The organism is Bacteroides reticulotermitis JCM 10512 (assembly GCF_000517545.1).
GTDB classification, from domain to species: domain Bacteria; phylum Bacteroidota; class Bacteroidia; order Bacteroidales; family Bacteroidaceae; genus Bacteroides; species Bacteroides reticulotermitis.
In genome coordinates, this window is sequence record NZ_BAIV01000009.1 from 1 (window position 1) to 57,671 (window position 57,671).

General features: G+C 43.4%; 35 protein-coding genes, 2 tRNA genes and 11 pseudogenes (1 of these 48 running past the window's edge). 15 read left to right on the plus strand and 33 right to left on the minus strand.

Annotated features, from left to right (window positions below; genetic code table 11):
• The first annotated feature begins 256 nt into the window (after positions 1-256).
• The 5 genes and pseudogenes from JCM10512_RS06985 (at position 257) to JCM10512_RS07005 (ending at position 5,480) form a co-directional block, all read left to right on the plus strand.
• Positions 257-1,578, plus strand: a pseudogene (locus JCM10512_RS06985) (MATE family efflux transporter).
• An 83-nt stretch (positions 1,579-1,661) separates the two neighbouring features.
• Positions 1,662-2,981: a signal recognition particle protein gene (gene ffh / locus JCM10512_RS06990; protein WP_044161722.1), complete on the plus strand. Its 1,320-nt coding sequence runs from the start codon at positions 1,662-1,664 to the stop codon at positions 2,979-2,981.
• A gap of 347 nt (positions 2,982-3,328) precedes the next feature.
• Positions 3,329-4,210: a bifunctional methylenetetrahydrofolate dehydrogenase/methenyltetrahydrofolate cyclohydrolase FolD gene (gene folD, locus JCM10512_RS06995; protein WP_044161723.1), complete on the plus strand. Its 882-nt coding sequence runs from the start codon at positions 3,329-3,331 to the stop codon at positions 4,208-4,210.
• A pseudogene (locus JCM10512_RS07000) lies at positions 4,207-5,333 on the plus strand (CapA family protein). Before folD ends, JCM10512_RS07000 begins: the two are co-directional and overlap by 4 nt.
• Before the next feature lie 73 nt (positions 5,334-5,406).
• Positions 5,407-5,480: transfer RNA gene (locus tag JCM10512_RS07005), tRNA-His, on the plus strand.
• A 1,174-nt stretch (positions 5,481-6,654) separates the two neighbouring features.
• Here the strand turns inward: JCM10512_RS07005 and JCM10512_RS25035 are convergent.
• Both JCM10512_RS25035 and JCM10512_RS21295 read right to left on the minus strand, forming a co-directional pair.
• Positions 6,655-7,146, minus strand: a pseudogene (locus JCM10512_RS25035) (DUF8493 domain-containing protein); the annotation flags it as partial.
• A gap of 51 nt (positions 7,147-7,197) precedes the next feature.
• A pseudogene (locus tag JCM10512_RS21295) lies at positions 7,198-8,456 on the minus strand (DNA polymerase III subunit gamma/tau); the annotation flags it as partial.
• 218 nt (positions 8,457-8,674) lie between these two features.
• Here JCM10512_RS21295 and JCM10512_RS07020 point away from each other — a divergent pair.
• Together JCM10512_RS07020 and JCM10512_RS07025 are read left to right on the plus strand one after the other, a co-directional pair.
• On the plus strand, positions 8,675-8,980 hold the full coding sequence (locus tag JCM10512_RS07020; protein ID WP_044161725.1) for an FtsB family cell division protein: 306 nt from the start codon (positions 8,675-8,677) through the stop codon (positions 8,978-8,980).
• Positions 8,981-9,321: pseudogene (locus JCM10512_RS07025) on the plus strand (hypothetical protein). It abuts the gene before it with no gap.
• Positions 9,322-9,535: 214 nt separating this feature from the next.
• Here the strand turns inward: JCM10512_RS07025 and JCM10512_RS07030 are convergent.
• Positions 9,536-10,138, minus strand: a complete 603-nt coding sequence (locus JCM10512_RS07030; RefSeq protein ID WP_044161726.1) for an OmpH family outer membrane protein — start codon at positions 10,136-10,138, stop codon at positions 9,536-9,538.
• Positions 10,139-10,189: 51 nt separating this feature from the next.
• Entirely contained in the window at positions 10,190-10,399 is a 210-nt protein-coding gene (locus JCM10512_RS07035; RefSeq protein WP_044161727.1) for a hypothetical protein, read from the minus strand.
• Between the two features lie 135 nt (positions 10,400-10,534).
• Here JCM10512_RS07035 and JCM10512_RS07040 point away from each other — a divergent pair.
• Together JCM10512_RS07040 and JCM10512_RS07045 are read left to right on the plus strand one after the other, a co-directional pair.
• Positions 10,535-11,994, plus strand: a pseudogene (locus JCM10512_RS07040) (aminoacyl-histidine dipeptidase).
• A gap of 9 nt (positions 11,995-12,003) precedes the next feature.
• Positions 12,004-13,098: an endonuclease/exonuclease/phosphatase family protein gene (locus JCM10512_RS07045; RefSeq protein WP_044161728.1), complete on the plus strand. Its 1,095-nt coding sequence runs from the start codon at positions 12,004-12,006 to the stop codon at positions 13,096-13,098.
• Here the strand turns inward: JCM10512_RS07045 and JCM10512_RS07050 are convergent.
• From JCM10512_RS07050 to JCM10512_RS07130, 18 genes and pseudogenes are all read right to left on the minus strand, one after another.
• Positions 13,079-13,825: a nucleotidyltransferase family protein gene (locus JCM10512_RS07050; RefSeq protein ID WP_044161729.1), complete on the minus strand. Its 747-nt coding sequence runs from the start codon at positions 13,823-13,825 to the stop codon at positions 13,079-13,081. The two genes, JCM10512_RS07045 and JCM10512_RS07050, sit on opposite strands and share 20 nt — an antisense overlap.
• Before the next feature lie 27 nt (positions 13,826-13,852).
• Complete coding sequence (locus JCM10512_RS07055; RefSeq protein WP_044161730.1) at positions 13,853-15,283, minus strand: RapZ C-terminal domain-containing protein; 1,431 nt, start codon at positions 15,281-15,283, stop codon at positions 13,853-13,855.
• A gap of 14 nt (positions 15,284-15,297) precedes the next feature.
• Positions 15,298-15,615: a hypothetical protein gene (locus JCM10512_RS07060; protein ID WP_044161731.1), complete on the minus strand. Its 318-nt coding sequence runs from the start codon at positions 15,613-15,615 to the stop codon at positions 15,298-15,300.
• Position 15,616: 1 nt separating this feature from the next.
• A complete protein-coding gene (locus JCM10512_RS07065) occupies positions 15,617-16,102 on the minus strand; it encodes a hypothetical protein (protein ID WP_044161732.1) in 486 nt (161 codons plus the stop codon).
• A 179-nt stretch (positions 16,103-16,281) separates the two neighbouring features.
• Positions 16,282-16,936: pseudogene (gene fsa / locus JCM10512_RS07070) on the minus strand (fructose-6-phosphate aldolase).
• A gap of 160 nt (positions 16,937-17,096) precedes the next feature.
• Positions 17,097-18,148, minus strand: a pseudogene (locus tag JCM10512_RS07075) (class I fructose-bisphosphate aldolase).
• 54 nt (positions 18,149-18,202) lie between these two features.
• The gene (gene gpmA / locus JCM10512_RS07080) at positions 18,203-18,949 is read right to left on the minus strand and encodes a 2,3-diphosphoglycerate-dependent phosphoglycerate mutase (RefSeq protein WP_044161734.1); all 747 of its coding nucleotides are present in this window, start codon (positions 18,947-18,949) and stop codon (positions 18,203-18,205) included.
• A 355-nt stretch (positions 18,950-19,304) separates the two neighbouring features.
• On the minus strand, positions 19,305-20,759 hold the full coding sequence (locus tag JCM10512_RS07085; protein WP_044161856.1) for an ATP-binding cassette domain-containing protein: 1,455 nt from the start codon (positions 20,757-20,759) through the stop codon (positions 19,305-19,307).
• A 166-nt stretch (positions 20,760-20,925) separates the two neighbouring features.
• Entirely contained in the window at positions 20,926-23,055 is a 2,130-nt protein-coding gene (locus JCM10512_RS07090) for an alpha-glucuronidase family glycosyl hydrolase (RefSeq protein WP_044161858.1), read from the minus strand.
• Between the two features lie 116 nt (positions 23,056-23,171).
• Positions 23,172-24,148: pseudogene (locus JCM10512_RS07095) on the minus strand (glycoside hydrolase family 43 protein).
• Positions 24,149-24,198: 50 nt separating this feature from the next.
• Positions 24,199-25,317, minus strand: a complete 1,119-nt coding sequence (locus tag JCM10512_RS07100) for an endo-1,4-beta-xylanase (protein WP_200869095.1) — start codon at positions 25,315-25,317, stop codon at positions 24,199-24,201.
• A gap of 34 nt (positions 25,318-25,351) precedes the next feature.
• Entirely contained in the window at positions 25,352-26,836 is a 1,485-nt protein-coding gene (locus JCM10512_RS07105) for an MFS transporter (RefSeq protein ID WP_044161738.1), read from the minus strand.
• Positions 26,837-26,847: 11 nt separating this feature from the next.
• The gene (locus tag JCM10512_RS07110; RefSeq protein ID WP_044161740.1) at positions 26,848-28,500 is read right to left on the minus strand and encodes a sialate O-acetylesterase; all 1,653 of its coding nucleotides are present in this window, start codon (positions 28,498-28,500) and stop codon (positions 26,848-26,850) included.
• Positions 28,501-28,796: 296 nt separating this feature from the next.
• On the minus strand, positions 28,797-30,941 hold the full coding sequence (locus JCM10512_RS07115; protein ID WP_044161743.1) for an endo-1,4-beta-xylanase: 2,145 nt from the start codon (positions 30,939-30,941) through the stop codon (positions 28,797-28,799).
• A 19-nt stretch (positions 30,942-30,960) separates the two neighbouring features.
• Complete coding sequence (locus tag JCM10512_RS07120; RefSeq protein ID WP_044161859.1) at positions 30,961-32,397, minus strand: glycan-binding surface protein; 1,437 nt, start codon at positions 32,395-32,397, stop codon at positions 30,961-30,963.
• Positions 32,398-32,418: 21 nt separating this feature from the next.
• The gene (locus tag JCM10512_RS07125; RefSeq protein WP_244437002.1) at positions 32,419-33,609 is read right to left on the minus strand and encodes a RagB/SusD family nutrient uptake outer membrane protein; all 1,191 of its coding nucleotides are present in this window, start codon (positions 33,607-33,609) and stop codon (positions 32,419-32,421) included.
• Entirely contained in the window at positions 33,606-34,112 is a 507-nt protein-coding gene (locus JCM10512_RS23570; RefSeq protein ID WP_244437003.1) for a RagB/SusD family nutrient uptake outer membrane protein, read from the minus strand. Before JCM10512_RS23570 ends, JCM10512_RS07125 begins: the two co-directional genes overlap by 4 nt.
• Positions 34,113-34,131: 19 nt before the next feature.
• Positions 34,132-37,278 carry a SusC/RagA family TonB-linked outer membrane protein gene (locus JCM10512_RS07130; protein ID WP_044161745.1) on the minus strand — a complete coding sequence of 1,049 codons (3,147 nt, stop codon included), beginning with the start codon at positions 37,276-37,278 and terminating at the stop codon, positions 34,132-34,134.
• Between the two features lie 516 nt (positions 37,279-37,794).
• Here JCM10512_RS07130 and JCM10512_RS07135 point away from each other — a divergent pair.
• The 3 genes and pseudogenes from JCM10512_RS07135 to JCM10512_RS24805 all read left to right on the plus strand — a co-directional run bounded on the left by JCM10512_RS07135 (position 37,795) and on the right by JCM10512_RS24805 (position 43,597).
• The gene (locus JCM10512_RS07135; RefSeq protein WP_439644358.1) at positions 37,795-41,802 is read left to right on the plus strand and encodes a hybrid sensor histidine kinase/response regulator transcription factor; all 4,008 of its coding nucleotides are present in this window, start codon (positions 37,795-37,797) and stop codon (positions 41,800-41,802) included.
• A 272-nt stretch (positions 41,803-42,074) separates the two neighbouring features.
• A pseudogene (locus JCM10512_RS21300) lies at positions 42,075-42,877 on the plus strand (glycoside hydrolase family 43 protein); the annotation flags it as partial.
• Between the two features lie 123 nt (positions 42,878-43,000).
• Positions 43,001-43,597, plus strand: coding sequence for a beta-xylosidase family glycoside hydrolase (locus tag JCM10512_RS24805; protein WP_369346462.1), 597 nt, complete (start codon positions 43,001-43,003; stop codon positions 43,595-43,597).
• Positions 43,598-43,601: 4 nt separating this feature from the next.
• Here the strand turns inward: JCM10512_RS24805 and ruvC are convergent.
• Both ruvC and JCM10512_RS07150 read right to left on the minus strand, forming a co-directional pair.
• Positions 43,602-44,167 (minus strand): annotated as a pseudogene (ruvC, locus tag JCM10512_RS07145) (crossover junction endodeoxyribonuclease RuvC).
• On the minus strand, positions 44,164-44,466 hold the full coding sequence (locus JCM10512_RS07150; protein WP_044161749.1) for a DUF4286 family protein: 303 nt from the start codon (positions 44,464-44,466) through the stop codon (positions 44,164-44,166). The pseudogene ruvC and the gene JCM10512_RS07150 overlap by 4 nt, the downstream one beginning before the upstream one ends.
• 116 nt (positions 44,467-44,582) lie before the next feature.
• On the opposite strand from JCM10512_RS07150, the gene JCM10512_RS07155 reads away from it, so the two are divergent.
• The 3 genes from JCM10512_RS07155 (at position 44,583) to JCM10512_RS07160 (ending at position 46,566) form a co-directional block, all read left to right on the plus strand.
• Positions 44,583-44,656: transfer RNA gene (locus tag JCM10512_RS07155), tRNA-Ala, on the plus strand.
• A gap of 520 nt (positions 44,657-45,176) precedes the next feature.
• Positions 45,177-45,251 carry a hypothetical protein gene (locus tag JCM10512_RS24810; protein ID WP_369346463.1) on the plus strand — a complete coding sequence of 25 codons (75 nt, stop codon included), beginning with the start codon at positions 45,177-45,179 and terminating at the stop codon, positions 45,249-45,251.
• Positions 45,252-45,288: 37 nt separating this feature from the next.
• Entirely contained in the window at positions 45,289-46,566 is a 1,278-nt protein-coding gene (locus JCM10512_RS07160) for a nucleoside hydrolase-like domain-containing protein (RefSeq protein WP_044161751.1), read from the plus strand.
• Between the two features lie 113 nt (positions 46,567-46,679).
• On the opposite strand, the gene JCM10512_RS23575 is transcribed toward JCM10512_RS07160, so the two are convergent.
• The 9 genes from JCM10512_RS23575 to JCM10512_RS07195 all read right to left on the minus strand — a co-directional run.
• Positions 46,680-48,263 (minus strand): M16 family metallopeptidase, encoded by a 1,584-nt coding sequence (locus JCM10512_RS23575; protein ID WP_244437004.1) that lies wholly within the window; start codon positions 48,261-48,263, stop codon positions 46,680-46,682.
• Complete coding sequence (locus JCM10512_RS23580; RefSeq protein ID WP_244437006.1) at positions 48,251-49,264, minus strand: M16 family metallopeptidase; 1,014 nt, start codon at positions 49,262-49,264, stop codon at positions 48,251-48,253. Before JCM10512_RS23580 ends, JCM10512_RS23575 begins: the two co-directional genes overlap by 13 nt.
• A 248-nt stretch (positions 49,265-49,512) precedes the next feature.
• A complete protein-coding gene (locus JCM10512_RS23585) occupies positions 49,513-49,947 on the minus strand; it encodes a hypothetical protein (RefSeq protein WP_244437008.1) in 435 nt (144 codons plus the stop codon).
• Between the two features lie 5 nt (positions 49,948-49,952).
• Complete coding sequence (locus tag JCM10512_RS07170; RefSeq protein ID WP_244437009.1) at positions 49,953-51,821, minus strand: Gldg family protein; 1,869 nt, start codon at positions 51,819-51,821, stop codon at positions 49,953-49,955.
• 20 nt (positions 51,822-51,841) lie between these two features.
• Positions 51,842-52,774: an ABC transporter ATP-binding protein gene (locus tag JCM10512_RS07175; RefSeq protein WP_044161753.1), complete on the minus strand. Its 933-nt coding sequence runs from the start codon at positions 52,772-52,774 to the stop codon at positions 51,842-51,844.
• Between the two features lie 10 nt (positions 52,775-52,784).
• Positions 52,785-53,780 (minus strand): hypothetical protein, encoded by a 996-nt coding sequence (locus JCM10512_RS07180; RefSeq protein WP_044161755.1) that lies wholly within the window; start codon positions 53,778-53,780, stop codon positions 52,785-52,787.
• Between the two features lie 21 nt (positions 53,781-53,801).
• A complete protein-coding gene (locus JCM10512_RS07185) occupies positions 53,802-54,986 on the minus strand; it encodes a RagB/SusD family nutrient uptake outer membrane protein (protein WP_148298306.1) in 1,185 nt (394 codons plus the stop codon).
• Positions 54,987-54,988: 2 nt separating this feature from the next.
• Positions 54,989-55,306 (minus strand): hypothetical protein, encoded by a 318-nt coding sequence (locus JCM10512_RS07190; RefSeq protein ID WP_044161759.1) that lies wholly within the window; start codon positions 55,304-55,306, stop codon positions 54,989-54,991.
• Between the two features lie 14 nt (positions 55,307-55,320).
• On the minus strand, positions 55,321-57,671 hold the 3' portion of the coding sequence (locus tag JCM10512_RS07195; protein WP_148298307.1) for a SusC/RagA family TonB-linked outer membrane protein. The gene runs 1,237 nt beyond the window's last position; the window shows 2,351 of its 3,588 coding nt (coding positions 1,238-3,588); its start codon lies off the right edge, out of view; it ends in the stop codon at positions 55,321-55,323.

A 57,671-nucleotide genomic window follows, 5' to 3' on the forward strand; every position in this document is an offset into this window, starting at 1 on the left:
AGCAACCCGCTGGTTTCCATGTACTCCCCTCTCCTTTTCAAAAGAAAGAATCTTTTGTTCACTTTATTACCAAAGGCATGAGGCCCATACAAACCTGAATCACAACTCGATATATTTCATTATTATGCAAACCCCGTAACTCATTCAAACTAAACTAACTCTTTTTAAGAGGGTAGCAGAACACTGCATCCAACAATTCTTCTTCCAAATCAGAAGAAAGCGTTATCTTTGCAAACTGTAAACTTAAACCCTATTTATGTACACCAACAAACAAGTTTGGAGCGTCAGTTATCCGATATTGCTAAGCTTATTAGCGCAAAATATCATCAACGTCACCGACACCGCATTCCTCGGACATGTCAGTGAAGTAGCTTTGGGCGCGTCTGCAATGGGCGGATTATTCTATATCTGCATATTCACAATCGCATTCGGTTTTAGTACCGGGTCGCAAATCGTTATTGCCAGACGAAACGGTGAGGGACGATATAGCGACGTTGGACCCGTAATGATTCAAGGAGTCATGTTTTTACTCGTAATGGCTTTGCTAATGTTTACCTTCACCAAAACATTCGGTGGCAGTATCATGCGATTGCTAGTCTCTTCTGAAGACATCTATCGAGGAACAATGGAGTTTCTGGATTGGCGTATCTATGGATTTTTCTTTTCTTTCCTAAGTGTCATGTTCCGTGCCTTATATATCGGTATAACCCGAACAAAGGTGCTAACTATTAATGCGATAGTCATGGCACTGACCAACGTAGTATTGGCTTATGCCTTTATCTTCGGTAAGTTTGGTATGCCCGTAATGGGCATAAAAGGAGCCGCTATTGCATCCGTTATAGCAGAAGCGTCCTCTATTCTCTTTTTTATTATATACAGCTACATCACCGTAGATCTAAAAAAGTATGGACTGAATCGTCTACGCTCATTCGACTTAGCTTTGCTGATACGGATCCTCAGTATTTCCTGCTTCACCATGCTGCAATACTTCCTGTCGATGGTGACTTGGTTTATTTTCTTTATTGCTGTAGAGCGATTGGGACAGCGAGAATTGGCCATTGCAACATCGTTCGTAGCATTTATGTGGTGCTTCTTATCCCGGTCAGTGCGCTGTCTACTACTACGAATAGTCTGGTCAGCAACGCCATCGGTGCAGGAGGTATACAATACGTAATACCTCTCATCAAAAAGATCGCTCGTTTCTCTCTTTTTATCATGCTTTTTTTTGTGGCATTTACGGCTCTCTTCCCGCAGTTCCTATTGTCTATTTATACCAACGAAACTGCATTGATTGTCGAATCGGTACCGGCTGTCTATGTCATTTGCGGAGCCATGCTGATAGCATCCGTAGCCAATGTAATATTTAGTGGGATTTCCGGAACAGGCAATACACAAGCTGCCTTGTTACTCGAACTATTTACAATTTCATTCTATGCGGCATACATTATTTTCGTAGGAATGTGGCTCAAGGCTTCGGTTGCAGTCTGCTTCACCACTGAGATACTATATTATGCGTTATTGCTAGTAACATGTTATATTTATTTCAAAAAAGCAAAATGGCAGAATAAAAAGATATAAATACAAGAGATTTTAGTACATTTGCATCCTCTTAAAAGAAAGCGAGCCAAATATTTATCATTCGTAAATCATAATTCAAAGATATGTTCGATAATTTAAGTGAAAGACTAGAGCGGTCATTCAAGATTTTAAAAGGTGAAGGTAAAATCACCGAGATAAATGTAGCAGAAACACTCAAAGATGTGCGCAAAGCACTTCTTGACGCCGACGTTAACTATAAAGTTGCGAAAACCTTTACGGATACTGTTAAGGAAAAGGCCCTAGGACAAAACGTACTGTCGGCTGTTAAACCCAGCCAATTAATGGTCAAAATCGTACATGACGAATTGACTCAGTTAATGGGTGGTGAAACAGCAGAAATCAATATCGAATCACGTCCGGCTGTAATCTTGATGTCCGGTTTGCAAGGTTCCGGTAAAACCACATTCTCCGGAAAATTGGCGCGTATGCTGAAAAGCAAAAAGAACCGCAAACCTTTATTGGTAGCATGTGACGTTTATCGTCCGGCTGCCGTGGAACAGTTGCGTGTACTCGCCGAACAAATCGAAGTTCCCATGTATTCCGAACCGGATAGCAAAAGCCCGGTAGAGATAGCTCAAAACGCGATCAAAGAAGCAAAAGCAAAAGGCTATGACCTGGTCATTGTCGATACTGCCGGACGCTTGGCTATAGACGAACAGATGATGAATGAGATCGCAGCCATCAAAGCAGCGATCAATCCGGATGAAATCCTGTTTGTGGTAGACTCCATGACCGGACAAGATGCGGTGAATACTGCTAAAGAATTCAACGAGCGCCTCGACTTCAACGGAGTTGTACTTACCAAACTCGATGGTGATACTCGCGGTGGTGCAGCCCTCTCTATTCGTTCCGTGGTTAACAAACCGATTAAGTTTGTTGGTACCGGTGAGAAACTGGATGCTATCGATCAGTTCCACCCGGCACGTATGGCCGACCGTATTCTGGGTATGGGTGACATCGTTTCATTGGTGGAACGCGCACAAGAACAATACGACGAAGAAGAAGCCAAACGCTTGCAGAAGAAAATTGCTAAGAACCAATTCGACTTCAACGACTTCTTGAGCCAGATTGCACAGATTAAAAAGATGGGTAACCTCAAAGAACTTGCGTCCATGATTCCGGGCGTAGGAAAAGCTATCAAAGATATCGACATCGACGACAATGCGTTCAAAAGCATTGAAGCTATCATCTTCTCTATGACTCCATTGGAACGTTCCAATCCGGAAATACTGAATGGTTCACGCCGTACACGTATTGCTAACGGTAGCGGAACTACTATTCAGGAAGTTAACCGCTTACTCAAACAGTTCGAACAGACTCGTAAGATGATGAAGATGGTGACTAGTAGCAAGATGGGCAAGATGATGCCTAAAATGAAATAATCCATATATCAGTTCAAAGTGAAATGAGGAAGTACCAGCTTCCTCATTTTTTGTTTATCGTTAATAATCCGTAAATAGGCAGTTAAGAAAAAAGCAGTTCCCCCTTTCTGTCTTGTTCATTTGTGGAGTTCGACAAAATATTCTACTTTTGCCTATCATTGAAATCTCATTTACATGAAGCGTAGTCGCTTATCAGTACGAATACGTAGCTTGACAAATAGGGTTTTCTCCGAGCAAATGGATCAGGCTCTTATTTAGGCCGTCACGATTCCTGCGCAGTGGCTTACGTGGTGCTGTCATCCAGCCCCAAACAGAAGAAGTTTTAAAACCATAACACTATAAGAAGTATGACATTAATAGACGGAAAAGCTATTTCCGAACAGGTAAAACAAGAGATCGCAGCCGAGGTTGCTGAGATAGTCGCTCGTGGTGGCAAACGCCCTCACTTGGCAGCTATCCTGATCGGACATGATGGCGGTAGCGAAACTTATGTAGCAGCCAAAGTAAAAGCCTGCGAAGTATGCGGATTTAAATCTTCGCTAATTCGGTATGAATCCGATGTAACCGAAGCCGAATTACTTGCCAAGGTACGGGAGTTGAATGAAGACGATGACGTAGACGGATTTATCGTGCAGCTTCCGTTACCTAAACACATCTCCGAGCAAAAAGTAATTGAAACCATCGATTACCGCAAAGATGTAGATGGATTTCACCCCATTAACGTAGGACGTATGTCTATCGGACTACCTTGTTATGTATCAGCCACACCGAACGGTATCCTCGAACTACTGAAACGCTATCAGATAGAAACTTCCGGAAAGAAATGTGTCGTTTTAGGACGAAGCAATATCGTGGGCAAACCGATGGCTGCACTCATGATGCAAAAGGCCTACCCCGGGGATGCAACTGTAACCGTATGTCACAGCCGCTCCAGAGATTTAGTCAAAGAATGCCAGGAAGCCGATATTATCATCGCAGCTCTGGGACAACCGAACTTTCTGAAAGCGGAGATGGTGAAAGAAGGTGCCGTGGTTATTGACGTAGGTACAACCCGCGTACCCGATGCAACTAAGAAATCCGGTTTCAAACTGACAGGGGATGTGCTGTTCGATGAAGTAGCTCCAAAATGTTCATTCATCACCCCCGTACCGGGTGGAGTCGGTCCGATGACCATCGTTTCGCTGATGAAGAATACGCTATTAGCCGGGAAAAAGGCAATCTACTCATGAAACATCTTTTGTTTCTAATAAACTTATGTCTCTCCTTTTCCTGTGCCTCTCAGACGCAGGAAAAGAGAGATACTCTTTCAACTGAATCTGCCCTTTCTTCTTTTTCCTCCGACACGCTACAACTTCTTTTCGTTGGAGACCTGATGCAACATCAAGGCAGATCAATGCTGCCCGTACGGCTATCGGCTATGATTATTCCACTTGTTTCGAATATGTAGAGAAAGAAATCAAGCAAGCAGACTTTTCCATCGCCAATCTGGAAGTGACGTTGGGAGGAAAACCGTATACAGGCTATCCGGCATTCAGTGCTCCGGACGAATTCCTGAGCAGTATAAAAGCTGCCGGATTCAATGTATTAGTTACAGCCAACAATCACAGTCTGGACCGGGGAGCCAAAGGACTTGAACGCACTGTGCAGTTATTAGACTCCTTTCAACTTGCTCATACCGGTGTTTTCATCAATCCGGAAGAACGTGAGCGATCAGTTCCGCTGATACTAGAGAAAAAAGGATTTCGAATCGCACTGCTAAACTATACCTATGGCACCAACGGTATTGTCGTTACCCCTCCTAACATTGTTAACTATATCGATACGGCAATCATTGCCCGAGATATTGAAAAAAGTATTTCGCTATCGCCTGATGCCATTATCGCCTGCATGCATTGGGGCGATGAGTATATGTCTTTACCCAATAAAGAGCAGGTGTTCCTTGCCGACTGGTTGTTATCAAAAGGCGTGTCGCATGTCATTGGTTCGCATCCTCACGTGGTGCAACCCATTGAAGTTCGGCAAGATAGTCTAACCAACGACAAACATCTGGTCGTATACTCGTTAGGTAATTTTATTTCAAATATGTCCGCCCGCCGAACAGATGGAGGACTTATGGTGAGAATGGAATTAGTAAAAGACAGTACTACCCGTTTATCTAAATGTGAATACAGTTTGGTCTGGACTGCCCGCCCGGTACAGTCGGGAAGAAAAAATCATCAGTTACTCCCGGTTAACTTGCCAATAGATTCTATTCCACTAAACGCGCGTAACTCGTTGAAAATCTTCACGAATGATGCCAGAACCCTCTTTAATAGGCACAATAAGGGAATAAACGAATATACTTTTTACTAAAAAAAGTATATGTTTTTTTGGAGATTAAAAGATAATACCTATCTTTGCATCGCATTAGAGAAATGCAAAAATGGTGGCTGTAGTTCAGCTGGTTAGAGCGTCAGATTGTGGTTCTGGATGTCGTGGGTTCGAATCCCATCAGCCACCCTTAAAGAAGTCCTTATAAGTAATAACTTATGAGGATTTTTCTTTTTAAAACCGCATACAGTTCAGCGTCCAATTGCCCAGGGGAAACAGAGCGAATGCCCAGGGCTGTTTACTCAATTGCCCAGGGCAGTTATTAGAATGCCCGCTTCATCCAATTCAAAAGATTAGTTGTTTTCATGAATCACCTGCCAGCGTATGGGACTTGATGAACTCTGTTCTTTCATCTATTTCTCAGGTCAGTCAAAACGGGAAGAATAGGAAATGACTGTGAAATAAATCAGAAGTCTTTCAATAAGGTAGTATCGTGAATCCGAAAGAATAAATACAAACGTGTAAACGAAATCTAGACAATGTCACAATTTTAACCTTCTTCTCAGAAGTTTCTCCCTGGTAAAACAAAATTCTCTTCGTGATGAGAAAAAAGTTTCATAAGGGTGAAACAAAATTCTCATGCCTATGAAACGGTTTATTTCTCTAGACCAAACTATTTTTTGAAGCGGTGAAACGTGTATACTTCTAACTGCTAGCTGTGTAAAGAAACCCAATGAGTCGACTTTTATAGCTTCCCCATACTTCTACAAGCAATCCGCTTTCAGGTCGGAAGACAACCCCGATCTTTACCGGCCGACTAGTTTGTTTTTAAAAGCGAAGACGTTTCAAAAACGAATAAACGGAATTATTTCCGAGATATTGCGGATAAAATAGCCAGAAAACAAAGTTATGATTTTAGCCTTCAGCTTTCAGAAATCGAGATAAAAAACTGTATTACAGCACTTATCGGCTGAAAGCTAGCTCTATTTTCGCTTTCAGCTTTTATCCGTTGCAGTGAGTTGAATCATCTAAAACTTTGGAATAAATAGACTACATACAACTGCACCTTATACTTCATTGCAGCAATAACTTATATAGTCGGATTCGGCTAGCTTAGTTTGCGTACCCGACAGAAATTGACTGCAATGGAATTTCAGCCATTCATCAAAGAAGGCAATAGGCTGAAACGTGTGTTTTTAATTTCAGCCCTTAGTTTCAGGAATATCACATTGTACTACAGCGTTTTACGTCGAAAACTGAAAGCTGAAAGCAGAAATGGAAACTATGCAGAGAGACCGTAATCACGACAATAAAGATACAGAACTTTAGATTCAGCAGAGTTTATTCTCCCAATAAAGTCCGACTAATACAATTCCAACCCAAACTCATCTTTCAATTGCATCAGCGCCTGATTCTTTTGAGCCATCAATTGGAACTTTTCTACGCGCCCTACCGCACGAACAGTCTCTTTGGGTTCGCTAACCCGCACAGTCATGGTAACCGTACTATTCTTCAAACAAGCGCGCAAATAATCTTGCAGTTCGGGAATTAAAGCGACGAAATCTCTGCCCGCCATTTCATTTTCAACCAAAACCTCGAATGTAGTAGACTTGCCTAGCAAAACCGGACGTAATCCCTCCATACGTTTAGCAATCGCAACTCGCTCGATTGGCAACTTACCGGCAAAGTCCAACCAATAATAGTTTAAATCTCTTTCATTAAATATGAAATCCTCTTGTGAATCAACCGGAGTCGACGTTACCCGAATCGTATTTTCCTGCTTTTCTTCCTCTCGCTGAGGATTCTTAATCGAAACTCCGAGATTCGACATTTTGATGACCGGTATCTTCCTCTCTTTGGCAGCCTCAAGTCCGGCAGTTGCAGGCGTATCTGTCGATACTTCGTTGGGTGATGCAGAGGTTTGCTGGGGCACAGATGTAGCGGAAGCGGCTGGTTGAACAGCCGATTGCGACAAATTAGGCGTAGCTGCGTTTGCTGAGCAGCAGCTGGCTGAGTAAAGACTGGTTTTAATGCTTGTTTAGGGCGACGCCCATGACTCACATCATCCTCCTCGGTGGTAAGCTGAGCTATCTGTATTAAAGTCAACTCAACCAGCAATCGCTTATTTTTGCTGGTACGGAAGCTTAAATCACAATCATTCGACAACTTCATAGCCCGATACAAAAAAGGTAAGGGGCATTTCTGTGCCTGTTCCTGATAACGCTGGCGGATACTAGCTCCCACCTCAAGCAACGGCAAAGTAACGGGATCTTTACCAACTAACAAATCACGAAAGTGTGACGACAACCCGGTAATGAAATGAGTGCCATCGAATCCTTTATTTAAAACATCATTGAAAAGCAACAAAGCTTCACTCACTTTATTTTCCAGGAAATAATCCGTCAGTCGGAAGTAATACTCATAGTCGAGCACGTTCAGATTGTCGATAACACTCTTATAGGTAATATTCCCTCCGGTAAAGCTCACAACCTGGTCAAATATAGACAGTGCATCGCGCATACCACCGTCGGCTTTCATGGCAATCACATTCAGCGCTTCCGGTTCGGCAGTAATATTCTCTTTGGAGGCAACATACATCAGATGTTCCACCGTATCTTCCACACTGATCCGATTGAAATCGTAAATCTGACAACGGGAAAGAATTGTCGGCAGTATCTTATGCTTCTCGGTCGTAGCCAGAATAAAGACAGCATGGCGAGGAGGCTCTTCCAATGTTTTCAGAAAAGCATTGAAGGCCGATGCGGAAAGCATGTGAACCTCATCAATGATATAGACTTTGTACTTACCGATCTGAGGTGGAATACGCACTTGCTCTACCAACTGCCGAATATCATCTACGGAGTTATTGGAAGCCGCATCAAGTTCGTGTATGTTATAGGAACGTTGTTCGTTGAATGCCACACAAGACTCACACGCATTACACGCCTCTCCATCAGCAGTTAGCGACAGACAATTGATTGTTTTGGCAAAGATGCGCGCACACGTTGTCTTTCCCACTCCACGAGGTCCGCAAAACAAATAGGCATGGGCCAGTTTATGAGTAGCAATCGCATTCTTCAGTGTAGTGGTAAGTGCCCGTTGCCCTACCACGGACTCGAAAGTGGAAGGACGATACTTACGGGCTGATACAATATAGTTTTCCATATCCGGGATTTTCGCTTTTTTGAGTTTATACAGAAACAGTCCTCACAGAAGCAAAATTGCTTTTTCTTCATGCAACCGAATGCGGACTGTTTTACTTTTACCGCAAATGTACGCAAAAAAGTGATAACTAATAAGTGATCGCGTAGAAGTTTTAAGTACGAAGCGATAAGTTTTAAGTTATAAGTTTTATCTTTGTAACCGGAATAAATAGAGAAATCATGGACAAGTTAATTACGCTCTGGAGTTTCATACGCAGGCATAAGTATCTTATTACTGTCGGAACATTTGCAATCATCATTGTTTTCCTCGATGAAAACAGTATGATTCGCCGAATTGGTTATGCCCGCGAAATCAATCAGTTGCAGGGAGAAATCAAGAAGTATAGTGCCGACTACGAAGAGAATACCAAACGCCTCAACGAACTAAGCACAAATCCGGATGCCATTGAACAAATAGCCCGTGAGAAGTATCTGATGAAAAAGCCAAACGAGGATATCTACGTCTTCGAAAATGATCAAAACTAAATGAAACAACTGACACCTGCTCTTTTTGCCGTAGGCGCGATAATGACTCTTACCGGAGCCGCCATCTACATTACCCAGTGGCTTATGCACCCTATATTTATACGATCGGAGCACTTTTCTTCGCTCTGGCACAGTTCTTTACGCCTGTAAAAGGAAAGAGCAGCACACTTCGCCGTCTACGTGTACAACAAATATTCGGCGCATTGGCACTTGTACTAACCGGTGCTTTCATGTTTACCACCCGAGGAAATGAATGGATTGCTTGCCTGACAATAGCCGCTATACTCCAACTCTATACCGCTTTCCGAATTCCACAGGAAGAAGCCAAAGAGAAACAATAAAAAACAACTACTTTAGAGACATAGTACACCGCAAAATCAAGACGTGGCGTACCCGTGCAATCGAAGTTTGCAAGCTTCGTTTTGCTCATTCGGTATGCTCGTAAATACACTAGCATATCTCTTCCGTCTATTCTGCGGATACAAGTCTATAACCAAACAGAGGCTGCATCTGTGGATGCAACCTCTGTTTACGATGTATCTTATGAATAGGTTATTATTTCTTTGCAGGTGAATATCTAGCATTCAACCCGTTAACAATTTCTTTGGTAATATTGAATGCACTGTCGGCATACAACAGATTATCAAAACCAGTATTACTGAAAATCAAGTTATACTTGTGGTCTTTATTATATTCTTTAAGGAAAGCGTTGATTGAATCGCGGAACTGAAGGCTATTCTTATTGTTCTCTTCCATCAAGCCCGATTGCAATTTATTGCTTAGCTCCTGAAGTTCTTGTTCCATCTTACCCAAGCGGTTGTATTCTTGTTCAGCTCTTTCTTGGGAAAGGAAAGCGTTGTTTTCATACTTCTTCTGGAATTCTTGTTTTGCTTGTGTCAGCGTATTTGCTTTTTGGTTCAATGTCATACGAACATTCTCGCTTTTCTTAACCATTGCCTCATTCAGATCAATACAGAAATTGTATTTAGCTAACAGCGAGTCGATTTCAACATAAGCGATCTTCATTCCGGAAAGTTCAGCTGTAGCCTGTGCCGGAGAAGTTGCAGCTTGATTATCAGTTTTGCCAGCGCATTGTGAAAATAAAACGATAAACGCAAGAGCAGCTAAACCGTTCATGAGGTAATTCTTTCTATTCATAATTATATAATATTGTTTTTAATAATTTCAATTCATACTATCGTTCAAGGTTCAGTTCAACTTATCAATAGAAATAGAAGGCTTCTCCTGCGCTTCACGATCTTGCGACTGTGTACAGCCAATCCCTTTCTCACGCAAGGCTTTATTACTGCCTACATGTCCGTTGGGAAACTTACCATCCTTCGTAAAGAATACTTTCACCCCCAACAAAAGAAGGGAAATAGTAACTATTAACAAAGTTATCAGTATAGTCTCGACCATTTCTATTAATTTTGTAGATGCAAAGTTAGACTTTAATGAGAAATGAAATCAGATAAGTCAACCAAATTAACCATATTTAGCAATAAAAGGCGAACAAACAGACCACTTATTGGTAAAAGAAGAAAAGAAAACAGCATGGAAAAAAAAGATTTAAAGCCGGCTGGCGTATTCAAGTATTTCGAAGAAATCTGCCAAGTACCGCGTCCTTCGAAGAAGGAAGAGAAAATAATTGCCTACCTAAAGGCTTTTGGTGAGAAACAAAATCTGGAAACCCAAGTAGATGAAGCCGGAAATGTTTTGATAAAGAAACCTGCCACTCCGGGTAAAGAAAATCTAAAAACCGTTATCCTCCAGTCACATATTGACATGGTATGCGAGAAAAACAGTGATGTACAGCACGACTTCCTCACCGACCCGATTGAAATTGTGATCGACGGTGAATGGATGAAAGCCAATGGTACTACGCTGGGAGCAGATAATGGAATTGGAGTTGCTACCGAATTGGCTATTCTGGCCGACAACAGCATCGAGCATGGTCCGTTGGAATGCCTATTTACTGTAGACGAAGAAACCGGATTGACCGGTGCATTCGAGCTGAAAGAAGGTTTCCTCAGCGGAGATATCTTGATTAATCTAGATTCGGAAGACGAAGGCGAACTCTACATCGCTGTGCCGGAGGTATTGACTCAGTAGCCGAGTTTACATATAAAGAGATCGATGTTCCTGCCGGCTATTTCTTTTTCAAGGTAGAAGTAAAAGGTTTGAAGGGCGGACACTCGGGTGGAGACATTCATTTGGGACGTGGCAACGCGAACAAGATACTGAACCGCTACCTGAATCGTATAGCCGCCAAGCACGATTTATACCTTTGCGAAATTCATGGTGGCAACCTGCGCAATGCTATTCCACGGGAAGCGTATGCGATATGTGCCGTTCCTGAAGACGCAAAACATGATGTACGCACGGAAGTGAATATATTCGCAAGCGAAATAGAAAACGAACTCGCTGTTACCGAACCGGATCTGAAATTAGTTCTCGAATCGGAATCTCCCCGCGAAAAAGCAATCGACCAAGATACGACTGCCCGTCTGCTGAAAGCACTATACGCAGTTCCTCACGGAGTTAACGCGATGAGTCAGGACATTCCGGGCTTGGTGGAAACATCAACCAATCTTGCTTCGATTAAGATGAAACCGAATCATGTTATCCGTATCGAAACCAGCCAACGTAGCTCGATTTTATCATCTCGTGACGACATGGCCAATACTGTCCGTGCCGCTTTCCAACTTGCCGGTGCAACGGTAACTTTCGGAGACGGTTATCCGGGTTGGAAACCAAATCCACACTCGGCTATCCTCCAAGTAGCTTCGGAATCGTACAAACGGTTATTCAACGTTGAGCCGCTAGTCAAAGCTATTCACGCAGGACTGGAATGCGGTTTATTCCTCGATAAGTATCCACATCTGGATATGGTATCATTCGGCCCGACCATGACCGGTGTACACTCTCCCGACGAACGGATGCTTATTCCAACGGTAGATAAATTCTGGAAACATCTATTAGATATCCTAGCTCATATCCCTGCAAAGAAATAAGGTAGGTAAATGAGTTCTCATGCAGACAATGATAATAAACGGGAAAAACGTCCACAAGCTTTTCCTACGATCATCATTGTCTGCATTTCTTTTCTCCTCTCGCTTCCTCTGACGGGACAAAACAGCACGAATAAGGAACAGATTCGCTTCCGGGTTATGGAATGGAATCTGGAAAACCTATTTGATACCCGGCATGACACACTGAAAGATGACCGGGAATTTCTCCCCGACGCCATTCGTCATTGGAATTATACCAAATATAAAAAGAAGCTAGACGACCTTGCATCGGGCATTACCGCTGTCGGAGAATGGGAAGCTCCTGCACTGGTAGGGCTTTGCGAAGTAGAAAACGATACGGTAATGCGTGATCTCGTCCACCACTCTCCCTTGCGGGAGCTCGGCTATCGGTACGTAATGACAGATTCGCCCGATTTGAGAGGAATCGACGTCGCACTCCTTTACCAGCGTGATTTGTTCAAGTTGTTATCCTTTCGTTCCATCGCCATCCCCCGTTTTGGGAAAAATCGTCCAACAAGAGACCTGCTCCATATTAGTGGTTTGTTACTGACCGGCGACACGTTGGATGTATTTGTCTGCCATATGCCTTCCCGCTCCGGTGGCGCTAAAGCTTCAGAACCTTATCGACTCCACGCCGCCCGACAAATACGTTTGCAAGCAGACAGTATTTTAAAGATACGCCTGCACCCGCAATTGATTATCATGGGCGACTTCAACGATTACCCAGCGAATAAGGTATTCACCGAAGTACTGCAAGCCTTCCCTCCTACCGGAGAGCTTTCTTCACACCGGCTTTATCACCTCTTGGCGAGAAAGGCAAAAGACAAGCACTTTGGTTCGTATAAGTATAAAGGAGCATGGGGATTGCTAGATCATTTGATCGTTTCCGGTTCATTACTAAACAACGCATCCGACTTCTATACCGATGAAGATAAAGCCCACGTTGCCCGCCTACCGTTTCTACTAAAAGAAGATTTAAAATATGGTGACGATGAACCCTTCCGAACGTATAAAGGAATGCAGTACCAAGGAGGAATCAGTGACCATCTCCCCGTTTATACCGATTTTATTTTACGTTACGAATAAACTCTTCGGCACGAAGCAGTGTATCCGGTTTACCGATATCAATCAGTTGGAGTTGTTCAGTCAAGAAGCCGCCATAGCCGACCTCCCGACAGGTGGCAAGATAGAAATCCATGATGGAGAATTTGCCATCCCAAAGAGGCGTGTCCATCCATTGAAAAATAGTGGGAGAAAGCACGTGAATACCACTGAAAGCATATTCCTGATAAAGTGTTGCATCGTAACAGAAACCTTCCGGCTTCACCTGTCCGGTCTCTTTATTAATCCAACCGCTAAGTTTCTTTTCCGCGTCAAAAAGGAGATAGCGGGCAGTAACACGTTTGCTGGCAAGTAGCGTAGCCGTACGGCCGCTTTGCAAATGATACTCATACACTTCTTTCAGATCCATATCCGAAAGTATATCTGCGTTGTGAACTAAAAAAGGCTCGTCACTCCCCTCAAAGAAGCTCCGGGCTTTCTTTATCCCTCCACCGGTATCAAGCAAACAATCCGTTTCATCGGAGATTTGAATGTTGACACCGAAATTATGATTCGCTTGCAGGAAATCGAGTATCTGCTCACCGAAATGATGGATATTGATTACGATCTCGGTAAATCCGGAAGCTTTCAACTTTAGGATAACGTGCTCCAACATCGGGCGTCCTCCTACGGGGACCAATGCTTTAGGCATTGTATCCGTGAGGGGTTTCAGTCGGGTTCCCAATCCCGCCGCAAAGATCATCGCTCTCATAAATCCGTGTTTCAGTTTAATAAGTTACTATCCTTTCGCGTCGAATACGCTCTCTATATTCTGTTCCCGATGTACCAACTCTACTTTCACACCGAATTGGCGGTTAATATGCTCCGCCAAATGCTGGGCAGAGTATACCGACCGATGCTGTCCGCCCGTACAACCGAAGTAAACAGATAAGTTTGTGAATCCACGCTCCATATAGCGTTTCACCGAAGCATCTACCAATGCGTACGCATGTTCAAGAAACGGAAAGATTTCGCCATCCTCTTCGAGAAAGTGAATGACAGGTTCGTCCAATCCGGTAAAAGGTTTATAGCGTTCATACTTGCCGGGGTTGTTCACCGCACGACAATCGAACACAAAGCCTCCTCCATTTCCACTGGGATCGTTGGGTATTCCTTTTTTATAGGCGAAGCTCATCACTTTGACAGTAAGCTGTCGCTTCTTCAAGTCATCGGTGAACTGTTTGAGTTGGGTCAAGTCGCGAAGCACTTTGCAGAGATACGGATATTCAGGATACTCTTCTCTCAGCAGTTCGCGAAGGTTCTCGATGGCGAACGGCACGCTTTGTATAAAGTGAGGTTTCTTTTCAAAATAGCCCCGAAATCCGTAAGCCCCTAATACTTGCAACGTACGGAAAAGCACAAAGTGACGAAGCTGACTATAGAAGTAAGATTCGTCTATCGGTTTGTATTTACGAAGAACTTCTAGGTATTCGGTAAGCAATTCACGACGAAGGCTATCGGGATACTTCGCTTTGGCCTGCCAAAGGAAAGAAGCCACATCATAGTAGAATGGGCCTTTCCGACCTCCCTGAAAGTCGATCAGCCACGGTTCACCCTCTTTCACCATCACATTGCGGCTTTGAAAGTCACGATACATAAACGTAGCGGAAGAACTGCGCAACAGCACATCGCTCATCTTCTGAAAATCATCTTCCAGCCTATCTTCCTGAAACTCCATGCCCGTTGCTTTGAGAAAGCAGTACTTGAAATAGTTCAAGTCCCAAAGGATAGAACGTTGATTGAACTCTGACTGCGGATAACAACGGGTAAAATCGAATCCGTCGGCTCCGGCAAACTGAATGGCGGGAAGTAAACGGATGCTTTTACGAAGCAGTTCTTTTTCTTCTTCAGAGAAAACACTTGTAGCGCGCCCTTTTTCAATCACATTGAACAGCAACGTATCGCCCAAGTCCTCTTGTAAATAGTACGTTTTGTCGGCAGACACACCGTACACTTCAGGAACGGGTAAGCCGCACTTGCGGAAATGCGATGCCATATACAGGAAAGATTCATTTTCTTCGATCGACGTTCCACACACACCAATCAATGACTGTACACCTGTCAGTCGGAAGTAACGCCGATTTGAACCGGATGATGGCAACTCCGTTATATCTGTCGCAGGAACTCCCGTATACGAACGATAAAGTTTCTGTAATTCGTCTATAATCATTCTACTACTATATTTTACTTGCTAACCCAAACCTGCTGGGTGTATACTTTAACTCCCGCATAATGGGATTGAATTCTCTCTGTTACATCTTCGACCCATGCCAACGGCGGAGCCACACTCATCCGAGTATTCTCCGGGAAATAGATATCCGAATAGAAACGTCTTTCTTCTCCATCAATCGTGAACACATAAGTAGGCTTCCAATCCGCCAATTGTTCATCGAAGGGCACAAAAGCGAAGGTTGTCTTTATGGCTTCTGCTTGTTTGCCGAACTCCCGCGGATAGATTGTTAACGAGCCCTTGGAATAACAGGTCGGATCATCGCCTATCATCTCATAGCCTCCTCCATTCGCGAGAACAGATGGTACTTAATGCCTCTTCCCGTATCTGTGCTTGCTGCTCTGTAGTTAGTGTCTCACCACCAACAATGCGAACAGTACGCTGAGTTACCACACTGCTTTCGTGCTGTTGATTGACGGATACTTTCAATACAATTGCCTTACCGGTACCATCTACGACAATCACATTGGCTTCTCCCCAGTCTTGGGGATAGAGAATGAAAGCATTCGGAAATTTCTTGTTGACTGTCAGCACAGAAGGCTTATCGCAGTAAATCGTATAATTCGCATCACCGCCCAGAATAGTCACAGCACCGACGGAACCTTCGGGATCAGAACTCGGGTAGAGGACTTCTAACGTATTATTTACAATCGATTCTGAAAAGCGCAGTGTATTATCTTCATCGTCATCATTACAAGAGACGCAGAGTAGTGTCAGAACGGACATTAGAATAAGTTTCAAATAGTTTCCAGTTTTCATAGGTATGTTATTTTTCGCAAAGGTAAATAAATAATGTCCAAAATCTATTATTTAGACCCAAAAAGAATGGGAGAAGAGTGCCCTTTTTCAGCTAGTACACAACCAAGAAGTGATGAATAATCATGCAGAGCAACCCCCACATGCTATCCACCACTTACAGTTTATTACTTTTAAACTAATCAACCATTCACTTTCTTGTAGTCGGCCAGGAACGTTTTCAGTCCTGAGTCTGTAAGCGGATGATTCAATAAACCTTTGATTGCGCTGAGCGGACAGGTAGCTACATCGGCTCCTACTTCCACACATTCAATGATGTGTTTGGTGCTCCGGATGGAAGCCGCCAAGACCTGAGTCTGATAACCGTAGCGAGCGTACATATCGACAATTCCGGCAACAAGCCCGATGCCGTCTTCACTTATATCATCCAGCCGGCCAACAAACGGAGACACATAACTAGCTCCCGCCTTAGCCGCCAACAACGCTTGCCCTAAAGAAAACACCAAGGTACAGTTGGTACGAATACCTTTACCGGTGAAGTATTTGATTGCTTTGATACCATCGGCTATGCAAGGTACTTTCACAACAATGTGAGGATTGAGTGCTGCCAACTCTTCGCCTTCCTTAATCATGCCTTCATAATCGGTCGCAATGACTTCGGCACTAACATCGGCTTTGACAATGTTGCATATCTTCACATAATGTTCACGTTGGTTCTGAACACCTTTAATCCCTTCTTTGGCCATAAGCGAAGTTGGTGGTTACTCCGTCGAGCACTCCAAGATTGTAAGCTTCTTGAATCTGCTCCAAATTGGCTGTATCAATAAAAAATTTCATACTTACTGTTATTTAAAGGGTTAACTATCTATCAGTCAAAGATAAGAAATAATTCCTATTCTTCCGAACTGTTCCGTATTATTCTCATAAAATGAAACGGAGTATCTCCGTTTGAGTTAACAAACCGATGACACTCCGCCCTATCACTTAAAAGTACGGATTAAGCTATTGTAATTGCTTTATCCAAATAAACATCCTGAATAGAATTCAGTAATTCGACTCCTTTGTTCAATGGTTTCTGGAATGCTTTACGACCGCTGATCAAGCCCATACCTCCGGCACGTTTGTTAACAACAGCTGTAATCACTGCATCCCGTAAATCGGAAGCTCCGTGAGACTCACCTCCCGAATTAATCAAACCGACACGTCCCATATACCATTGGCTACCTGATAACGGCAAAGATCAATCGGATGTTCCGAAGCCAGCTGCGTATACATACGCTCATCGGTTTTACCAAATCCGATAGCTTTGAATCCGCCATTATTATCAGGCAGTTTCTGTTTCACGATATCGGCTTTGATGGTTACGCCCAAACGGTCGGCTTGTCCGGTTAAGTCGGCAGCGGCATGATAGTCCACTCCGTCTTTCTTGAAATCACTGTTACGTAAATAGCACCACAGAATGGTAGCCATGCCCAGTTCGTGCGCATATTCAAATGCTTCGGCAATCTCTACCAACTGGCGACGACTCTGTTCGGATCCAAAATAGATTGTGGCTCCAACAGCAACAGCACCCATGTTCCAGGCTTCCTTAACAGTACCGAACAATACTTGATCGTACGTCGTAGGATAAGAAAGCAACTCATTGTGATTGAGTTTTACGACAAACGGAATCTTATGGGCATATTTTCGGGCAACCGATCCCAGTATACCAAAGGTAGAAGCAACCGCGTTGCAACCTCCTTCGAGCGCTAACTTGACAATATTCTCCGGATCGAAATAAATCGGATTCGGGGCAAAAGAGGCTCCCGCAGTATGCTCAATATCCTGATCGACAGGAAGAATCGAAACATAACCGGTATTGGCTAGCCGTCCCGTACCCAAAAGGGTTTGAAGACTGTTCAACACGCGAATGTTACGATCGGAATCAATCCATATTTTATCTACTGTATCGGGAGCGGGAACATGAATCAACGATTTATCAATAGTCTTGCAGGTGTGGTCCAGATAATATCCGGCTTTATCACCTAGTAAATCAATTATCTTACTCATAATCATATAATTTGTTTAGGTACATATATCAACAGTTCTGACAACGTCAAACTGCTATTTTTTCTTTCCTTGATTAGCCACAGCTTCCATCAGCTTTCTGATTTCCTCGGGATCTCCCAAAAAGTAATCATTCGCCACCTGGAGGTTTTCATCAAACTCAAACACATAAGGAACAGCTGTCGGCAAGTTCAGTTTAACGATCTCTTCATCGGAAATATGTTTCAGATGCTTAATAATGCCTCGCAAACTATTGCCGTGGGCTACCACCAAGATTGTATGAGCGGTTTGCAGACTGGGGAATATATCCGATTCCCAATAAGGCATGATACGTCCGATGGTATCTTCCAATGATTCTGTACGGGGAAGTTCGGCGTCGGGCACTTCGTGGTAACGATAGTCGAAACGCGGATTGCGCAAATCGCCTTCTGCCAAAGCGTTGGGAGCAATGTTATAACTGCGTCGCCAAACAAGTACTTGTTCTTCACCATATTTATCGGCCGTTTCCGCTTTATTGAGCCCTTGCAGATCTCCATAATGCTTTTCGTTCAAACGCCAATTTTTCTCTACCGGAATCCAGTCGAGATTCATTTTATCGAGCACACAGTTCAAGGTTTTTACTGCCCGCTTCAAATAAGAAGTATAAGCCTTATCAAAGTTGAAACCATATTGTTTCAGAGTGGTTCCGGCCTTTTCTGCTTCAGCGACTCCTTTTTCCGTCAGGTCGACATCAGTCCACCCAGTAAAGCGGTTTTCTTTATTCCATGCACTCTCTCCATGACGGAGTAACACTATTTTCTTCATTTCTTCTCCTTTCTTATTTATATATGATAAACAGTTGATTCCCGACAAAGTTCAATAGAAAAGCGAATGTTAACAATACCTAGAAGTAGTGATTTTACGAGTATAAACAAAAAGAGGTAAGCGTATAATGAATAAAACAATGGATAACAAGCAAGAGTGAGATAGGTATTAATAATCAAGTGCTGAAGTATTAATAACCTAAAAAACAGGTATTAATAGTCCAGGACCTAAGTATTAACAGACTAAAGCACAAGCATTAACAGGCTGAATATCAGACAACAATAGTCTAATAATCAAACAATAACAGACTAGCGTTCAAGCCATATTATCAGTGAGCCGAAACATTTCTTCCCAATTACCGGTTACGCTTCAGGAATAAGCGATCGGTGATAGTATTCGGCAGTTCTACTTCGTAGTGCGTCACCATGATTAGGGTTTTATCGCGACGGGCACAGAAGGCTTCGATAATCTTCTTCACCCGACGACGGTTGTAGGTATCCAATCCGTGAAGAGGTTCATCCAGAATGAGCAACTCGGGATCTTTAACAAAAGCACGTGCTAATAAAGCCAACCGCTGTTCGCCACTGGAGAGTTGTAAGAAAGGTGTGTCTTTCAAATCGGCGATACCAAAGACGTCCATCCACCATTCACACACGGCCATCTGACTCGGTTGCGGGCGTTTATACAAGCCTATGCTATCGTGTAATCCGCTTGCTACGATTTCAATAGCCGGTAGATTTTTGAGATAGGCACGGTGCATTTCCGGACTTACGTAGCCAATATGCTTCTTGATTTCCCAAATACTTTCGCCCGTCCCCCGTTTTCGTCCGAACAAGCTAATATCACAAGCATAAGACTGCGGATTGTCCGCACAAACCAAGCTAAGCAAAGTCGATTTACCAGCTCCGTTTTCTCCACTCAACGCCCACTTTTCACCACGGCGTACCGTCCAATCCAATTCGTTCAAGATGGTGCGGTCACCATACCGGATGCTCACCTTATTCAATTTGACCACTTCGTCGGAATCATACTCATCCTCACCGTAAGCAAGGTTGATAATCCGCTGTTGCAGTTCATCAAAAGAGACGTCTGTATGCTGCAAACGAAACGCTTCCAAATAAGCATCCCGTTCCATTTTGGGAAGGACTCTCTTTCCGTCGACAGGAATCACGTGCGTGATGAATGAAGGTATATCATCCAACATGGAGAGCACCAGAATTATTTGCACGGACGACTGCTGCGTCAAGCGTTCCAGCAAGGTGAATAACAGTTCGCGGGTAGGAGCGTCCAATCCGATGAAAGGATTGTCCATGATCAGTACCCGGGGTGATGTAAGGAGTATTTTAGTTAACTGAAATTTACGTAGTTCGCCACTGGAAAGAAGGATTATTTTCTTCTCGAGCATCGGTTCAATGCGAAACAGATCGAACAGTTCCTGTTTCAATCGCTCGTCTTTAATCTCGCCCAAGGTCTCGCGTACATCAGGTGCGTCATCCTGATCGTGCGCATTCCAGCGTTGTTGATAGTAATAATTGGCGTCGGCAGCCCCGTAGGTATCTCGAAAAGCGATGTATTTCACATTATCATATACGGTCTCGGTGGCAGAAGGAGCAAAGTCGTACGTCAACTGTCCTTCACGCAACGGATATTTGCCTAGCAACGTATCGATAAAAACACTTTTCCCTGCGGCGTTGGGCCCTACAATAGCGATATGCTCGCCAGAGGATATGGTAGCTGAAACGGGTTCGGATAAACGCACAAGCGGGTTGCGCGCTACGCCCCCCGCTATGCTAAATGTATTTTGAGCCATCTTATTCTGTTGTTTATTGGCTGCAAAGGTAATAAATTCATCATAAAACCGATTGATTGCAAGTCCGTTTTTATAGACTACAACCAAAAACGTACGGTTCTCCGAACCCAATCGGCCGTAAGTTTAGCCTCATCCGGGAGTTACCCATTTAAAATCATTCCCGCCCCTACTTGGTGAATCCGTAAGGCGGACATTCAAAATTAGTAATCTCGAGTTTGAACTCCATCATATCTTTGAGGTTGTGCACCGGACGTTCCAATTCATGCGGTATGGCTTGTTTGCTAAACTGCTGAAAATAGAGCAGGCAGGCATCCCGCCACCAGACAGCATCACGCGACTGAATCCTGAGTCGATGCTGCACATCTTCAAACCGTTGTCGATCTATGAATGTTTCTGCCCGATCCCATATTTTCTGAAATTGGCGGGTTGTTTGCACACCGCGGTCGTATGTATAACACAATTCATCCCAAAGTGTACGCCCACTCTTCATGGAATGCGTCCACGGTACATGATGAAACCAGAGAAGGAGTTTTTCGGGACAAGTATCGAGCCCATCGTATTGTTCACACAACGGAGAGTGATATTGTGCCGTCGCATTGCTTCCGGTACTGCTACGATCGAAACCGATGCCATTCGGATCGGCACGGTGATAGTAAGCAGGCATCCAATCGGCACGAGCTCCCTCAATATCGCACCAAGGTTCGGGACCATAGTGATGATTCCACGCAAAAAGATGATGAAGCCCTAACGGCATCATATAGTCAACCACCGCTTCTCTCGACTTTTGAAGAATTTCAGCATTGAGCAGGGTAAGCAACCAATTAAGTTGTTCCCGGTCTTCCGCCGGTTCGATACCGACCGTTCGCGCATCGGCAACAGGAAGGAAAGTAAGCCGCAACCACTCCTCGCCTATCTGTTCGGCCGAAAGGTCGTGCTTCCACGCCAAGCGTCCGAAAGCATACCAGTTGGCCTGGGCCAAAGGATGTCCGCACCAGTTTACATCATTCCCGATGTTGCTGACTCCCGCAATAGCAGCCAGTGAATGACCATAAAGCGAGCCGTCTGTGACGCGAGCAACAGTAGAACCTTCGCCCTGTGCATACGTATCGCTATCCAAACACTCTTTCCACATCGGCGCCAGAAAAGCCACATGATTAGAGAATCCTAAATACTCTTGTGTGATTTGCAGTTCCGGCATAACAGCCGTCTTCTTCATGGCTCCAAATAGCGGGCTGAACGGCTCGCGAGGTTGAAAGTCCACCGGTCCGTTCTTGATCTGTACAATTACATTTTCCCGAAACTTCCCGTCCAGCGGTTCAAACTCCAGATAGGCTTGTTTGGCACGGTCGCTATCGGATGGTGAATAGACAAAGGCACGCCACATTACAATGCCCTGATAGGGTTTCAACACATCAGCAAGTAAATTGGCACCTTCGGCATGGGTGCGCCCGTAATCGCACGGACCGGGCTGACCTTCCGAATTAGCCTTTACAAGGAAACCTCCGAAGTCGGGTATAACCGAATAGATCTCTTTCACTTTCTGCTTCCACCAGGCAGCGACTTCCTTATTCAAGGGGTCGGCTGTCGGCAATCCACCTAAAGCCATGGGTGAAGCAAAGTTGATGGAGAGATAAACCTTCACACCGTAAGGACGGAAAATGTCTGCCAATGCTTTCACTTTTTGCAAATAGTTGGCAGATAATATTTCGGGGCTAGCATTGACATTGTTCAACACGGTCGCATTAATCCCGATAGAAGCGTTAGCACGTGCGTAAGCTTCGTAACGGGGAGAGATAACCGCGGGCAGTTCGTCCCAATTCCAAAGTGAATGCCCGGCATAACCGCGTTCGATTGTGCCATCCAGATTATCCCAATGGTTGAGGATGCGAATTTTGTAATCCGGTTTCTCCGAAATGTCCAGTCGATCCAGTTTTGTACCCTCCAATTGTCCCGTTGCTTGCAATTGGAGTAGATGATAGGCTCCGTAGAGTAATCCCTGATCGCCGGAAGAGGTCACCGTAACCTGCTTCGCCCCGATAGTCGTACGAATGGTATAACCTTCGTTTCCCAACGCCCGATGTTCTTTATCCGACCGTATTTCCAATGCAACAGGCACCGGCATAAGCCAGGCTTTCCGCAGTTCGGAAGCAGCTATATTGATTGTCGGCGATTGTCGTTGGACGATAACTTCGGATTGGCCATTTGTTGCATAACGAAGCCATAAAGCGCTCCCGTCTTCCGCACGAGCGAACGAGCAAAGCACAAACAAGGTAGTCAGTAGTGATAAAAGTCTCATCGGCATTTAGTAAGATAGCCTTTGACTGAAGAAGTAGCATCCACCGCCTGCACATAATCTTCTTTCAAGCAGCAACGGATACTTCTTAAGTCAAAGGCTGTGAAGTTATACAATAATTATTTATCTAATCCCTCAATGGTTCTAATTCGTCCATCCGCATCGTAATGCAGTTCGCACACCTTCAGGCTACGCAGCCAGGTCTGTCCGCCGGACGGCACGCAATCGTGATGGAACAAATACCATTTTCCTTTAAACTCTACGATGGAGTGATGCGTAGTCCAACCTACTACCGGAGTTAAAATAACTCTTGATAGGTAAACGGCCCGTAGGGATTATCACCAATCGCGTAACAGAGTAAATGAGTATCGCCCGTAGAATATGAGAAATAGTATTTACCGTTATATTTATGCACCCACGAAGCCTCAAAGAACCGACGCTCGGTATCTCCGGCAGTCAACGGTTGCCCCTTCTCATCCAGTATAATTACCGGACGGGGCTCTTCGGCAAATTCAAGCATATCATCACTCAACCGGGCTATACGTGGTGGCAAAGCTAACTCCTCTCCTTCCGGCAGCACCGCACTCTCCAAAGCTTTATTATCGCGGTAGCGTTGCAATTGTCCGCCCCAAAGGCCGCCGAAGTACATATAGTATTTGCCGTCTCCATCGTCCAAGATGGCGGGGTCCATGCTATAGCTCCCTTTCATTGGATTTTGTTCGGGCACAAACGGACCGTATGGCTTATCGCTTACGGCCACACCAATACGGAAAATATCATTCTGATCTTTTAGAGGAAAATAAAGGTAATACTTACCGTTTTTGAAAGCAATGTCGCAATCCCAAAGCTGACGTCCCGCCCAAGGTATGTTTTCGACAGAGAGTACCACACCATGATCGGTCACTTCGCCGTGCATGACATCATCCGTAGAGAACACATGGTAATCTTTCATATTGAAATGATCGCCATTATCGTTTTCGGCGATTCCGCTCTCCCAGTCGTGTGAAGGGTAAATATAGAGTTTGCCCTCAAATACATGCGCAGAAGGGTCTGCCATATAATCACCGGGTACTAAATATCTCTTTTCATTTTTCATGATTTCAGTCTTTTTAGAAGGTTTATGTATGGTTGGAACGCCAACCAGTCTTACTTTTTTACAGCTTCGTCGATTATTCGGCCGACTACCGGTTTGGGTTGATGATTCCGATCAAAAAGCAAAGGATAATCCGTACGTCCCGGCATGGGCCAACCATTCCGCCAAGAATCCGAATCGGCTATTCCCCATAGGGTCACTCTCGAAATAACTTCATGATGCTTGAGAAACAGACGGAAGAAGTCGTTCATCCGATTGTTCCAAGCTTCCGATTGTTCTTCGGGCAATTGGGTCGGATAAGGATTCATTTCTTTCTGGTATTCAAAAGTTGCTGAAAGCTCAGCTCCGATATTCGTACGGGGTATAGGCAATACAGTCAAGTCTAATTCGGTAATCATCACTTTGACACCGGTTCCGGCAAAAGCCAAAATGCTTTTCTCAAACTCGCTGATTTCCGGATAGTCCATTCCGATATGTCCCTGCATACCTACCGCGTCAATACGAATGCCACGTTTCTTCAGATCTTCTACAATCCGAACTACTCTTTCACGTTTTCCCACATAAGCCATTGAGAAGTCGTTGTAGTAAAGCTCGGCGTCGGGGTCTGCCTCCTGTGCATACTGGAAGGCCAAAGGTATGAATTCTTCCCCCAATATCTGATAAAACTTACTCTTGCGATACGACCCGTCATCTTCTACAGCCTCGTTCACAACATCCCAACCTTTGATACGTCCCTTGTAGCGTTTCATAATCGTGGTGATGTGTGCTTTCATGCGCTTCTTCAACACAGCCGGTGAAACATTACGACCTTCCTTATCAACACAAAACCAAGGAGAAAGTTGCGAATGCCAGATTAAAGTATGACCGATAATAGTCATATTATTCTGTTCACCGAACGCCACAAACTCGTCGGCTTTCGTAAAGTCATAACGATTTTCTTCCGGATGAATCTCCCCACTCTTCATGCAGTTCTCTGCCACAATGGAGTTAAAATGCTTTTGAAGAACCTGTAGTCCTGCCTGGTCTTTACCGGCAGCTTGCCGTGTATTTACAGCTGCTCCAATGAGAAACTTGTCTTTCAGAGCCTCTTTTAGTGTGTTAACCTCTTGAGCAAAGGTTACTGAAGCAACATTCATCAGTGCCAATGCAATCCACAGAGGAGTAGTTGCCATTCTTTTTGTCATCTTCATGCTTATCTTAAATATATTAGTTATTTTCTACTCTCCGTTTAGACAGTTCGGACTGCACATGCTCATTCATTCCCTTGGATATCGGATAGAAGAACAATGCTATCACGCCGATAAAGAATGTTATAGCGGGAATCAGACTGGATGTCAGACGGATTCCGAAAATCGCGCTTTCTGTTTGCACCACATTCGGCACAAAGCCAAAATTGTCTACGATCATTCCGCAGATAAATCCACCTAGCCCCAAACCAGCTTTCAGTGCAAAGACAATACCTGCAAAGACTAATCCGGTGGCACGGCGATGGTTCACCCATTCTGAATGGTCGGCCACATCGCCCATCATAGCCCAAAGCAACGGAATAGTAGGCGCGTAAGCCAAGCTCTTCAGACAGTTTATGATGAATATGGCCAGAATATTAGACGAGTCGACCATAAAGAACATTCCGGTAAATACAGCGGTCAGTGTCAAACAGATTAGGAAAACGTTCCGCTTGCCAAAGATGTTGGATAGATAGCCGGAAAGCAAAATCACACCGGCTAATGTTATAATTTGCCCAATCATATTGAATAAACTGAATCCTACAGCGAATGCATTGCTATGGTCAGGTTGGGCTATCAGTCCGAAAGCATCGAGAAACTTATGCCAGATTCCGTACACTTCGCCATCTATTCGGACTAAACCGAAATTCTGTAGAAAATCAAAAAGGGCTGCCTTGTCTACAAAGTAATTGAAGTAGTAAGACATACTGCTGCCCCACAAAGCCAATGTGGTGAAAAGGAATAAGGTCAACGCGAACATCGACTTCCACGGACGGCTTCCGAATATATCTTTAAAGTCCTGCGATACAGAGTTCTTTTGCCCCGCAGGAGGTGTGATGCGCTCTTTGGCTGAGAAGAAAGTTATCACTAACAAAACGACTCCAACTACTGCGAACAAGGAGATGGTCAGGAACCATCCTTGCTGATCGTCCCCTTTTCCAAACTTAGAAACCAAGGGGAGTGTAAGCCCCTGAACAATAAAAGTGGCAATGGTGGCCGTCACAAAACGAATGGAAGAAATGCTTGTACGCTCCTTAATATCGCTCGTCATCACTCCACCCAAAGAAGCATAGGGGGTGTTGTTGAATGAGTAGATCGACATTAACAGCGTATAGGTTACACCGGCATAAATGATTTTACCCCGTTCGCTTAAATCCGGTGTCGTAAAGGCTAGTATAAAGAATACGGCAAACGGAATAGCTGTCCACAATAACCAAGGCCGATACTTTCCCCAACGGGTATTGGTACGGTCGGATAAAATCCCCACGACAGGGTCTACAAATGCATCGAAGACACGAGCGAACAGTAAGATTGATCCGGCTGCGGTTGCCTTAATTCCAAATACATCGGTGTAAAAGAATAGTTGGAACATCATCATCATCTGGAAAACCAAATTTGCTGAACCGTCTCCCAAACTATAACCGATTTTCTCGGCCATCGACACTTTTTGAGTCTGTGCTTTCATGCTAATACTTTTTATTTATTATGTCCTCTTTCTTGGGAAGCAGCTTCAGACACACGCTTTCCCAATGTTTTTTTGTCAAGTGGATGGATATCGTTCCATTCGCCCAGGTCACTATTTTTAATTAAAGTGACATTTTTGTTTTGATCGCTCACTTCAGCCTGTACTTTTCTGAACGCTGCCCAAGCTGCCCGTCCGCCTTTATCATCGGGCGAAAGAAAGTCAGCTAGTTCAATGATATAGAAAGGCATATCGGGTTGATGCCAGTTTTGTCTCCAATCAGCCATCATAGCGGTTAGAAGGCTGGCGTATTCGTTGCGACGAGACACGTTCGACTCTCCCTGATACCAGATAACACCCGTCACAGCATAATTAACCAAAGGAGCAATCATGCCATTGTACAGTCCTACCGGTTTATATTGAAAGAATGTTTGTCCCGGAGCAGTTGGCATGGGCGTACCCAAACGATACTTCCAGATTCCTTCCAAACTGATTTCCGATTCTCCTTTTTCGGGTTGTCCTGCCCCAAACAATATCTTATACGGTTTCTCTTTCACAAAATGGGGATAACCTCCGTTACTGATAAGTCGCACGGTAATTGTATTCTTCCCCGCTTTCAGTAAGTTGGCAGGAATCGAGTAAATACGTGGAGGATATTGGTAAGAAACGGTTCCGACAAACGTTCCGTTGACATATACCGAATCGGCATCTACCACACATCCCAAACGGAGGGTGGCCTTTTGTCCGGCTTGTTCGCCTGAAACCTGAATGTCTTTCCGAAACCAATGCGATCCGTTGACGGGGCCCACTTCATTCGACGCCCATTCGGTGGCGAACATATCAGTTTGCGCCCAAGCCGCATCATCGTAATCGGCCGCATACCAAGGTGTAGATTCATGTAATCCGGCATCACCACGATAGAGAGCTACATTCCAAGCATGACTTTTCTTTCCTTCTTCTTGCCTCATCGTTGCGATCAGGTCGTCGGACTCATAGATATGTTTCTCATTGAGATACATCGGAAAAGGTTTCAATCCTTCTTCACTTATCCAAGCTTCTACAGGCGAACCACCTACACTTGAATTAATGATTCCGACGGGTATACGGGTCTTTGCATACAGATCTTTGGCAAAGAAATAGGCAAGCGCAGAGAAAGACATACTGTTTTCAGGTGTCAATGCCTTCCACGAGGCACCCGGCACATCGGTTTGCGGAGCATGAAAATCATAACGCAAAGGAACTTTGAACTGCCGGATCATCGGGTAATCACTGTCTGCGGATATTTCATCGCGAAACATATCGGTAACCCGGGCAACAGGTAGTTCCATATTCGATTGTCCGGAACAAAGCCAAACGTTGCCGACTAGAATATCCTTAAGCTGAATTTCATTGATGCTCATCGTATAAGGTCCTCCGGCTTTCAATGCCGGCAAGTCTATCTTCCAGCAACCTTTGGCATCGGCATGCGATGTGTACTTTTTCTTCAGAAAGGTAAGAGATATTGTTTCACCCGGATCAGCATATCCCCAAACAGCAAGCTGCTGTCCATGCTGAAGAACCATTCCATCGGAAACAAGAGCGGGCAGTTTAACCTTTGCCTCACTCCAAAGAGTGAGGCAAAGGCACACAACTACTAACCCAACCTTTAAAAACCAATACTTATTCATTCTGTTTTTCATTGTCTTTATATATCCATTGCAGATAAATATTCCATTCGATGTTCACTTTGCAAACTTAGGAAGTTTCTGTACGGAAGCTCCGAAATAATGATTCAAATCATTTCCTCTCGGTTACATCCTTGTTCACTCGTGTTACAAATACTTATCAGGATGTTACATCTGCTCAAAAAACACCGATAAAAAGGGCGAAACAAGTATTATTGTCTCCATTCAAACTTTCTGCAACAAACAATAATACTTGTAATTCGCCTTTTCCATACATAGCCCATCAGGCTATATCCGTGTTATCTATTTCCCGCTTCCCAGTCTTCACCATTGAAGTCGGTACTGACATCATACCCTGCGATTCCATCGCAGAAACTCTTATAAGCATGTTTACGTCCGTACTTGGCATCAAACAAGTTAGGTGCATCATCCGGCAACCAGTATTCATGTTCTTTAGCGGCATCTGTCAAAGACCAGATCGTAATACCCGACTGTTGAGCTTCCGGAATGTTCTCTTTATAAGATTCGGCAATCATCTGATAGACTTCGGCTTGTTTGGCAAGTTGTTCAACCGATGGCGTGGTCGTTCCCACCTGTACATCCAACTCGGTCACCCGAATCACTTTTCCGGTAGCGGCCAATGTCTTAAACATCGCATCAACCAGTTCCCGTGTAATGCTGGAAGTATGTACGTGCATTTGCGTACCGATTCCATCTACTATCGGAGAACCATTGCTAGTGTCGATATACTTCACATAGTCGATCAAAGCAGTCAGCTTACCCGGATTTGTTTCCAACCCATACTCGTTGATGAAGAGAAGATCGTTCGGATTGCCGTATTGACGTGCAAACTGGAAGGCTTTCAATCCATATTCTTTTCCGATGTACTGTCCCCAATAGAATTCCTGATTACCTACTTCTTCGGGTACAATATCGACTCCGCGAAGCAAGCCATTGTCCGTGATCGGTTCATTCAGAACATCCCACATGGTCACTCGGCTCTTGCAGTGGTCTATCATACCTTTTATCCATCTCTCCATATCGGTGAGCAAGATTTGTTTCTTCTCGGCCGGCGTCTTTTCAATCTCCACGTCTACCTCGGCTGCTGTTACGCTGATATCGTCGATGTAGTAAGTACCGGCTACTTTACCGGCATTCAACACGATCCGGTCAACGTCCTTCGTTATTTTAATGGATGTTTCCCATTTAACCCATTCGGTACCGATATTATCCTTACTCATATAGCCTTCCTGCGCATAACTTGAAGAGTGCTGAGCGATAATCTGCAAACGGCCTCCCGTAACACTCGATTTCACATACATGGAGATATTATAAGTCTGATCCTTTTCAAAAGGTATAGCGTAAGCAGATTGTGTATCCCAATCATTGCCGGCAGTTGTATTAGTCAACGCCAAGCAGTAACCTGTACCTCCGTGACCTGCACCGCTAGCCGAAACGGCCGTCGATCCTTTGCCCCAAGTACTCCATCCGGTAATCGCACCTGTTTCAAATGTACTATTGGAAACCAGATTCGTAGGTTCAATGTATTCCTTAAATGATATATCATCTATCGAGTACGTGGCTGCAACCTTACCGGAGTTTATCACCAAACGATTCACCGACTTGGTTATTTTAATAGTTGTAGTCCATGTGGTCCATGTGGTACCGATATTATCGAGACTCTTATACCCTTCCTGCTCGTAAGTCGAAGAGTTTTGCACGATGAGTTGCAAATGTCCGGCTGCAACATTCGATTTTACTTTAGCTGAGAAAGTATATGTTTTTCCCACTTCGAGCGCCATTGTATACGCAGACTGAGCATCCCAATCATTACCGGAAGCTGAGTTCGTGATTTCCATGCAATACCCTTTGTCACCATAGCCTTTACCATTGGTGGATATAGCAGCAGAGCCTTTACCCCAAGTATCCCAAACGGTCTTTCCGTCTTCGAAATCACTATTACCAATTAAATTACCGATACGTGTAGGAGCAATCAACATATTCAAATAAGTAGCATTCTGCTGTGTATGCCAAATAAAGTTGTGCCCATATACAGGCATATCCGCTGGGATTGCAGCAAAGAACTTATCAATTGTTGTAAAGTCGAGTACCCCTTTCGTATTTACAACCGATGCATGCTTCATGGCGTTACCGGTAGTAAACAGCTGGAAATTGTCGTCGGCAACTTGCTTGAATTGCGCGTCTTCCATATAAAGTTCGGCTCCCATACCTAGTCCAATGAGCATATGTGGTGTATGCTTTTGAGCATAGGCCTTGATATAGTCATAGTTTGCTATCTTCTCCTTCAGAGTCAACGGGATATCCGAAACATTGACGTCGCCTTGTCCTTCGGGCTTTCCCCATTCCATCTTTTCGTCATAGCAGCTGCCTAAGGAGCTCAGACATACTAATACTGCCAATGAAATTATTTTATTTCGTTTCATATGATTCTTCTTTTATAGATTATTCTTCAACTTCCGGGAAATCGCTACTGGGAGTCGTCTGATACGGAACAATACGCCAGTTATCCACATACACTTTCTGGTGCAACAAGGTAGATTTCACCTCAACCCCTTTGTACTTGAAGTCATTATTCACAATACCCATACCGAAGTTATAGTAATCTTTAGCAAGACGTGCGTCTACAATATCACTGAAAGTCGGTATTTTACCATCTTCTGCTATGCCTTTAGCAATCACCGCCCATTCACTAAATGGAATTGTGACCGTCTGCCAACGACCTTCAGTCGTATAAGGAGTTTTCGCCCCATTATTTATCCAAGGAACAAAGAACGCAACGTGCTGTCCTTCATCATCCGAACCGATACCTGCCATATTTACATTATTGTATAGCATAACCTCAATATAACCTGTATTATTCCATGGATTGCTTTCGGGTACATAGATATCGAACTGGAAAGCGACTTCGGTAACCGGAGTAGTAGCCGGTATGTGCGTATACATCCATGTCCAATCATCGTCGGCATTGCCTGTTCCGGCTGTCCACACTTCCGTACAACGGGTCTTGGTTGCAGCAATACCTCCATCGGCGTTATTCAACATACGATCCGGAATAAGTTGCATACATTTTCCGCGTCCGGAATGAGCCGGGTCATCTGCCCTTTCGTCCCTTTGCGTATACTTTCCATTATCATCCTTTTTATCGGCCGCTCCCAACATAGAGCCTGTTTCACTCCACGACCAGACACCTTGCGTACCTTTGCCATCGAAGTTGAGAATCATACAGCTGGAATAGTTGAAATAGTTAGGAGAGTTTGCTTCCCCATTCGCACCGATTGCTTTAATAGCTCCTCCGGCCGTGACGCCTGTTGGCATGACAAAAGTGAAATATTCTCCGTCTTCATCCGACTCAATGTCTGTGGTCACCACCACACCACCAGGTAGATCAACTTGAGTAATTTCCTGCAATCCGCTACCAAACACACGAACTGTTTCACCTGCCATAGGAAGTGTATTCTCTATTCGCTGAATCGCTGGAGACGCCGAGCGAATGATGAACTTATGCACGTAGTCTGTTCCTGTTTTTACGAAGTGGATCGTATTGCGTACATCTTCTGCTGCGCTTGTAATCGGTGTGCTCGATGATACTTGAAGCAACATCGAATTGTCGGCCACATAGACCGGATTGAAATAAGTTTCATAACCATTCACATATACTTTACGCATACCGGCAAATCCACTGCCTTGAATGCGAATAACTTGTCCCAGACGCACAAACTCGACTAACCGATCGGGAACTGAAGATTCCTGATCTTCCAGATATACACCCGTAACCGTAATTGGCGAGCTTCCGTCCGCGTCATCATCCGAACAGGCTGCAAAACATACTGCAACGAGCATTGCGCTAAGATACAGCCATATAGTATTCTTTAGTTTCATATTCATATCAGTTTTAATTCATTATTCATACAAATCCGTAATCTTAGCTTCGGTGAAAGTATAATCCACCGGATCTCCTTTAAGTAAAGGGTTCTTGCTGGTATCTGTATCGGGCAATGGCAATAGCAAACTATTTATCGTTGCGGTAGAAACAGTTCCCGGAGTTGCATCAGCTTTCTTAGCATACTGAGTCGGCTCGGTTTCATCATATACATAACTTGCGTTACGATCCTGATTATTCATATAATTCACCACTTCCTGCTGTTTGTAGTAAGCACGACGTACAAGATCATACCAATATTGTCCTTCCAAAGCCAACTCAATGCGACGTTCATAACGCAAATCTTCATAAGTAACTGACTCTTTGGGCGTCATACCGGCACGTTCGCGTACTTTATTGAAGTATAGCAAAGCGGTTTCATCCGTAGTAGAAGCGTTGTTACCCAGAGTTGCTTCAGCCAGATTCAAATAAACCTCAGCCAACCGAATCATGGTAGTCATAAGTCCAGAGCTTTGTTTCTGATTGACACCATTATCAGCCAACGATCCGTTAACCCACTTCTTGATATTACATTTCTCCTTATATCCACCGGTAGTTACCCCATACGTATATCCGCCTTGTGCCTTGCAAAGTTCCGGATAGAATTCGCCGTATGTACAAATAGTTGCATGTCTACGCTCACGATCCTGTGGGTCATATTCGGAAACCAGGTTATAAGAAGCATAGGTTGCATTTCCCCATGCCGCACCGTCGTTCGTTATCATAGATTCCCACGCGAAGAATGCCTGTTGCGGATTGTTTGATCCCCAGCCCGTCGCATCAGGATGTCCGGCGACCCACTGCAATGAGAAGAGCGATTCGGAATTATTATTATGCTCATACGTAAAGAGGTCGCCATAGTTATCTAACAGTTTATAAGCTGATTCGTTAACTACTTTCAATGCAGCCTTTCTAGATAAATCCAGGTAATAGGCATTACGTGTACCCCGATTATAATCGGTAACCAAATTACTGCCGGTATATTCTCCGTTGTCCGTCAATCCGGCCATTGATAAGTAAACGCGGGAAAGTATTCCAAACGCACTGTATTTAGTCAATCGGCCTGCCTTAGAAGGTTCTTTCGGCAAATACTTAGCTGCAAATTCCAGATCACGAATGGCAAATTCAATAACATCGCTACGCTTGTGAGGAGGAATAACAAAGTTATTCACCAAGCTTCTGTATTCTCATAAATCACGGCTTTTCCCCAAAGAGAACCCAGATACCAGTAGGCCAATCCGCGCATGAAGCGAGCTTCGGCAATGGATTGAGTTTTCTGTAGGTCGGTAACGCCCTGCGATTTATTCTGAATGGTATTTATCGCGTTGTTAGATTGAGCGATTACATTGTAAAACGAGCCCCAAGCATCCAACAGAGTTGCTGTCAATGATGTTTCCGTTATATTGGTATACGGGAAAATATAATTGGAATACATAGCCGTAAGGTTATTAGCACGTCCGTCTCCCATTCCGTAATAGAACTTCTCATTAAACTGCCACCAAACCACACTATACAAAGGAGCCGTAAGAGCATCAAGAGCTTCTTTACTATCAATAAAGTTATCCTGATTCGGATTTGTGTTATTGGTCTGGGTTAGGAAATCGTCTACGCAACCGGTCCAAGTAAACAGGCCGGCAACCATAGCTATCAGTAGATATTTATTATTCTTTTTCATTGTCCTTCAATTTTAAGCGTTAGAATGAGATATTCAAACCAAATGTATATATACGCGGTGAAGGATAACGACCGTAGTCCAACCCATTCATTAACGCGTCACCATACATTGAACCGACTTCCGGATCATACCCAGAGTAATTAGTCCATGTATACACATTCTGCAAATTAGCGTATATTTTCACATTCTGAAGATTGAAACGGTTTACCCACTTTTTAGGGAATGTGTAGCCCAGTGAAATATTCTGAATACGAAGGTATGAACCATCTTCAATGTAACGGTCACTCACACGGTTGTTATCATTCGATGAAGAAGCCGAAAGACGATACATCTTGGAGTTTCCACCAGTAACATGCATGTTGCGGATATCGGTTGGTCCGTTCGGATCAATCTTTTCAACAACTGCATAATCAAGAGCAGAACGTAATATGTTATTGTTTTCACTTGGGTTTTCCAATTTACGACGAGCGTAGTTCAGTACATCGTTTCCATACGAACCGGAGAGGAAAATTGTTAAGTCAAATCCCTTCCAAGAGAATGTATTGCCAATACCGAAGGTAAAATCCGGATTCGGATTCCCAATATACGTACAGTCGGAATCATCAATTACACCATCGTTATTCAAATCAGCGAATCGATAGTCACCAATCCAGGCGCCGGCTTCCGCAATAGCCACTCCGCTCGGCAAAGCAACCGGTTTCACGGTACCACTGGCATCTTTATAGTAGAAATCTTCTGCTTTCTCAAATCGTCCGATTACTTTGTATCCGTAGAATTGTCCAATAGGTTTGCCTACTGCTGTACGGGTTACGATTTTGTTTTCTTCACCTACCCGGAAAGTCTTATCAATAACACTTGATTCGGTATCCATGCTGACTACCTTGTTACGGTTCAATGAGAATACAAAGTTACTACGCCACTGAAAGTTACCTTTATCAATATTGACAGTGTTCAAAGTAAACTCCACACCTTTATTTTCCAATTCACCTACATTCGCCCACGGGCTGGAAGCTGCTCCATAACCTGATGAACCCAGATAAGAAGGCAATGGTAATTGCAGCAACAAGTCTTTGGTACGCTTATAATACAAATCAGCAATAAACTCAATACGGTTCTGGAACAAGTTAACGTCGAGACCGAGATTGGTAGAATAAGTTGTTTCCCATTTCAGGTCAGGATTTGCCGTATTGCCACTGAGCATACCGGTTCCCCAATTTGTAGTCCACGCTTTCAAAATAGACATATAGGCCCAGTCCGCTACATTTTGATTACCGGTTGCTCCCCAACCTAAACGGATTTTGAGGTTATTCAATACATCGTTCTCTTTCAAGAATTCTTCGCTCGTTACCTTCCATGCCAAAGCTACCGACGGGAACCATCCCCAACGATTGTCTTTCGTAAATCTGGAAGAACCGTCACGACGCAAAGTAGCAGTCAGTAAATAGCGGTTATCATACGAATAGAAAGCACGTCCGAAGTAGGAGAAGATAGAATTAGCCCCTGAGCTTCCCGAACCGCCGAATGTAGTAGCATCACCTGCCGACAGGTCCGTATTGTTATTAGACAAATAACCGGTAACTGTTCCCATCAGATTCTCCCATTTTGATTCGGACATTTCTTGTCCCAACATGATGTTCACGTCATGTTTTTCCGCAAACGTATTGGCATAAGTCAGAATGTTTCTCCACGACCAATACTTGCTGTCATTCTTTGTACGCCTTCCCGTACGAGTGTCATTAGTTAAAGAACCGAATTTATAAGAAGGTTCAAAGTAGTAAGAGTTTGCCCAGTTATAATCAGCCGAAAGTTCCGTCTTTAATGTCAGTCCCTTATATAAGGTAGCTTCCAGGTACGTATTAAAACGGAAATTGTACTTTTTATTATAATTATCTCGCAGCATAGCCATACCGATCGGGTTGGTTTGTACATACTGATCCGTATCCGGTCCGTCGAATGAACCGTCCGCATTGCGTACTGCAACATTCGGTGTTTGCTTCAATGCTGTAATAATTAAGTCGTTGTCACAGCCAACCTCTTGTTTTGAGTCGGCTAAAGAGAAGTTTATGCCGGTTCTCAACCAACTTTTCAGTTCCGTATCTATGTTGGCGCGCAATGTCAAACGCTTAAATCCGGACCCCAGTGCAATACCTCTTTGGTCTAAATAACCGGCTCCAATGGCATAAGTTGTCTTTTCTCCACCACCGGTTAGTGATAGGTTATGACTGGTCATCAACGCATTCTGAAATAATTCTTTCTGCCAATCAGTTCCTTCACCCAATAGGTCAGGGCGAACAAAATTATCGCTATAATTTAAAATACCTTTTGCTGCACGGGCATTATGATGCTCGGCATATTCACGCAAGTTCAATACATCCAAGTGTTTCGGCATGGATTGCCATCCCACGTAGCCATCGTAAGAAATGGTAGCTTCGCCTTTAGCTCCCCGTCTGGTAGAAATAATGATTACCCCGTTAGAAGCCCGCGCACCATAAATGGCTGTTGCGGAAGCGTCTTTCAATACGTCCATAGTAATTATGTCCGACGGATTGATACTGGATAAAGGGTTGCTTGTTTCATCATCTGTTGATGAGTCCACTACTACTCCATCGATTACAAAAATCGGTTGGCTAGTAGCATTCAACGAGTTGATACCGCGAATACGGATCGAAGAGCTACCACCCGGAGTACCCGTGTTGGCCTGAATCTGTATACCGGCGGCACGTCCCTGCAGTACCTGATCGATAGAAGTAGGTACCGACTTTTTGATCGCTTCGTCGCTAACCGATACTACAGAACCTGTCAAGTCGCTACGTTTCATCTGTCCGTATCCAACTACAACAACTTCATCCAAGACTTTGCTATCCTCTTTCAGTATGATATCGAATTGTCTTTTTCCGGCTACCGGTACTGTTTGTGACAGGTAACCGATAAATGAGACTCTTAAGTTGCCTTTGGCAGAAACATTCAACTTAAAGTTACCGTTTAGGTCAGTAACGATCCCGTTGGTAGTGCCGGCTTCCAAAACACTGGCTCCGATAATCGGCTCACCCGATACATCCTTCACCACGCCCGTCACGGAAATGGTTTGCGCCAGTGCCCATAAAGGGAAGAGGCATAAAATAATAATGAGACCTAATGGTCGATAATAATGATTTGTGCTTTCCATAAAATCATTTCTTTTTAATTAATAATGATAGTGGTTAATCTGAGATTGTTATTCTCATTCCTGTTATAAGAGATTAGTAACAGAGAAGAACTTTCATGTTTTCATAAGCTGCTTTTATTTAAAGGTGTTCAACAATTCCTATTTCGGTTTATGCAAATCTACGAATAAAAAACAATGCGCATTTGTAATTTTGTAGCAGGCTATTGGCAAATGGTTACATGCATTTGCACACAGGTTACAAGCTATTGCGCATTCGTTACACACCCTGTCTCCAGAGCATCCTGAGAAGGGTTTGCGTTACATCAGTAAAAGGAAAAGTAACAAAACTCTTCCTTTTTAATTAAAAATATTATCTTTGTAAAAGCGAAAAATACAAATATACTTGTAACATCTGCCTTTTATGAAAACACATATCTTCCCGTTTTTCTACCTACTCTGTTTCATCCTGACTTATCCCTTGTTGCCAAAGCACAGACCGGGAAGTTCTATACGACGGATAAAGAGCTATCCAACAGTTTGATCAACGAGGTCTATCAGGATCGCAAAGGATTTATCTGGGTAGCTACCGAAAACGGGCTCAACCGATTTGACGGAACTCGTTTTTCCATATACAGGCATAATTCGGGGGACAGCACCAGTTTAAAGAACAACTATGTGCGAACGTTGTTTGAAGACAGTCAGCAAAACTTCTGGATTGGGTGCATCAATGGGCTACAACGATACGACCGTGCTACCGACACTTTCCACGAACTATTCATACCCCGAAAAGACGGAAAAAAGAATCCGCACATCACCTCCATCATCGAACGCCACAACGGCGATATCTGGATAGCAACCTCCGGACAAGGAGCAATATCTTTAAAGAAAGGCAAACAGCCGTCTCAATTTAATATTGAAACTCACCTAGTCGAACAAATGGGAAGCAATTATCTCAATGTACTCTTTGAGGATTCGCGCCAAAACTTGTGGATTGCCACCGAAGATAAAGGACTCTACCGCTATTCGCCTGAAAGTAAAGAACTCAAAAGGTATAAAGCGCCTTATAATATAGGTAGCGACGATGTGTCTGCCATCTGTGAAGACTCTCATGGACAAATCTTCGTAGGTACGCTCACCGGAGGACTGTTTAAACTATCGGCTCGCCAGGACGGTAACTTCGAGCCGATTCCTTATCAGAAGCAAATGATAATGAATATCCGCACCCTGATTATCGACTCACAGGGCCGAATGTTCATCGGTACAGACGGCCAGGGTGTGAAAGAATACCAACCCAAACTAAATGCAATCATAGACAGTGAAATAAATGCGGGGCCTTTCGACTTCTCTAAATCTAAGGTTCATTCGCTAATCGAAGACCGTGATCATAACTTATGGCTCGGTATCTTTCAGAAAGGGCTTATCTTAATACCCGGCATCTCGAACAAATTCGATTACTACGGTTACAAGTCTATACACAACAACAGCATCGGTTCCAGTTGTGTTATGGCTATCTGTGTCGACGAAGAAGCAGTAATCCGAATTGGCACGGACAATGACGGGCTCTACGCAATCGACGAGCATGGCAAACAACTTCAGCACTTCAGCCACCAGAGTGGGAATTCCAATTCGGTTCCCAGCACAATCATGTGCATATACGAAGATACGAATCACGACCTATGGCTGGGTTCCTACTTCGATGGGTTAACCCGGATGAACAAACAAACGGGACAATGCCAGGATGTCACTTTTCTGTTGCAAGGTAATCTCAGCAATGGCAAACCCAAAGTATCCTGCATTACCGAAGACTGGGAACGAAGCCTATGGGTAGGCACTTACGGATCAGGACTCTATAAGATTGACTTGGCAACCCAACAAGCCACCTACTACGAATCGACACGCAATGAGAACGACGACTGGAGTGTGAATCGCCTCCCAAACGATTGGATTAGTTGCCTGATGCAAGATAAAGAAGGTATGTTATGGATCGGAACGTATAAAGGGCTAGCAGTACTGAATCCGAAAACGAACAATTTCATCAACTATCAGAAACGTAACAATCTTCTGCCCGGCTATGTAGTCTATTGTCTGTTGGAAAGTAGCACGGGAGAGATCTGGGCCGGGACATCCGAAGGCTTGATCTGCCTTAATAAAACAAATCAGGAAGGTTGTCGTTTTACCACCCGAGATGGCCTACCTAGTGATATTATCTGCGGATTGGCCGAAGATCGAAAAGGGAATATATGGATCAGTACACATCAGGGAATTTCTAAATTCACTCCTAAGGAAAAGAAATTCATTAACTATTATGCCGGCGACGGATTACAAGGCAATGAGTTTACGCGCACTGCCGTATTCAAAGACAAGCGAGGCAAAATCTATTTTGGAGGGACAAACGGGGTTACCGCATTCTATCCGGAAGATATTACTGAAATAAAAAAGAAGCTTAATGTGTTGGTCACCGGATTCTATGTAGCCAACCGTGCTATAAAGAAAGGAGATAAATCGGGAAAGAATACTATTACAGATACCGCAGTAATGGATTCCGAACGGTTCACGCTGGCGTATAATGAAAATACATTCAGTATTGATTTCTCAGTCTTGGAGTTCAGCAACCCCGACCGGATCAGTTATCGATATAAAATTAAAGAATTAGGCAACGAGTGGGTCAGCATACAGCCCGGAACAAGCCAAGTTACTTATAGCAGCCTGAAACCAGGTAAGTACACCTTTTCTATACAAGCACGCGATTACAATAATTATTCGAACATTCGTACGTTGGAAGTCGTAATCACTCCCCCCTGGTATCAAACTTGGTGGGCTAAAGTCTTCTGGACTTGTCTGGTCATCTTAGTAATCTATGCACTCACGATGTATGCCCTCTCGCGCATACACCGCCGTCAGGAAGTGATGAAGCAGAAGCATCAAGAACAAATCAATGAAGCCAAATTGCAATTTTTCATCAATATATCGCATGAAATCCGTACACCGATGACTCTAATCATCAGTCCACTGGAAAAACTCATAGCCGAACGGTCCGAGAAAACACAAGTTTATCTCATGATTCACCGCAATGCCCAGCGCATACTCCGCCTAATCAACCAACTAATGGATATACGGAAACTGGATAAAGGACAGATGCATCTGAAGTTCCGTGAGACTGATATGGTAGGTTTTATCAATGATCTGATGCAAACATTCAATTATCAGGCGCAAAAGAAGAACATCAGTTTCACCTTTGATAAAGAATTGCCGGAACCTGATTCGTTAAAGGTGTGGATTGACTTGAATAACTTCGATAAAGTGCTTATGAACGTGCTATCCAACGCATTCAAATACACACAAGAAGGAGGGGACATTCGTATCTTGCTAAAAACCGGACACAACAATGCTTATCGTGGAGCACTGAAAGAATACTTTGAAATAGATATAACTGACAATGGCATCGGTATCGACGAAGATAAGATCGAACAAATCTTCGAACGGTTCTATCAAATAAACAACGACGTAACTCAATCTAATTTCGGAACCGGCATAGGTTTACATCTTTCCCGATCGTTGGTAGAACTACATCACGGAACTATCAAAGCCGAGAATCGCAAAGATGGACCGGGCACCCGATTCGTCATTCGTCTACCCTTGGGATGCAGACATCTCAAAGCCGAGGAATTAGAAAGCTTGGAAAATTTGGCTAACAGACTGCCGACCTCGCAACTGCCTAAAGAGACAGTTTATGAAACAAAAGACGAGTTCGCCGATTCGGGCAAGCCTATTAAGGCCAAAACCCGCTACCGCATCCTGATTATTGAAGATGACGACGAAATACGTCGCTACATGTGCGACGAGCTAAGCAGTGATTTCCGCGTTAGCGAGTGTACCAATGGACGCGAAGGTCTGGAAACGATCTTAAAAGAAAAGCCGGATCTGGTTATCAGCGACATTATGATGCCTGAGATGGATGGAATAACTCTCTGCCGGAAGATGAAACAGAACGTCAACATCAACTACATCCCAATCGTCCTGCTAACTGCCAAATCTAAAACCGAGGATCGAATCGAAGGATTGGAGATTGGTGCTGATGCCTATATCGTAAAACCATTTAATACCGAATACCTGCGAACAACTATCAGTAATCTCATTGCAAACCGTGAAAGATTGCGAGGCAAACTTGTCGGCGACCAACAGATTGAAGAGAATATTGTAAAGATAGAGATGAAGTCCAGCGATGAAATACTAATGGGTAAAGTGATGAAAACCATCAACGATCATCTAGCCGATCCGGCGCTCAATGTGGAGATGCTCGCCTCTAATGTCGGGATGAGTCGTGTACATATGCATCGTAAACTGAAAGAACTCACGCATCAGTCGGCACGCGATTTCATTCGCAGCATCCGGTTGAAACAAGCCGCCCACCTGTTGAGCGAGAAGAAACTAAGTGTTTCGGAAATAGCCTATGCAACAGGTTTCTCCAACCTCTCTCACTTCTCCAATACTTTCCGCGATTTCTACGGAATATCGCCTTCCGAGTATAAAGAGCAAGCGATGTAACAAGTAGAATAAGACTTGTAACAAGTAAATACAGGCTTTTAAAAAGAAGCCGCTATATTTGCCGTATTCATTTTTAATAAAATAAGACAATGGCAGTACACTTTATTTCTCAGTCATTAACTACGGTTCTTCTTGTCGGCCTCTTAGGGTTAACCGGATGCCGTCCCGCTCCCGCCATCGGCGAAGCGTCTTTCGATTTCTTTGAGTACCAAGGTGAGGATGCTATATTCGATCCCAGCATCAATCCCGACACCGAATACCGGAATCCCATCATGAGCGGTTTTTATCCAGACCCAAGCGTTTGCCGAAAAGGAGAAGACTATTACATGGTGCACTCTTCATTCGCTTATTATCCGGGTATTCCAATCTTACACAGTCGCGACCTCGTGCATTGGGAACCAATCGGACATGTACTCAACCGTCCCTCGCAACTTCAACTCGATAGTATACGTATAGATGGTGGTATTTATGCGCCAGCCATCTCCTACAACCCTGCGAACGATACCTTCTACGTGGTAACCACTTGCGTAGATGGCATTGGCAATTTTGTAGTGAAGGCTAAAGATCCTCGTGGAGAATGGAGCGATCCCATCACCTTACCCGCTGTCGGAGGAATCGATCCTTCTCTTTTCTTCGATGAAGATGGAAAAGCTTATCTAGTTCACAACGATGCGCCAGAAGGTACTCCGCTATACAATGGGCACCGAGCTATCTGGATTCACAATTACGATCCCGCCACTGACCAGACCTTTGGAGAGAAACAACTGATTGTAGACGGAGGTGTGGATAAGAGCAAACAGCCGATTTGGGTCGAAGGGCTCATCTTTACAAGATCAAAGGAAAATATTATCTGATAGCCGCCGAAGGCGGGACAGGTAGTCAGCACTCGGAAGTTGTTTTTACCGCCGACCAAGTGAAAGGCCCTTACCTTCCTTTAGCTAGTAACCCGATCCTGACACAACGTGATCTTCCGGAGGGGCGTCTCAATCCGGTGACTTCAACCGGACATGCCGATTTAATCGATACCCCTAACGGACAATGGTTTGCCGTATTCCTGGGATGTCGCCCTTACGAAGGTGACTTGTACAATACCGGACGAGAGACTTTTCTATTACCTGTGAGTTGGCAACATGATACACCGATCATTTTGGAAAAAGGAAAGGCTGTCCCTTTCATCGTGCAGCCGGAAAATTGGAAGATGGATATCGCAGGAGTCAACCCGCAAGAGTTTACAGGCAATTTTACTTGGCGAGATGATTTCGACACCGACAAACAGTTAGCTTGGCAATGGTTGTTCATCCGAACTCCGCAAAAAGACTTCTGGGAGATTCGGAAAGGGAAGCTATTCCTCACTCCTACCGATCACAACATCTATGAAATAGCCTCATCGGCATTCATCGGACATCGTCAGCAACATATCAATTTCACGGTAACCACGGCAATGAACTTCATACCCGATAGCGAAACAGCAATGGGCGGAGTAGTCTGTTATCAGAACGAACGGTTCAATATCGTCTTCGGCAAGACAATCCGCAACGGCAAACCGGTCCTTACCGTAGTCCGTACCGCTGCAGGTAAACAAACAATAGAAGGTACCTATGAGATAAGTAAAGATAAAGCCGAGACTCCCTTGCTGCTCCAGGTTACCGGACGTGCCGGCAAATACAGTTTCGCCGTATCATCCGGACATGATGACTGGCAAGAAGTAGCTACTGACGTGGATGCAACGATCCTAAGCACCCAGAAAGCAGGCGGGTTCACGGGAACAATCATAGGAATGTATACACAAAAATAGTAGTCTATTTCACACGGTTCGGATTCTTACTAATAAAATCCTTCCAACCGTTATAACCTTTTTCCATCACTGGGCGGCCCATCTGCAAGAAATGACAGTAGGCCGCCGCCAGTCCGTCAGTAGCATCCATAAAAACGGGCATTTCCTCTTTAGACAGATGAAGCATCCGTTGCAACATATCAGCACCTGTTCTTTCGAAGCCCGTCCGCTTCCCGTAATAGCCATCTTAATTTTCAGAGGAGCATATTCTGTAATCGGAATATCCCTACTCAAAGCAGCAGCCATCGCCACACCTTGAGCACGTCCGAGTTTAAGCATCGACTGCACATTTTTCCCAAAGAAAGGGGCTTCGATAGCCAATTCATCGGGCAAATAGCTCTCGATAATTCCCAATACCCGTTCGTGTATATGCTTGAGTTTGAGGTAATGATTGGCAAACTTACGCAAGTCAATAATCCCCATAGCCACCATCTCGGGTTTAGTGCCTTTTATCTTCAACACGCCATATCCCATGATAGTAGTTCCGGGGTCAATACCCAAAATTATCTTTTCTTTTACAGGTTGAATCACTCCACTACCTCCATCAAAGTTGGAAAACCAATCACCTTATCAGCAAAAACTCTCGTTAATTCTTCATTCAGCTTTGCTCCCTGCTCCATATGCCAACGATGCAAGAGTCCACTATTGTCAACCTCCCACTGTAAAGAATAAGCATTCCCTTCATCCCGATGACTGAGTATCTTGCAAATGCGCGGACTTTTCAGGGTACCATGCCCTTGAACTTCGGGTATATAGCATTCTTTGATCCAAATCAGAAAGTTATCGTGAACTTCATCATCCACCTGAAAAGTCGTATTGTAAATCAACATATTTCTTTATTTTACTTTTATTTCTGCAAACATAGCGATTTATCCAGAATAATGCATTATATTTGCAGCCGTAAAATGGAAACGACCTCAAAATAACAGTTTCGTTTTATCCGCTCGGGGTGTTAGCTCATCTGGCTAGAGCGCAACACTGGCAGTGTTGAGGTGATCGGTTCGAGTCCGATACGCTCCACAAATAATCGAATTAAGGCTCTGTTTATCAGAGCCTTTTTCTTTTTACTATATTCTGTATTCCCCCCTTTTCCGGGTCAATCCGAAAACTCTGTGGGTATGTTAAACTGTCCGGTCATTTGCATCTTTGTAATGTGCTAATATCTTTTCGTAAAGCGTTATATTTCAATTAACATCTGTCGTTTATTGATATATAGAATACTTCAAAGCTTTGTATTTAACGTTTGTCGCCCACATACTTTTCGACTTGATCCCTTTTTCCATGAATTTAAGTGAGAGCGACTCTCTTGGTCAAAAGACGGAAGGCTGAAAGTCCCTTCTTCAAGCCATAAATTATAGTGGAAGTTCTAGCTTTGACTATTAAACACACAAACTTGCAAGAAACGTATAATAAGAATAAAGCATTTTGTATCTTTGTACCTAATAAGTCACTCTAAATTTAGATAGAGGTTACGCGAATCAAAGAAGTTCACTCGTTTCTAAATCGTTACCTGCAAACAGTGTAAATGGTCTAATATATTATATTATCAGTGACAGATAAAGGAATTCCTGCTTTAACTCGTTATAAACGAGTTATTATAAATATAAGTAAATAATTCTGTTAAAATATCAACTTCTAAAATAAGAAATAGAATGAATAAGGTAGTATCACTTTTACTTCTGCTTTTTACTGTTAGTATATTATCGGCTCAAAAGCCCGTACCGATAAAACCTCGTATTCTAATAAGTACAGATATTGGAGGTACAGACCCTGATGATAATCAATCAATGGCTCATTTTTTAATGTACAGTAACTTGTTCGAAACCGAAGGACTTATATCTTCTCCGTCTTATGGAAATGGCAGTGTATCTGAAATATTGAGGATGATTGACCTTTACGAGAAAGACCTCCCCAAATTAAAAAAACAGGCCAGCGGTTTTCCCACTCCTGGCTATTTGCGGTCTATTACGAAGCAAGGTAGGTCAGGTTCTGCACCATATTGTGGGTATCAGACAGCAACCGAAGGCTCGGATTGGATTATCGATTGTGCCCGAAAAGAAAGTACCCAGCCCCTGTGGATACTTGGATGGGGCGGATTGGACGATGTTGCTCAAGCTCTACATGACGCGCCAGACATTCAAGATAAGATTAGAATATATTGGATAGGTGGCCCCAATAAAAAATGGAGTACCAACAGTTATGCCTACATAGTTGAAAATTTTCCGAATCTTTGGTTTATAGAGAACAACGCATCTTACCGCGGTTTTATCGCCAATTACAAGCAGCAGGATGAATTTAATGCCGGATATTACGATACGTTTATTCATGGTAGAGGCAATTTAGGTAATGACTTTTATAATTACCTGAAAGGGAACACCAAATTAGGTGATACCCCATCTCTGCTTTATATGATGGATGGAAACCCAAATGATCCAATTAAAGAATCGTGGGGTGGAAGTTTCACAAAATTCACGCACAGCCCTCGAATTATATACGACAGACCAACGACAACTCAGGATACGGTGCAAGTGTATTCCATAATAGAATTTCGAGTAAAAGGTCCAGAAATTAGTATTCCCGCAGATTCAGCTTGTATGACCATGACCATAAATAAGCAAACATGGAATGGTTTCTATCTGGGTGATGGGATATATGTAGTAAGACATTCAACTTATTCACTTGGTACGTTTCCATATACTATCGTTTCGGATATTCCGGGTTTTCCTAATCAAGAAGGAGAAATTACAATAGAAAATGTTTGGCCGGGTAAAATTCGTGAAACAGACTACAAACTTGGCAATAACTGGTTTACAGATAGGGATGATGAAAATTTATTTCAGAAAAACCTTCACGGATTTAAAACCGTATCGAAATGGCGGATTGATGCAATGACAGACTGGGCAAAACGTTGGTCATGGCTAAAATATTAAGTTGAATTATCCTTAACTAGGAAGAAATTAATAGCTTGTATTATGTAAATGATTAAGCAGCAAGTGATATACCTGCCGTTTAATCATTTACACAATATTTTGGACAGTGTCTCTTACATATTCTCCGGTTTAAACATTAGATCTGTGATGTTTGCTCCCTTAAACAACTTTTCGGCAAACTTTTGAATATCCCGAGGTTTCATTTTATCCAGGATATAATCAAAGTTCTTAGGATCAGTCAAATCGACTCCTTCGATATAATAGCTCATGATAATACTCATCCAGTAACTATTATGATTCTTCGACTGTTCGTTTATCTTTCTCAAATTAGCAATCACTTTATTCATCTCTTCCTGTGTAGGTGCAGTATTCATGATTTTCTCAGTTTCAGCATATACCAATGTTTTCAGGAAATCAGCTTTATCCGGGTCGCAATCAAACTGCATAGTCATCGAACAAGTAGAATTAGGAATACGAGAGATACCCGCTTTGACAGATACGCCATAAGTCCCTCCTTCTTTCTCGCGAATATTCTCCGTGTATCGTAGTTGTAAGATACCTTCTAGAATGCTATTGCAAAGGCTGTTGTATAGAGAATACTTCAGATCTTTGGAAAAGCTTGTGACAACGGTTGTCTTAGGCACTTCCAGTTTCAGCTTTATCTCTTTCACTACTTTACCTTTAGAACCTCGGACCTGATTATCTTTCCATGTTTCTTTCCGATATTCCGACTTTAATGAGCCAATGTATTTTTCTGCCAACAAGCGTACTTGTTCTTCCTCCGCATTTCCGACAATAAAGAATGTAAAATCGCTAGCATCTTTAATCCGGTCGCGATAAACCTTCTCCAGTTTATCCAACGTTATCTGTTCCAGATAATTGTCATTAAGAAGCAATACCCGTGGATGATAATTACCCATAATCATCCTGATTGAATCTTGCATAATCTGCTGAGGTTTATCTTTCATTTGAGAAAGACTTAGTTTGTTACGCGTCATCATCGAAGCGAACAACGTCTTATCAAAGCGCGGTTTCTCAAAGCGCAAGTACAGCAATTGAAACATTGTTTCCATATCTTTAGGAGTAGATGAGCCGCTCAAGGTTTCGGATAAGCCACTGATAGATACTCCGCAACCGGCCATCTTACCGGATAGCATTTTCTGCAAAGCAACCGGGTCGAAGTCACCTACCCCAAAAGAGCTGACAATAGATGATGCATTCTCGGCCGCTGGCAACATATCAACATCATACAATGATGTACCTCCCTCGCTATACGCAGTAAGCGACACATTATCCTTCTCATAATCGACCCGACGATAAACGACTTTGGCTCCGTTACTTAAACCCCACTCTGTCGCATTAAACCGAGGCAACCGCTTGCTAGATACAACCGTTCCGCCTTTCAGTTCTTCTCCGATCAGAGAAGTTCCTCCAACCTTATCTTCATAGGCTTGAATATCGGTCGCGTTCGATACTTTGTCCCAAAGCGCAAGTACCTCTTCTTTTGTTAAGAACTTCTCTCCTTCCGAAGGTCCGCTTATAGTAATGGTCCGATTCTTCGTACAATTCCAAACTTTTGCTTTATCCGATACATCTCCGGCAGTTATCAACGGCATCAATTGCTTTACCAACAAATAATAGGTTTCAAAATCAAGCATCGGAGCTTGCTCTAGAAAATGGCTCTTTATATCCTCCATATAGCTTCATTATCGACCTTATCTTTTTGCTTATAAGCAGATTCCAATCCAGCCAGCATATTAGTTTTTGCCCGTGCCAGTTCGCTATCAGTAAATCCAAAGCGCTTAACCCGCTCATTCTCTTTTAGAATCGCTTCCCAAGCCAATGCCTCTTCATTAGGCTTAGGCACAACGTTTATACTATAAGCCGCATAGCCTCTCACCAATCCTCCGAAGCCGATATTCCCTCGCATGAAAGGAGGAGTCTCCTGCTGCATTATTTCGCTAATACGAGCATTAAGCATACTATTATAGAAAGAGGCGATCAGTACTTCTTTTAAGTAAGCTACCGTATTTTTTTCCGCTGCAGAAAGATCCCGAAAGCGCACAGTCGCAGCGATGGACGTTCCGGAAACTTCCTTATCTGTAGCAAGTACATAGTTTGTTTCATCATGATCAGGAATGCTAAAGAAAGGCCGTTCAACCGGATTTTCTACAACAGGAATCTTCGAGAAAAGCTTCTTTATCTTATCCTCCATGACTTGTACATCAATATCACCGACCACTGCAATAGCCTCCAAATCTGAACGATACCACTTATGGTAGAAATCACGAATCGTCTGATACTTGAAGTTCTTGATTACGTCCAATGAACCTATCACATCACGAACTGCATATTTAGAACCTTTGAACAATACCGGAAAAGTTTGAGCCTGAATGCGAAAAGATGGAGTACGACGCGTACGCCACTCTTCAGAGATCACTCCTCTTTCATCATCAATCTCCTTATCTTCCAATGTCAGATAATAAGACCAGTCATGCAGAATAAGTAAACACGTGTCCAGCAGTGACTCACTGGCCGTAGGTACTGAACTTAGATTATATACAGTCTCGTTATGGGCTGTGTAAGCATTTACATTCTGTCCAAAAGCAACCCCATGTTTTTCGAGTCCAGAGATAATCCCTTTTCCCGGAAAAGCAGTTGTTCCCTGAAAAGCCATATGCTCCAAGAAGTGTGCCAACCATTTTGCTCATCCTCTTCCAGCAATGCGCCGGCATTTCTAATGATATAAAAACTAGCCCTCCCGGCAGGTTCGGTATTATGCCGTAAGTAATACGTAATTCCATTCGGTAATTTTCCAACAATTGTTTTCGGATCCTGAGGTAATTCTTGCTGAAGATTAATCTGGGCATGTAATCCCCATGTATTGTATGCACATAAAAGTGCATACAATAGGAAAAGTCTTTTCATTCTTATCTATTTTGAATTTTATTTTCGTTGTCTACGGATGCCCAGTATAAGAGCTAACAAAAGCATAAGTCCAGGTAGTATCCCAAAAGTAAGAGCCTTTACATAAACCATATCATCGCGCGTAAGAGCAGAATATAAGTCAGTTGGAAGCGGGCGCCGAATATCGATAGGAGCCTCTCCATAAGAGAACCAACTGAAACCACCTGTAATCAGCGTATAATTTAATACATTATAAATACGCCTTCTTCCCGATAGCTCTCCATTACTGATAGCAGTGGCATCGGACAGCACGAGAATACGTTGTTCTTTATCTCCGACTTTACGAGTTAAAGCCAAACCGGTAGGAAAACATCGTTCCACCTCTCCTGCAGCAGGATTACATACTACACTGTCATTTACAAAGTCAATAGTCTCCGTTTCGTTCCAACACCCCACAGAGTCAGAACGCAACACGACTTCTACATGATACCCTTTATCTGTCGTATATTCCAGCCCTGAAGCATCAGCATCACAATTTTCGCATTGCGAGGAGGACCTAACGGCTCCATTAAATAAGATAATTGCTGCATCTCGGGAGTAGCACTCATATATACTACATTAGGACCCTCGTCAACATGCTTCTGAACCAATGTGCCCGGTAAAAACTTAACGCCAAACTGCTCTACCAGCGAATTCATGACTTCATCCTTCCTGGCTCTTCCGGCAATCAGCATATTCCCTCCGCGAGCAATATATTTATCCAGTTTCTCTTGTTCTCCTTCGGTCAAAGCCCGGTTCATATCTGCGATAACAATAATGTCAATATTGGCTGGTATATCCTGATCATCCGATACAGATACCGGCAATACATCGAATCCCTGATTCACCAATGATTGACGGAAGTCTTTTGTATCTGCAAACATTGTATAATCTCTGGACAATCCCTCACCCGTAATACGCGGTTCTCCTTGTCCGGTCAGAAAGCCTACAACAGGCAATTTGGTAGTAAAGCGTTTGAATGCAACAGAAATTTCCGATTCACCCGGCACTTTCATCATATCATTATACAAACGTAAGAATGCTGTCTGTCCATTCTCTCGTTCGATAACACGCACGAAATGGTATCCTTCACCCGACAAATCAATTGTCTTATTGAGTTCTTCCACCGGCATGAATAACTCCGGGCTTACTTCAGCAAGTTCCGCTTCCTTCTCCATCATCTCCTTAGTAGAAAGTCCCGGATAAAGCCTTGTAAACCTATCATTTCCAGAATCCGCATAATAGTAAACATACTTCAGTGTCATATCCGGTTTGAAACGGAGATATTGTTTAAAACGCTCTTCATCTTCCTTTATATTGGCAGGCATAGCCAAGTAACGATTATCATCAAGCATATTCACATAAGTAGTGATAGTCAATCCACCGTCCAGCTTTGACATCACCTCTTGACTACTTATCGACAATGTGTTACGCTTCGTTTCAGTTGTATCATAGTAATACATAAAAACCGGACGAGAAGTTATATACCCTACTACCACAACTCCTGCCAACAAAAATGCATATTTACCTATGACCTTAGCAACAGGTTCACTCTGACGGGTTGACTGTAGTTTGAGAATACTCAATAACAAGAACATGGCAATAACCACAAAATAGTAAATCACATCCTCACTACAGATCAATCCGCCGGTCATCGGTCCGGAGCGTCCAGTAAGACAAATCCAATAAGTGATTTCACGTACAAATGCAATATCCTGCCACAACTGGTTCGCATAATTCAATACGGCAAGGACAACTAATGTACCAATAGCCGCCACTACCTGATACGAAGTCAGAGAGGATACAAACAACCCGATAGCCGAATAAGCACACAACAGCAGAAACATTCCCAACAATCCGCTACAAAGCTCGGCATAGTTAAAATTGTCCACCGTAAAAGCAAATCCCAACACCAACACGAGTAGTGCCGCTAACAAAATAGCACCATACGATATCATGCCGAGAAATTTCCCGAAAATAATATCTTTTGCAGTTACCGGAGAAGAGTAAAGCAACTTAATTGTGCCGCTGCTATACTCTCGGCTCATCAGTCCCATTGTTAATAGTGGCATATACAGATACAGATATTTCTGCATCATCGTAAATAATCCGGTGACAGCATTTATCAACAGATAAGGTGTCAGGCTACCAGCAGTATATCCCATATTCTGAGTGTTGGTCACATCTTTCAGAGAGGCAACAAAAGAGATTCCGATTTGTATTGTAAAGACAATCAAAATCAACCAAGCTACTGGCGAATAAAACATCGTTAACAGTTCCGCTTTCGCTATTTTATATATTTTCTTCATGTTTCTTATTTCAATAGATTCTAGTTTTCAGTTCTCGCCTCTTTAGACAGCTTAGCAAAAACCGCATCCAACGAGCTCTTTTCTACTGTCAACTCAATTAATCCCCAACCCTTGTTTACACAGCTTGTAGCAATACGCTGTACCGTATTTTCCGCACCATCATAAATCAGGCGGAATCTCTTCTCACCCAGTACTTCGACCTGCTTCACTCCCTCAAACTGAAGGTCGCTCACTGCCACAGGCGCATGCAATCCGAGCAGCAACGAACTCGGCTTGATGTAGTTGTCAAAGTCCTCAATAGTCCCTGAGAAAACCATGTGGCCATTCTCTACCATTTTGATCTGCTGACAAGTAGCCTGCACCTCCGACAGAATATGCGTAGAAAGCAATACCGCACGCTCCTCAGCTATATCTTTAATGAGGCGGCGCACTTCCACTATCTGATTGGGGTCCAACCCATTAGTCGGTTCATCCAGCACTACAAACTTCGGATTATGTACAATAGCCTGCGCAATGCCTACACGCTGTTGATACCCACCCGAAAGGTTACGTATCAACCGATTGCTGAAATGGGTAATACCACACCGTTCTTTAGCCGCTTCCACAGCTTGCTTTATCTGCTTAGGTTCCATCAACCGCAGATGAGCGCAGTAAGTAAGGTATTCGTTGACGGTAAAGTCTAAATACAACGGTGCTTTTTGAGGTAAAAAGCCAATATTCTTTTTAGCCTCAACAGGATTCTCCCGCAGATTTACGCCATTAATCCACACCTCTCCGACTGTTGGTTTTAATACTCCGCAAATGATGTTCATAGTAGTCGACTTACCGGCACCGTTAGAACCGAGTAGGCCCATGATACCTTTACTACTAATCTCGAAGTTGATATCTTTCACCGCCCATTGCACACTGTAACGATGCGACAAGTTTTCAACTTTCACAATTCTTTCTTCCATTCTGATTTTATTAGTAAGTTTTATTTCCTATTACTGCCAAGTCAACTTGGTATTTATCTTTAAAGTAATTTTCCAAAATATCTAATTTCTTCTTTATGAGCGGCCATTTATAACTACCGTCCGCATTCTTCTGAAGGTAATAGTTCCACGTAAATCGATCGGCATACTTCACACCATTAGACGGGTAATTCTCGAATACCGGAAAGTCATTCCCATGCATTACCATATTCAACAAAAAGCTCTTTATATCATTTTTAGGATCCATTGACCATGTACCTGTTGCCCACTCGCTAATTGTACCGTACGGGCTCCATTCCGAAATAGACAATTCTCCTTCGACATTAGGCAGGTAGCCATATGAACGCAAAATATCCGGTTCGATTTGAAGCTGGGAATATGAAGCAAATTTTGTATAGTCACTAACAGCGTAGAATTCCGCCGGAATATCCAGTTTATTCTGATTCAGCAAGAAAGTTACGAACGCCACATTAACAGCATCTTTACACAGCTTTTTATTCTTTGCTGTCATCTGCTTCAAGTCTCCATTCATACCCGCAATCGCTACTGCTGTTTCACGGGCAAGAGCTCGGTGGTAGGTAGTCGGCTGCCCTTCCCATTTGGGGCGTTGCGCTATGGAATCCATTAAGAAAATCTTGAATGGAAATTTCTCCTGTTTAAACTTATCGGAGTAGAAATCAAGCCAAATCTCATCCAAAAATTCAAGCATATCGCCCAAATATTGAGAATCACCATATACTGCTTCGTACTTTAATCCGGAACTGACCGTTTCCCACTGAAAGTCCTCCTGCGTGAAATTGTAAAGTAGAAAAGACGAATATTTCTCGAAGAAGTCAATAACACGATCACCCGCTTCCGACTCTCCTCGTTCCGGAAGTGTGTAAGGAGGAGCTAATGGAATATCAGTCCCCAGTTTATCATCATCGCTACATGCGGAACCGAGAGAGAGCGCAATTAAAGTTGCAACAATTAATTCTGATTGTTTCATACGTTTCTTTTTATGAGATTCTTAATTTATGTTCGTACCTTCTCTGACCGGAGTAGAAGCTGAAGCATTTTGCTTAATGGACTGGTTGACCCAAATTACCGAATTCGGAATAGGTAAAGTATACATCATATCTTTCTCCGATAGCGTATACCGCATCCGAGGCGAAGAAGCTGTAGCCTGAAAATCGTGATGTATGGCGGGCATACCGTATCTACGAAGATCGAACCAGCGATAACCTTCAAAACAGAACTCCTTACGCCGTTCAATATGTATCGCTTCCAATAAGTCTGGGAAATCGGTCTGATCAACATACCCTTTTATACGGTTTCGACGAATCGTATTAAGGTCACTGATAGCCTCCGAAGTCATTCCGAGTTGAGCATAGGCTTCGGCACGATTCAAGTAGGCCTCACTCAAGCGAACTGCCGCTCCAAGCACGGTAGTAGTATTACCTGTTTGCAGATTACTTTTACGAACCTGATAACCGGTAATTTTATTCGTTCCTGTTGCCCAATCATACGTAAACAGTGGACTCACATAAAACCCTGCTTCTCCAAAGCGTACGTCATTCGGATCAACATCGTACAAACCGAGAAAACTCTCACTGGGCACAGGGGCCACATCGTTCGTTTTACCCCAATTAGTACTTGAGTAACACCAAAAGACCTCAGGAGAATCATACGAGTTAGGTTGAGGATATATATCATTACCGGAAGCGTCTTTACTCATTGTCACAGTAGTCAGATCCCACATACCCAATCCATACTCCATCGCTTTAGTTGCCTCATCGCTTGACTTCTTCCATTCTTCCATAAATAAATATACACGAGATAACAGAATCCGAACCGCCGGCAAGTTGATTTTAAAATCTTTCTCCGTCACGTCATACTGCTCCAATAAAGAGGCTGCCTCATTCAAATCATCCAATATCTGCCGATAAACCTCTTCTACCGTATTGCGTGCGCTACCCTTTTCCTGCAAAATAGCAGTCAACTTTAAAGGTACGCCCAATGCCTGCTTGTTGTAGTCGTAAGGTTCTCCATAAAGATTCACCAAAGTAAAGTAATGCAATGCTCTGACTGCAAGTGCTTCCGCTTTTATGCGATCGCGTTCGTTCTGTGGCCCTATGGCCTTATCAATACCATCCAGCACAGCGTTACAGCCCATTACGCATCTGTACAACTGATAATATTCTGTATTAATCAATTCTACGCCGCTCCATACTCATAAAAAGTAGCCTGCCAAGTGTGACGTGGAAAATAATCATCTTCAATCAAATTAAAGGAAGCCGACTCACTCACAGTTTGTGGGAAATCCACATCATCGCTCAAGTTGTCAAGAAGTCGATTATTATAGCCGGCAACAGCAGCGGACGGATAGCCGGAGCCTAATAATAACTCAGCATAATCTTTGGTAGTGGTAACAATTACCTCGTCCTGAGATTTACCCTCTAGGAAATCGGAGCACCCTGTTAATGACAATGTGCAAACAACTCCCAAACCTATGTAATAAAATTTATTTTTCATTGTTTCTTCTCCAATTAAAAGGTAGCGTTCAATACTAAAGAAATTGTCTTACGAGCAGGCCAACCGCCTGTTTCCGGATCATACCCATCCCATTTCTTATCAAATGTGATAAGGAAAGGATTTGTCATGCTCAGCCCCAAACTCAGATGTTGAAGGTGTATCCGTTCGAGCATCTTGTTCGCAAACTGATAGTTGAGTGAGATTTGACGACAGCGAATAAAGTCAGCATCGGCAACCCGTATATCAGATAAGTTATATGCTTCATAACGGCTATAAAATTCAGGGTTATAAGGTAAGTGCAGAGAACCGTCTACCGTATTAGTCGATGTCGTTTTTTCTTTGGTAGGAAGTGATGGATAGACTGTAAACTCTTCGTCACCAGGCTTTCTCCATCGATCTATCAGCCAACGAGAGGAATTCTGATCAGGCAGAGGAAGTCCGTATTGTCCGTTACGCATATCATACAAGTCGGGTAAGCGCTTCTGCCCACCGACTGAGATAGAGAAATTAGCTTGTAGAGACAAGTATTTATAACGAAATCTAGTAAATAGCCCACCACTGAAATCAGGTTCTAATTTTCCACTTTTAACCAAAAAGTCGCGCGGATCGTCTGTTTTATCAATATCTAATTTTTGAAACAAAGGCTTGCCATCCGTACCATCTAATTTATCAAAAGCGAAAGACCAAAGAGTTGAATAAGCCTCACCATCCACAATAGCAGTTCCGTTCAGAAAATCGCTCAATGTATTGGTTCGTTCATTGTTTTTCAACTGATTGCGGGTAACACCCGTATTCAACGACAACTGCCAAGTGAAGTCTCGTGTCTGTATAGGAATTACACTAACAGCCAACTCATAACCTCTATTTTCCATTTTCGTGCCGAAAACTACGGAGGTAGCCATACCATTCTCTGCCGGAATATCACGACTACTCAGCACATCACTGTTTTTTCCGAATACATTGGCCATAAGAGAAAACCGTCCCCGGAAGAATGAAAGATCGACTCCCACATTCCAACTTTTCGTTTTTTCCCAACCTAAATCCGGATAAGGCAATGATTTGATTGCCAATGTATAGAGATTAGTCGATGAATTGAGTCCTCCATCTGTAGCGATCAAATAAGGCGAGACCGTCTCCACCGCATTCCCTTGGTAACCATAAGAAGCAGATAAATCGATGGCATCTACTAACGTCTGCTGCTGCATAAAATGCTCATTCCCCAAACGCCATTTTACACCGGCTGACCATGCCGGGCGGAACTTCTTCTTTGCATCTTGTCCAAAGCGGTTTGAAGCATCCAAACGAGCATTAAAGTTCACTACATAGCGGTTATCGAAAGCATATACCCCCGTAAAGAACTCACTCAACTGATTATTTTCCCGATTGGTAACGGTGGTCCCGACACGCATCTCTTCATAAAGTGCTTTTGCCGCAGTTTCACCCCAGACACTAGACCCACCGTATTGCATCGTGGGAATAGGCAAATCAGCAAATCGTTCGCCTCGATAACGTAAATATCCATACCGCTTGTTTCCATTACCTGTATTTTTATCCGATGTAGTTTCAACACCAAGGTTCAAGGACAGGTTGTGCTTTTTATTAAACAACTTATTATAAACCAGACTGTTTCGAAACATATAATTCCGATTGTTCATATTGTCCGCTTGTAATAACCCGCCAAAAGGCAACCGAGAGCTCTGTTCTAACTTACCATTGGGAAGAACATCCGGATCACCGTATTCGTAGCCGCGGATATTGGTTATATAATAAGATAATTCCGTTGCCCACGATTTCACTTCGGAGGAAGTAGTTGAATAAGAATATAATCCCTGATATTTCAATCCCGGAAGAATTTCCCATTCCAAGTCAACAGAGGCTCCCAGCATCTTATTCGCACTTGTGTTCCCTGTATTATCCATTTCATTGAGAATGTTATAATTCAAATAATTGGAGTTAAGGTAGACACCGGCAGCAGCTCCCCCGTACTTTTTATGATAATACAAAGTGCCGTCCTCGTTGTAAGCCGGAATTGTACGGGCGGTAGAGGAAGCATATGTAAAAGGATTAACTCCGTAGGCAAACCCATCTGCCTCACGATCACTACCTTTTAACGAAAGACTCACCTGCAATTTATTGTTTAAATGCAGAATTGTATTTGAATTAAAAGAGAAAGAAGTAACATCATTACCTTTAGCTTCTCCATTCGTTTTCGAATAATTGAATGAAACACGGTTCATTAATTTCTGCGAACCACCGCTGACACTGACACTATGCTGTTGACTAAATGAATTACGGAACAACAAATCGAACCAATCAGTATTTTGATATTCATATTTACGGAAAAGCCGAACAAATTCGTCGTAAG

What these genes read in the sequence shown, in the direction of transcription:
- ffh (WP_044161722.1), top strand. Translation starts at nt 1,662, where the DNA reads ATGTTCGATAATTTAAGTGAAAGACTAGAGCGGTCATTCAAGATTTTA.
- folD (WP_044161723.1), top strand. Translation starts at nt 3,329, where the DNA reads ATGACATTAATAGACGGAAAAGCTATTTCCGAACAGGTAAAACAAGAG.
- JCM10512_RS07020 (WP_044161725.1), top strand. Translation starts at nt 8,675, where the DNA reads ATGGACAAGTTAATTACGCTCTGGAGTTTCATACGCAGGCATAAGTAT.
- JCM10512_RS07030 (WP_044161726.1), bottom strand. Translation starts at nt 10,138, where the DNA reads ATGAATAGAAAGAATTACCTCATGAACGGTTTAGCTGCTCTTGCGTTT.
- JCM10512_RS07035 (WP_044161727.1), bottom strand. Translation starts at nt 10,399, where the DNA reads ATGGTCGAGACTATACTGATAACTTTGTTAATAGTTACTATTTCCCTT.
- JCM10512_RS07045 (WP_044161728.1), top strand. Translation starts at nt 12,004, where the DNA reads ATGAGTTCTCATGCAGACAATGATAATAAACGGGAAAAACGTCCACAA.
- JCM10512_RS07050 (WP_044161729.1), bottom strand. Translation starts at nt 13,825, where the DNA reads ATGAGAGCGATGATCTTTGCGGCGGGATTGGGAACCCGACTGAAACCC.
- JCM10512_RS07055 (WP_044161730.1), bottom strand. Translation starts at nt 15,283, where the DNA reads ATGATTATAGACGAATTACAGAAACTTTATCGTTCGTATACGGGAGTT.
- JCM10512_RS07060 (WP_044161731.1), bottom strand. Translation starts at nt 15,615, where the DNA reads ATGATAGGCGATGATCCGACCTGTTATTCCAAGGGCTCGTTAACAATC.
- JCM10512_RS07065 (WP_044161732.1), bottom strand. Translation starts at nt 16,102, where the DNA reads ATGAAAACTGGAAACTATTTGAAACTTATTCTAATGTCCGTTCTGACA.
- gpmA (WP_044161734.1), bottom strand. Translation starts at nt 18,949, where the DNA reads ATGAAGAAAATAGTGTTACTCCGTCATGGAGAGAGTGCATGGAATAAA.
- JCM10512_RS07085 (WP_044161856.1), bottom strand. Translation starts at nt 20,759, where the DNA reads ATGGCTCAAAATACATTTAGCATAGCGGGGGGCGTAGCGCGCAACCCG.
- JCM10512_RS07090 (WP_044161858.1), bottom strand. Translation starts at nt 23,055, where the DNA reads ATGAGACTTTTATCACTACTGACTACCTTGTTTGTGCTTTGCTCGTTC.
- JCM10512_RS07100 (WP_200869095.1), bottom strand. Translation starts at nt 25,317, where the DNA reads ATGGCAACTACTCCTCTGTGGATTGCATTGGCACTGATGAATGTTGCT.
- JCM10512_RS07105 (WP_044161738.1), bottom strand. Translation starts at nt 26,836, where the DNA reads ATGAAAGCACAGACTCAAAAAGTGTCGATGGCCGAGAAAATCGGTTAT.
- JCM10512_RS07110 (WP_044161740.1), bottom strand. Translation starts at nt 28,500, where the DNA reads ATGAATAAGTATTGGTTTTTAAAGGTTGGGTTAGTAGTTGTGTGCCTT.
- JCM10512_RS07115 (WP_044161743.1), bottom strand. Translation starts at nt 30,941, where the DNA reads ATGAAACGAAATAAAATAATTTCATTGGCAGTATTAGTATGTCTGAGC.
- JCM10512_RS07120 (WP_044161859.1), bottom strand. Translation starts at nt 32,397, where the DNA reads ATGAAACTAAAGAATACTATATGGCTGTATCTTAGCGCAATGCTCGTT.
- JCM10512_RS23570 (WP_244437003.1), bottom strand. Translation starts at nt 34,112, where the DNA reads ATGAAAAAGAATAATAAATATCTACTGATAGCTATGGTTGCCGGCCTG.
- JCM10512_RS07130 (WP_044161745.1), bottom strand. Translation starts at nt 37,278, where the DNA reads ATGGAAAGCACAAATCATTATTATCGACCATTAGGTCTCATTATTATT.
- JCM10512_RS24805 (WP_369346462.1), top strand. Translation starts at nt 43,001, where the DNA reads ATGGATATCGCAGGAGTCAACCCGCAAGAGTTTACAGGCAATTTTACT.
- JCM10512_RS07150 (WP_044161749.1), bottom strand. Translation starts at nt 44,466, where the DNA reads ATGTTGATTTACAATACGACTTTTCAGGTGGATGATGAAGTTCACGAT.
- JCM10512_RS07160 (WP_044161751.1), top strand. Translation starts at nt 45,289, where the DNA reads ATGAATAAGGTAGTATCACTTTTACTTCTGCTTTTTACTGTTAGTATA.
- JCM10512_RS23575 (WP_244437004.1), bottom strand. Translation starts at nt 48,263, where the DNA reads ATGGAGGATATAAAGAGCCATTTTCTAGAGCAAGCTCCGATGCTTGAT.
- JCM10512_RS07170 (WP_244437009.1), bottom strand. Translation starts at nt 51,821, where the DNA reads ATGAAGAAAATATATAAAATAGCGAAAGCGGAACTGTTAACGATGTTT.
- JCM10512_RS07175 (WP_044161753.1), bottom strand. Translation starts at nt 52,774, where the DNA reads ATGGAAGAAAGAATTGTGAAAGTTGAAAACTTGTCGCATCGTTACAGT.
- JCM10512_RS07180 (WP_044161755.1), bottom strand. Translation starts at nt 53,780, where the DNA reads ATGAAACAATCAGAATTAATTGTTGCAACTTTAATTGCGCTCTCTCTC.
- JCM10512_RS07190 (WP_044161759.1), bottom strand. Translation starts at nt 55,306, where the DNA reads ATGAAAAATAAATTTTATTACATAGGTTTGGGAGTTGTTTGCACATTG.